This is a genomic window from Pseudoflavonifractor sp. SW1122, assembly GCF_012027765.1.
In the GTDB taxonomy this organism is placed as follows: domain Bacteria; phylum Bacillota; class Clostridia; order Oscillospirales; family Oscillospiraceae; genus Enterenecus; species Enterenecus faecium.
The window spans coordinates 1-52,903 of sequence record NZ_SJOS01000013.1 but is presented as its reverse complement, the minus strand read 5'-3'; the positions used below and the strand labels follow the sequence as shown (position 1 = coordinate 52,903).

43 protein-coding genes are annotated in these 52,903 nt (G+C 48.1%); 38 read left to right on the top strand and 5 right to left on the bottom strand.

Annotated features, from left to right (window positions below):
- From E0L15_RS04990 to E0L15_RS04810, 37 genes are all read left to right on the top strand, one after another.
- Positions 1–423, top strand: a 423-nt coding sequence (locus E0L15_RS04990) for a DUF6076 domain-containing protein (protein ID WP_243155384.1), incomplete at its 5' end; no start/stop codon positions are given.
- Positions 420–1,295 carry a hypothetical protein gene (locus E0L15_RS04985; RefSeq protein WP_168124747.1) on the top strand — a complete coding sequence of 292 codons (876 nt, stop codon included), beginning with the start codon at positions 420–422 and terminating at the stop codon, positions 1,293–1,295. The genes E0L15_RS04990 and E0L15_RS04985, both read left to right, overlap by 4 nt.
- Positions 1,296–1,482: 187 nt before the next feature.
- Positions 1,483–1,716, top strand: coding sequence for a helix-turn-helix transcriptional regulator (locus E0L15_RS04980; protein ID WP_168124746.1), 234 nt, complete (start codon positions 1,483–1,485; stop codon positions 1,714–1,716).
- Positions 1,717–1,738: 22 nt separating this feature from the next.
- Positions 1,739–5,242: a helicase-related protein gene (locus tag E0L15_RS04975; RefSeq protein ID WP_168124745.1), complete on the top strand. Its 3,504-nt coding sequence runs from the start codon at positions 1,739–1,741 to the stop codon at positions 5,240–5,242.
- A 21-nt stretch (positions 5,243–5,263) separates the two neighbouring features.
- Positions 5,264–6,976, top strand: a complete 1,713-nt coding sequence (locus E0L15_RS04970) for an ATP-binding protein (RefSeq protein ID WP_168124744.1) — start codon at positions 5,264–5,266, stop codon at positions 6,974–6,976.
- Between the two features lie 198 nt (positions 6,977–7,174).
- Complete coding sequence (locus tag E0L15_RS04965) at positions 7,175–9,943, top strand: DUF1156 domain-containing protein (protein ID WP_168124743.1); 2,769 nt, start codon at positions 7,175–7,177, stop codon at positions 9,941–9,943.
- 51 nt (positions 9,944–9,994) lie between these two features.
- Positions 9,995–12,226, top strand: a complete 2,232-nt coding sequence (locus E0L15_RS04960) for a DUF1156 domain-containing protein (RefSeq protein ID WP_168124742.1) — start codon at positions 9,995–9,997, stop codon at positions 12,224–12,226.
- A 3-nt stretch (positions 12,227–12,229) separates the two neighbouring features.
- On the top strand, positions 12,230–15,628 hold the full coding sequence (locus E0L15_RS04955) for a DUF499 domain-containing protein (RefSeq protein ID WP_168124741.1): 3,399 nt from the start codon (positions 12,230–12,232) through the stop codon (positions 15,626–15,628).
- A gap of 133 nt (positions 15,629–15,761) precedes the next feature.
- Entirely contained in the window at positions 15,762–16,091 is a 330-nt protein-coding gene (locus E0L15_RS04950; RefSeq protein ID WP_168124740.1) for a multidrug transporter, read from the top strand.
- A gap of 88 nt (positions 16,092–16,179) precedes the next feature.
- On the top strand, positions 16,180–17,208 hold the full coding sequence (locus tag E0L15_RS04945; RefSeq protein ID WP_168124739.1) for a hypothetical protein: 1,029 nt from the start codon (positions 16,180–16,182) through the stop codon (positions 17,206–17,208).
- A 657-nt stretch (positions 17,209–17,865) separates the two neighbouring features.
- Positions 17,866–18,477, top strand: a complete 612-nt coding sequence (locus E0L15_RS04940; RefSeq protein ID WP_168124738.1) for a Crp/Fnr family transcriptional regulator — start codon at positions 17,866–17,868, stop codon at positions 18,475–18,477.
- Complete coding sequence (locus E0L15_RS04935) at positions 18,474–19,709, top strand: FHA domain-containing protein (protein WP_168124737.1); 1,236 nt, start codon at positions 18,474–18,476, stop codon at positions 19,707–19,709. Before E0L15_RS04940 ends, E0L15_RS04935 begins: the two co-directional genes overlap by 4 nt.
- Positions 19,710–19,749: 40 nt before the next feature.
- The gene (locus tag E0L15_RS04930; RefSeq protein ID WP_087392453.1) at positions 19,750–20,514 is read left to right on the top strand and encodes a protein phosphatase 2C domain-containing protein; all 765 of its coding nucleotides are present in this window, start codon (positions 19,750–19,752) and stop codon (positions 20,512–20,514) included.
- 1 nt (position 20,515) lies between these two features.
- Positions 20,516–22,180, top strand: a complete 1,665-nt coding sequence (locus tag E0L15_RS04925) for a serine/threonine-protein kinase (protein ID WP_204210581.1) — start codon at positions 20,516–20,518, stop codon at positions 22,178–22,180.
- Positions 22,180–22,662, top strand: a complete 483-nt coding sequence (locus tag E0L15_RS04920) for a hypothetical protein (RefSeq protein ID WP_168124736.1) — start codon at positions 22,180–22,182, stop codon at positions 22,660–22,662. Before E0L15_RS04925 ends, E0L15_RS04920 begins: the two co-directional genes overlap by 1 nt.
- 29 nt (positions 22,663–22,691) lie before the next feature.
- Positions 22,692–28,853, top strand: coding sequence for a hypothetical protein (locus tag E0L15_RS04915; RefSeq protein ID WP_168124735.1), 6,162 nt, complete (start codon positions 22,692–22,694; stop codon positions 28,851–28,853).
- Between the two features lie 147 nt (positions 28,854–29,000).
- On the top strand, positions 29,001–29,915 hold the full coding sequence (locus E0L15_RS04910; RefSeq protein WP_168124734.1) for an FHA domain-containing protein: 915 nt from the start codon (positions 29,001–29,003) through the stop codon (positions 29,913–29,915).
- A 14-nt stretch (positions 29,916–29,929) separates the two neighbouring features.
- Positions 29,930–30,988 (top strand): AAA family ATPase, encoded by a 1,059-nt coding sequence (locus E0L15_RS04905; RefSeq protein WP_087392458.1) that lies wholly within the window; start codon positions 29,930–29,932, stop codon positions 30,986–30,988.
- 12 nt (positions 30,989–31,000) lie between these two features.
- Entirely contained in the window at positions 31,001–31,255 is a 255-nt protein-coding gene (locus tag E0L15_RS04900; protein ID WP_168124733.1) for an EsaB/YukD family protein, read from the top strand.
- 12 nt (positions 31,256–31,267) lie between these two features.
- Positions 31,268–35,788, top strand: a complete 4,521-nt coding sequence (gene essC, locus E0L15_RS04895) for a type VII secretion protein EssC (RefSeq protein WP_168124732.1) — start codon at positions 31,268–31,270, stop codon at positions 35,786–35,788.
- Entirely contained in the window at positions 35,785–36,252 is a 468-nt protein-coding gene (locus E0L15_RS04890) for a hypothetical protein (RefSeq protein ID WP_168124731.1), read from the top strand. Before essC ends, E0L15_RS04890 begins: the two co-directional genes overlap by 4 nt.
- Position 36,253: 1 nt before the next feature.
- Positions 36,254–36,586, top strand: coding sequence for a hypothetical protein (locus tag E0L15_RS04885; RefSeq protein WP_168124730.1), 333 nt, complete (start codon positions 36,254–36,256; stop codon positions 36,584–36,586).
- Positions 36,587–36,600: 14 nt separating this feature from the next.
- A complete protein-coding gene (locus tag E0L15_RS04880) occupies positions 36,601–36,891 on the top strand; it encodes a hypothetical protein (protein ID WP_168124729.1) in 291 nt (96 codons plus the stop codon).
- Position 36,892: 1 nt separating this feature from the next.
- Complete coding sequence (locus E0L15_RS04875) at positions 36,893–37,660, top strand: hypothetical protein (RefSeq protein WP_168124728.1); 768 nt, start codon at positions 36,893–36,895, stop codon at positions 37,658–37,660.
- A 28-nt stretch (positions 37,661–37,688) separates the two neighbouring features.
- On the top strand, positions 37,689–39,398 hold the full coding sequence (locus E0L15_RS04870) for an Mbeg1-like protein (protein ID WP_168124727.1): 1,710 nt from the start codon (positions 37,689–37,691) through the stop codon (positions 39,396–39,398).
- Between the two features lie 18 nt (positions 39,399–39,416).
- Positions 39,417–39,710, top strand: coding sequence for a WXG100 family type VII secretion target (locus tag E0L15_RS04865; protein WP_168124726.1), 294 nt, complete (start codon positions 39,417–39,419; stop codon positions 39,708–39,710).
- A gap of 55 nt (positions 39,711–39,765) precedes the next feature.
- Positions 39,766–40,059, top strand: coding sequence for a WXG100 family type VII secretion target (locus E0L15_RS04860; protein ID WP_168124726.1), 294 nt, complete (start codon positions 39,766–39,768; stop codon positions 40,057–40,059).
- Positions 40,060–40,114: 55 nt separating this feature from the next.
- Positions 40,115–40,408 carry a WXG100 family type VII secretion target gene (locus E0L15_RS04855; RefSeq protein WP_168124725.1) on the top strand — a complete coding sequence of 98 codons (294 nt, stop codon included), beginning with the start codon at positions 40,115–40,117 and terminating at the stop codon, positions 40,406–40,408.
- 231 nt (positions 40,409–40,639) lie between these two features.
- Positions 40,640–41,071 carry a hypothetical protein gene (locus tag E0L15_RS04850; protein WP_168124724.1) on the top strand — a complete coding sequence of 144 codons (432 nt, stop codon included), beginning with the start codon at positions 40,640–40,642 and terminating at the stop codon, positions 41,069–41,071.
- Positions 41,071–41,355: a hypothetical protein gene (locus E0L15_RS04845; RefSeq protein ID WP_168124723.1), complete on the top strand. Its 285-nt coding sequence runs from the start codon at positions 41,071–41,073 to the stop codon at positions 41,353–41,355. Before E0L15_RS04850 ends, E0L15_RS04845 begins: the two co-directional genes overlap by 1 nt.
- 14 nt (positions 41,356–41,369) lie before the next feature.
- Positions 41,370–41,639: a DUF5344 family protein gene (locus E0L15_RS04840; protein WP_168124722.1), complete on the top strand. Its 270-nt coding sequence runs from the start codon at positions 41,370–41,372 to the stop codon at positions 41,637–41,639.
- A gap of 21 nt (positions 41,640–41,660) precedes the next feature.
- On the top strand, positions 41,661–42,815 hold the full coding sequence (locus E0L15_RS04835) for a hypothetical protein (RefSeq protein ID WP_168124721.1): 1,155 nt from the start codon (positions 41,661–41,663) through the stop codon (positions 42,813–42,815).
- Between the two features lie 15 nt (positions 42,816–42,830).
- Positions 42,831–43,415 carry a hypothetical protein gene (locus E0L15_RS04830; protein WP_168124720.1) on the top strand — a complete coding sequence of 195 codons (585 nt, stop codon included), beginning with the start codon at positions 42,831–42,833 and terminating at the stop codon, positions 43,413–43,415.
- On the top strand, positions 43,416–43,868 hold the full coding sequence (locus E0L15_RS04825; RefSeq protein WP_168124719.1) for a hypothetical protein: 453 nt from the start codon (positions 43,416–43,418) through the stop codon (positions 43,866–43,868).
- 486 nt (positions 43,869–44,354) lie between these two features.
- A complete protein-coding gene (locus tag E0L15_RS04820) occupies positions 44,355–45,020 on the top strand; it encodes a response regulator transcription factor (RefSeq protein ID WP_168124718.1) in 666 nt (221 codons plus the stop codon).
- 2 nt (positions 45,021–45,022) lie between these two features.
- The gene (locus tag E0L15_RS04815) at positions 45,023–46,858 is read left to right on the top strand and encodes a HAMP domain-containing sensor histidine kinase (protein ID WP_168124717.1); all 1,836 of its coding nucleotides are present in this window, start codon (positions 45,023–45,025) and stop codon (positions 46,856–46,858) included.
- A gap of 104 nt (positions 46,859–46,962) precedes the next feature.
- On the top strand, positions 46,963–47,376 hold the full coding sequence (locus E0L15_RS04810) for a hypothetical protein (RefSeq protein ID WP_168124716.1): 414 nt from the start codon (positions 46,963–46,965) through the stop codon (positions 47,374–47,376).
- A 98-nt stretch (positions 47,377–47,474) separates the two neighbouring features.
- On the opposite strand, the gene E0L15_RS04805 is transcribed toward E0L15_RS04810, so the two are convergent.
- The 5 genes from E0L15_RS04805 to E0L15_RS04785 all read right to left on the bottom strand — a co-directional run bounded on the left by E0L15_RS04805 (position 47,475) and on the right by E0L15_RS04785 (position 52,572).
- Complete coding sequence (locus E0L15_RS04805; RefSeq protein WP_168124715.1) at positions 47,475–48,704, bottom strand: hypothetical protein; 1,230 nt, start codon at positions 48,702–48,704, stop codon at positions 47,475–47,477.
- Positions 48,705–48,717: 13 nt separating this feature from the next.
- The gene (locus tag E0L15_RS04800; RefSeq protein WP_168124714.1) at positions 48,718–49,179 is read right to left on the bottom strand and encodes an RNA polymerase sigma factor; all 462 of its coding nucleotides are present in this window, start codon (positions 49,177–49,179) and stop codon (positions 48,718–48,720) included.
- Between the two features lie 127 nt (positions 49,180–49,306).
- Entirely contained in the window at positions 49,307–49,798 is a 492-nt protein-coding gene (locus tag E0L15_RS04795) for a hypothetical protein (protein ID WP_087392603.1), read from the bottom strand.
- A 432-nt stretch (positions 49,799–50,230) separates the two neighbouring features.
- On the bottom strand, positions 50,231–51,664 hold the full coding sequence (locus tag E0L15_RS04790; RefSeq protein WP_168124713.1) for a tyrosine-type recombinase/integrase: 1,434 nt from the start codon (positions 51,662–51,664) through the stop codon (positions 50,231–50,233).
- A complete protein-coding gene (locus E0L15_RS04785) occupies positions 51,622–52,572 on the bottom strand; it encodes a phage integrase SAM-like domain-containing protein (RefSeq protein WP_168124712.1) in 951 nt (316 codons plus the stop codon). Before E0L15_RS04785 ends, E0L15_RS04790 begins: the two co-directional genes overlap by 43 nt.
- 88 nt (positions 52,573–52,660) lie before the next feature.
- Between E0L15_RS04785 and E0L15_RS12215 the strand changes: the two genes are divergently transcribed.
- The coding region (locus tag E0L15_RS12215; protein ID WP_206020567.1) for a hypothetical protein at positions 52,661–52,903 on the top strand (243 nt) is incomplete at its 3' end.

Here is a 52,903-nt window from a genome sequence, read left to right as displayed (position 1 = left end):
ACTGGATACAACATCCGAAGGTGCATCGTCTGCAAGAAATATTTTCTGGTACGAAGTGGCGCCCATGTGCTCTATTGCGAGGGTCGCTGTCCGCTGGATGAGCGCTTTACCTGCCGGCAGTATGGTAGCTATGAGATTCAGAAGGAACTGGCCCGGGATGTGCCAAAGATCAAGGCCAAAATCACTGCTTTCAACCGCATCCGAAAGGATTATCAGCGGGGGATCATCACAGAGGAGGAAATGCGGCGGCTGAAGGATGCCGTGCGGGACAGGCTGTTTGACGCACTGAGTAGCCCTGACATCTCCAATGAAGCGTTTGAGCGCTCCATCTCCTCCCAGCATCTCTATTCAATTTGCAGAGTGGCCCGTCAGGCCAGGCCTCGGGGCCGTCCCCGCAAGGCGAAGGACGGTGACGGTGCATGACCAACGAAGAACTGTTGGTGCGAGTCTCCAACGGCGATGAGGCAGCCTTGACCAAACTGTGCCTGATGAATACAGGATTGGTCAAAGATCGTGCTCGACTGATTGCCCGGCAGTATCACTGTCTGCGGCAAACTAAATACGGCGGTCTGAGCGATTACGCAAAAGAAATGCTCTCCGAGCTGGAGAGCGTGGGAAGGCTGGCACTGGTGGAGTGTGTCCGGAGCGGCGACTATGATGCAGAGAGGGGCCGATTTACCACTTACGTCACTCCGTTTCTGGATGGGGCCATGCGGCGGTATTTGGAATGCAGCATGGGGACATTATCTCTGGACCGGGACAGCATGGGGTTGGTGCGAAAGGCACAGAACCGCTATCATCAAAAAGGGGAGAGTGTAGAGGAGATCAGCAAGGCGCTGGGTATCTCATTTTCTGCAGCGGCCAAAGCAATTACCTATCCCACGCATTTCTTCTCTGTCTATGACCTGCAAGACCCGGAAGAGGACGGAGACATCTTGGAGCGGCTCACACCAGGTTGGTTGTCTGGGTCACCGGAAGAGACCGTGATTCGGTCGTTGACCATGGAATGCTTAAGGGAAGAATTTTTACAGCTTTCCCAAAAGGATCAGGAGATTCTAGGACGGTGTTTCGGCGTGTACGGCCACCCCAAGTCAGATCTGCGGGAAATCGCCATACGCAACCGCATGAAGAAGTCTGGGGTGGAGAAAGCTAAGGATCAGGCAATTAAGAGACTGCGGGATCGGTGTCTGGATAGCCTTGCGTGGAAACTTTGTCGGGCCAGGCGGATGATAGATCTGGCTGTACCAATGGTGAGTGAATCACGGGCACACTCTACTGGGTGGGTAAAAAAGTAAATGCCCAACTACCAACAGAAAGAGAAGCAAGGAGTATGAAACCTTAGTGACCAAGCTATGCCAATATGTATGATGCGTTTGCTAAATAAAATGAGCGAAAGCTCAATTACTGTATTGCTTCTGCGCATGTAGACATATATAATGATAAAAGAATGTGCCTACCTATTCGGCGAAAGAAGGGAACGGTATGAGCGTAAGCTATAAGAAATTGTGGAAGCTCCTGATTGACCGAGATATGAAAAAGAAGGAGCTAGCGGCAGCTGCGAATATCAGTACATATACAATCAATAAGCTGAAGCGTGGAGAAAATGTAAATACCGACACGCTGGTAAGTATTTGCAAAGCGCTGGGCTGTACTTTCGACGATATTATGGAACTGATTCCTGACGAACCTGCCCGGTCACAGGGAAAACAAGTTTAGGAATAAAAAAGGAGGCTCACGTATGGCGAAACTGGAAGAAATAACAGTCGGCAGCCATTTAACCGGCATCGTCGGGAATGAGCCCGTGCAGGTAGTTGCAGTCCAATGGTATGGTACAAACGTCCTTGAAATTACATATAAAAACCATATGGGTATCCCGGGTACACAGTTGATTCTGCGTGAAGATGAGGAAAGTATTCATGTCAGAGACAATCATCTCCCGTGGAGTTTTGATGCAGACGGGAATCAAGTACGTCTTGCATCAGAAGCATATCGAATCAGCCTTGCTCATTTGTTTGACCCCTACCTTGCTGTGCATACTTCATCCGTAGAGCCACTGCCGCATCAGATTTCAGCGGTTTACCAAGAGATGTTGCCCCGTCTCCCGCTTCGATGTGTTTTAGCGGATGATCCTGGGGCTGGTAAAACAATTATGACCGGCCTGTTCATCAAAGAAATGATTGCACGTGGTTCCCTTAAGCGATGCATGATTGTGGCCCCTGGCAGTCTGGTAGAGCAGTGGCAGGACGAGTTATTTCAAAAGTTCCACCTTCATTTTGAAATCTTGACGAACGACAGGATCGAATCTGCAGCCACAGGTAATGTGTTCAATGAGGTGGATTTATGTATCTGTCGTTTGGATAAGCTGGCGAGAAGCGACGATATTCAGGAAAAGCTCAAAGTTACGGAATGGGATTTAATTGTCTGCGATGAAGCACATAAATTGTCCGCTACTGTTTGGAGCGGAGAGGTAAAATATACCCGTAGATTTCTTCTGGGGAGGTTGCTCTCCAACATTACAAAAAACTTTCTGTTGCTGACTGCGACGCCGCACAATGGGAAAGAGGAAGACTTTCACCTGTTCCTTTCTTTAATTGACCCAGACCGCTTTGAGGGGACACACGGGAAATCACAAAAAGCCGTCGATGTCTCCGATGTAATGCGCCGTTTAGTCAAGGAAGAGCTTTTAAAGTTTGATGGCACACCACTGTTTCCCGAGCGGATTGCCTATACGGTCAATTATGATCTCTCGGATATGGAGGCAAAACTATATGCCGCTGTGACCGATTATGTGCAGGAAGAATTTAACCGGGCAGACAAGCTGAATAATGATCGCAAAACAACGGTTGGATTTGCATTAACGATTTTGCAGCGTCGGCTTGCATCTTCTCCTGAAGCAATTTACCAGTCTCTCCGCAGGCGGCGGGAAAGGCTGGAGCACAGACTTTCAGAAGAACGCCTTGGGAAAAGAGCCGCGGACATTGCGGCAGACTTCAATGACTTTGACGATGATGATCTTGCGCCCGATGAGCAGGAGGCAATGGAGGAAAAAGTTGTTGACCACGCCTCCGCTGCTGCTACTATTTCTGAGCTGGAAGCGGAAATAAACATTTTGAAGCAGCTTGAACAGATGGCAAATCAGGTCCGTATCAGCGGAATCGACCGCAAGTGGGATGAGTTGTCACGGGTGCTCCAGGATAATGAAAAGATGTTTGGCTCTGATGGGCAGCGGGAGAAGCTTATCATCTTCACGGAACATAAGGATACGCTGAATTACCTAACCAATAAGATTCGCTCGTTGCTGGGTAATGAGGAAGCTGTAATTACCATTCATGGTGGAATGCTCCGGGATGAACGGCGGAAAGCCGAACAGCTTTTTAAACAAGATGTTGGTGTCCGTGTATTGGTTGCGACAGATGCTGCAGGCGAAGGTATCAATTTACAGAGAGCCCATCTGATGGTAAACTATGACCTGCCGTGGAATCCGAATCGCTTGGAGCAGAGGTTTGGCCGTATCCACCGTATCGGACAGACTGAGGTCTGCCATCTGTGGAACTTGGTCGCATCAGAAACTCGGGAAGGTTTCGTGTTTCATCGCTTGTTTCAGAAGCTTGAGGAAGAGCGGCAGGCACTTGGCGGAAAAGTATTTGATGTCCTTGGCAAGATGACATTTAACAATAGGCCTCTACGCGATTTGCTGATTGAAGCGGTGCGATACGGCAATGACCCTAAGGTCAAGGCCCACCTGAACGAAGTGGTGGATCACACCATCAATCGAGATGAGTTCCAAAAGCTGATTGAAGAGAACGCTTTGACGGATGATGTGATGGATGTCCACACAGTGATGACCATTAGGGAAGATATGGAGCGCATGGAGGCCCACAAGCTTCAGCCCCATTTTATCGAGGCGTTTTTTGTGGAGGCATTCCAGTCCGTAGGCGGAAAAATTCGACGCAGAGAAAAAGGGCGTTATGAAATTACTTTCGTCCCTTATGCCGTACGGAATCGAGATATGCAGATCGGATACGGTGAGCCAGTGCTGAACCGCTATGAGCGGGTTTGCTTTGATAAGAAATTCTGTATGAGTCAGGGGCTTGCACCTGCCGCATTGATTTGCCCGGGGCATCCGTTGCTGGATGCTACGCTGGATCTAATTCGGGAGCGCAGTGTGGATGTAATGAAACGCGGAGCGGTGTTTGTTGATGAAAACGATTACGGTTCCGCTGCCCGTCTTTTGTTTTACATTGAAGATTCCGTACAAGATGGCATTCTTTTGAAAGATGGGGGCCGGCGTACTATTTCAAAGCGTGTGCATTTCGTGGAGCTGGAGGAAGGCGGGAACGCAGCCGGAGCAGGTTATGCGCCCTATCTCGATTACCGAGCGGCGGAGGAAGACGAGTCGACTGCTGTGCTGAACTGGGCCAAGTCCCAAAAGTGGCTCTGTTCCGGCGTGGAAGATACGGCAAAGACCTATGCCATTACAAATCTGGTTCCGGCGCACTTTGCGGAAGTGAAGACCCGCAAGGAGGCCATGCTGGACAAGACCGCCAAGGCGGTCAAGGAGAGAATGACTGCGGAAATTCAATATTGGGACTATCGGGCCGGTGAGCTCCAGCAGAAGGAGGCCGCCGGGAAGACGAACGCCAAATTAAATTCTAAACTGGCCGCACGAAGAGCGGATGATTTGACCATCCGGATGCAGGTGCGTCTGGCCGAAATTGAAAAAGAGCGCAGGATTTCTCCCATGCCTCCGGTGGTGACTGGTGGGGCGCTGATCATCCCCAAGGGCTTGTTGCGCACACTGATGGGGAAGGAGCTGCCCGGAACATTTGGAACCGGAGACCGGCAGGCTGTGGAATATGCGGCTATGAATGCGGTGATTCAGATCGAAAAGTCCCTGGGATACCAGCCAAAGGATGTCAGCGCAGTCAAGTGCGGCTACGATGTGGAGTCCTATGTGCCGGAAGGACAACGGACCTGTATGACATCTCATGCCCTACGGATGATTGAAGTGAAGGGACGTGCCAAAGGTGCGACCACGGTGACGGTCAGCAAGAATGAGATCTTGACAGCTTTGAATAAGCCGGAGGAATTTATCTTGGCCATCGTAGAGGTGGACGGGAAGAACACCCGTGTGATTTACCTGAAACGACCTTTCAAAAATGCGCCTGATTTTACGGCAACCAGCGTAAATTACGACATACAGGACCTGATTGCAGAATCTGAGATTCTGTATCAACAATGACAATTGGGAAGAGGTGCAATAGTGGCTTACTTTGAATATGAAAAGGATGATGGAAAAGCTGAATACTATGAACTTCTCCAAGAGCTTATGGAACGCTGGGAATATGAGATTGTGGAGTTCAAGTCAGCCACAGGCGGATACAGCGAAGATAAAATAGGACAGTATGTTTCAGCAATCAGCAATGAGGCCAACCTTGCGGGCAAGCAGTATGGCTGGTTTGTGCTTGGTGTCAGTGAAACGGGGATGAGGCGTCCAGTAGGAACCGGATTTAAAAAAGGGCCGGGGACATTAATGGAACGGTTCAAATACATGATTAGCCAGAATACGACTGATGCAATGACGTTCCTTGACATTATCGAGCTGTATCCCGTCGTAGATGGGGAGCCAAAGCGTGTACTGATGTTCAAAATCCCAGCGGCTGTGGCAGGAATGCCGACGGAATGGAAAACAAGGTGTTATGCCAGAAGCGGCGAAAGCCTAATTCCGCTCCAGCAGTATAAGATTGATGCAATTCGGAACCAAGAGCGACGTGACTGGTCAAAGCTTCTGCTGAGTGGGGCAACAATTGAGAGTCTGGACAGGGATGCTATCGCGTTTGCGCGGGAAAAATACAAGGAGCGCAGAAATCAGCCACATATTACCGAGGAAGTTGACTCCCTATCAGATGAAGAGTTTCTCACCAAGATTAAGCTGATGCGGAACGGTCAGGTTACCAATGCGGCAATGATCCTCCTGGGCAATGCAGAGTATGATTATCTCTTTGCAAATGCGCCGACAATCATGTGGAGACTGTACGGCGCAGATGGGGAGCTGAAGGATTATACGATTTTTCGGATTCCTTTTATCCGTGTTGTAGATCAGATTTCTGCGAAAATCCGCAATCTGACGTATCGGTATATGCCTAATCAGTTGTCCCTCTTTCCCAAGGAGACGCAACAATATGACACATGGCTTTTACGCGAACTGCTGAACAACTGTATTGCGCATTCCAACTATCAGCTGGGCGGCCGTATCTACATCAATGAATGTGAGGAGAGCATCAACATTACAAACCCTGGAGATTTTCTCCCGCAGACCATTGAGACGGTACTGCAAACGACGTATAGTCCGCCTTTTTACCGCAATCAGCTTCTGACGGAATCAATGGTCAACTTCTACATGATTGATACTGCTACAAGTGGAATCAAGCGTGTATACCGGATCCAAAGAAAAAAGTATTTTCCCATGCCGGACTATAACTTTTCCACAGCAAATCAGGTTTCTGTGACGGTATACGGGAAAGTTATGAATGACCAGTATACCTATATCCTGTATGAGCACCCGGAGCTGGATTTGGAGACTGTGTACTTGCTGGACCAGGTGCAGAAGGGGCAGAGTATTCCAAAGGAAGCGGTTGCCTATTTGCGGAAGCACAAGCTGGTGGAGGGCAGAGTAAATCACCTGTTTTTGTCCGCAGAGGTGGCAAAGACCGTAGAGGGTGAGGCCCAGTATATTCGCAATAGGGCGTTTGATGACCGGTATTATCAGGATATGATTGTTGACTACTTGAAAAAGTTTGGTGTGGGTCAGAAGAAAGACTTCCGGAAACTGCTTATGGACAAATTTCCTGATGTATTAACCGAGAAACAGAAAGAACGCAAGATCTTGACCCTGCTGTCGGCACTAAAACGACAGGATAAGATAGACACAGATTCTGACAATCCAAGGACCTGTCACTGGGTTTTGAAAAAGTGATATCGGTAATCTCGTTTGAAATTGGTTTGATATCTAGTTTGGCTGAATGTGCGACAGTGTATTATAGCAAGCGATATATGGGACTATATCGCCGATTTAGCCGGTATACAGCACTTTTCTGAATTTTGCTGGTTTGATTCTGGTTTGGTTTTTGGTCAAGGCTGGTTTGATGTGAAGGGATAATGGAGAGTAGGTAATATGGCAACAAAGAAACTGATCGAGGTGGCGCTGCCCCTGGAAAAAATCAATGCGGAGTCCGCCCGGGAGAAATCCATCCGCCACGGGCACCCGTCCACCCTGCATCTCTGGTGGGCACGGCGGCCATTGGCGGCGGCCCGAGCTGTGATTTGGTCCAGCCTGGTGGACGATCCCTCCTCCCACCCGGAGAAGTTCCCTACAGAGGAAGAACAGAATCGGGAGCGACAGCGGCTGTTCCGCATTCTGGAGGATCTGGTGGTCTGGGAGAATTCCAACAACGAGCGGGTACTGGAGGCGGCCAAGGCGGAGATTCTGAAGTCTACCAACGGAAATCCGCCGGAGTTGCTGGACCCCTTTGCCGGCGGCGGAGCCATTCCTCTGGAGGCCCAGCGCCTGGGGCTGAAGGCCCATGCCCACGATTTGAACCCAGTGTCCGTTATGATCAACAAGGCCATGATTGAGATTCCGCCCCGGTTTGCGGGCATTGCTCCGGTGAACCCGGAGGCCCAAATCAGCCACATGGAACACACTTGGAGCCGGGCCCAGGGGTTGGCGGAGGATGTGCGCTATTACGGTGAGTGGATGAAGGAGGAGGCCTTCAAGCGTATCGGCCACCTCTACCCCAAGGTAAAGGTGCCTCGGGAGCAGGGAGGAGGCGACGCCACCGTCATCGCCTGGATCTGGGCCAGGACGGTGAAGTGCCCCAACCCAGCCTGTGGGTGTGAGATGCCGCTGGCCAGTTCTTTTGTGCTATCCAAGAAGAAGGGCAAAGAGGCGTGGATTGAACCGCAGTTTGACTATGAAAGTAAGAAGATAACCTATAAAGTGCACCTTGGAAAAGGTGAAGTTCCAGAAGCGCCTAAAACTGCACGGGGTGCGAAATTTAAATGTATCATGTGCGGAGAAAGCACAACAGATGAATATATCAAGCAGAAATCTGTCGATGGAGAAATGGGAGCGACTATGCTGGCAATCGTAGCAGAGGGCAAAAAGGGCCGGCTCTATGTGTCGCCATCAGAGGAACATATTCTGGCCGCACAATGCACAAAGCCGGCAGGAGAACACCCGGAGCAGCCGCTTCCCTATGATCCCCGCAATATATGGTGTGTTAATTATGGACTGGATACATATGATAAACTTTTTACCCATCGCCAGCTTACTGCGCTGACTACCTTCAGCGCCCTGATAGCGGAGGCCCAGCAAAAGGCGGAGGCTGATGCAGTGGCTGCCGGCATGGCAGATGACCACTTGCCTCTGCGCAATGGCGGCCAAGGAGCCCGAGCTTACGGCGAGGCCGTGGGGGTGTATTTGGCGTTTGTGATTGACCGCCTGGCTGATAGAGGATCGTCAATTTGCAGTTGGGACTCAGCCCGCGAGGGATTGCGCAATACATTTGGCAGGCAGGCAATTCCTATGGTGTGGGACTATGCAGAGGCAAATCCCTTTAGCAATTCTTCTGGTTGTTTCGACAATATGGTAGAGTGGGTCACAAAGTGTATCTTGGAGTTTCCGGCCTCCCAAACTGCTGATGTGGGCCAGTTTGACGCTCAGCGGGACTGTGGTCTACGGGACATTATGGTGTCCACTGACCCGCCCTACTATGATAACATCGGCTACGCAGACCTGTCTGACTTCTTCTATGTGTGGCTGCGGCAGTCGCTGAGAGACACATATCCAGAGCTCTTTTCCACTATGCTAGTGCCCAAAGCGGAGGAGCTGATTGCCACACCCTACCGCCACAACGGAAGTATGGAGGCGGCCAAGGGCTTCTTTGAGGATGGGATGCTTTCCGCCTGTAAGCAGATGTACCTTTATGCTCGGGAGGATATCCCAGTGACGATTTATTACGCCTATAAGCAGAGTGATTCTGATGCTGATGGTACCGCCTCCTCCGGCTGGGAGACCATGCTCAGTGCAGTAGTAAACGCTGGCTTTGCCATTACAGGTACTTGGCCCATGCGAACCGAAATGGCCAACCGTTCCATTGCGTCAGGGACTAACGCCCTAGCTTCTTCTATCGTGCTGGTCTGCCGCAAGCGGCCTGCGGACGCGCCCCAGGCTACCCGGCGAAACCTGATCAATCTGCTGCGGCGGGAGCTGCGCCCCGCCCTGAAGCAGCTCCAGGACAGCAACATTGCCCCGGTGGATTTGGCCCAGTCTGCCATTGGCCCTGGTATGGGGGTGTTTTCCCGCTTTCAGAAGGTGTTAGAAGCTGATGGGACGCCCATGTCGGTGCGCTCCGCCTTGAAGATCATCAACGAAGAGATAGACTTGTACTTCAACGAACAGGTGGGTGACATGGACTCCGCCAGTCGCTTCTGCGTGGATTTGTATACCCAGAACGCTTTCAACAACATCAAATACGGCGAAGCGGAGATCCTGGCCACCGCCAAGAGTACCTCTATCCCCATGATGGCTTCCCATGGCATTCTCTACGCCAAGGCTGGCATTGTACATCTCCTGGATCGCACAGAGCTGCCGGAGCAGGTGGACAGCAGTGAGCGGTGCATTTGGATGCTGACCCAGCAGCTCACTCAGGCTATGGCCAAGGGCGGTATTGAGGCCTGCGCCAAAATCCTGGCGGATATGTTTGGCTCCAACGGGGAGCGGGCGAAGGACTTGGCCTACCGGCTGTACACCATTGCTGAGCGGAAAAACTGGGCCAATGAGGCCTATGCCTATAATGCCCTTGTAGTGGCATGGCCAGATATTCAGGCCAGAGCGGCCGCACGGAAAGAGCTTGTGCCGGAACAGTTGAATCTATTTTAGGATAGAAGATCAGAGCAATGAGACCGATGACGAAAGGGAGCGATTTTTCCTTTGAATAAGTTGATAGAGACTGCGCTCCCGCTTGCGGAAATGAATGATGCGGCGATCCGAGAGAGGGCAGGGAAGGCTGGCCATCCGGCGAATCTCCATATGTGGTGGGGGCGCAGCCCAGAGACGTCTTCCCTCGCCACTCTGGCCGCCGCCGTATTGGACTACTCGGAAGAGACTGCCACTGCGGACCAGGAGCTGCTTGCCAAAGCTGCGACCGACAGCACAAACGCGCTGAATGCGGTGCGGGACAGGCTGTCTGAACTGGGTGAGCTGCCTGTGGTGTGGGACGCCTTCGCGGGATTTGGAGGCATCCCCATCGCAGCACTGAAACTGGGAATGAGGGCGGAAGCCAACGATTTGAATCCGGTGGCGGCCGTGCTGACCAGGGCGGCAGTGGACATTCCAGCCCGTTTTGCGTCTTGGAAGCCGGTTCACCCGGGGGCGGCTGAGCGGCTGTCCTACTCCGGTGGGGAGGGGCTGGCCGAGGATATCCGCTTCTATGGTGCGTGGATGGAGAATCAGGCGCTGAAACGGCTTTCCAATGTCTACCCCCAGATGGGAAATGGGGAGATACCCTTTGCTTGGCTGTGGGTACGGACCGTGAAATGCCCAAATCCGGCCTGTAACTGCCACATTCCCCTGAGTAGTTCCTATGTCCTACAGAAGGCTAAGACTGCCCAGTTTTGGGCTGAGCCGGTGACAGAGGGAGGCCTGGTTCGGTTTCAGATACACGAGGGGCCTTGCCCACCTGGCAAGGAGAGTAATAAAATCGGCAACAACGGGGCCAGGTTCCGCTGCCCCGTATGCGGTGAGATAACGACGGACGAGTATATCAAGAAAATGGGGGCTGTTCACGGGCTTGGTGCGGAGATGATGGCGGTGGTCACCAGTACAGGTGGCAAGAAAGCCTTCTTTGCCCCGGATGAGGTCCAGAGGGCTGCTGCGGATGTGTCGCCCCGGGAGGATGTACCTCCTGGTGCGATTCCGGCCAACGCACATTGGTTCTCCCCGCCGAGCTATGGAATCACTGAATATGCGGATCTTTTTACACCTCGGCAGATGCGGATGCTGTCCACGTTCAGCGATTTGGTGCGGGAGGCCCAGGATATGGTGGCCTCTGCAGCGCTGGCAGCGGGCATGAACGAAAGCGGAGGCTCCCTGGAGGACGGCGGGAGCGGCGCTCTCGCCTATGGACAGGCTGTTGGTATCTATCTGGCCTTTGTGGTAGATAAGATGGCCGACTATAACAGCTCCATGTGTTCCTGGCGGACGGCCGGTGGGAATACTCGCAGCACCTTTGGGCGCCAGGCGATTCCCATGGTCTGGACCTTCGCAGAGGGGAACCCCTTCTCCAATGTATCAGGAAATTTCAAGACTATGCTGGATAGCGTCGCAGGGAGCGTAGAGCGCCTGGGCTTTGGAGTCCAGGCAGTGGTGACCCAGGATAATGCCTTGACCATGGAATATCCCAAGGACGTGCTGGTTTGTACGGAGCTGCCCTATTACAGGGATATCGGCTATGCTGACCTGTCCGACTTCTTTTATATTTGGCTCCGGCGCAGTTTAAAGGAGACTTATCCGCAGATGTTTTTGCCCATGGTCACACCCAAGGATGAGCTGTCCACCGCATCAATCTACTCTGGTGTTTCCCGAGAAGATGCGGAGGAGAGGTATCGGACGGACATGAGGGCGGTCTGCGAGAAGTTGTATATATGCAGTTCTTCGGCGTATCCGGCCTTACTGTTTTACTGTTTTCGGAAGAATGACTTGGCGTGTATTAGGAATGGCGGCGATGGGTGCAATCAATCAGCCTGGGAGTTCATGCTGGAAGGGCTGCTCTCTGCTGGTTTTTCCATCACTGCTGTTTGGCCCATGCGGTCGGAGCCTGCATCGGAAAAGGCGGACTCCACGCGAGTACTGATTGTGGCAAGGAAAGGTGTTGGCCGGCAGGGGCAGATCACCCGGCGTGGCTTCATCAGTACACTGAAGCGGGAACTACCAGATCGGCTGCAACGGCTGTGGTCCGGCCATGTACTGCCGGAGGATGAATTCCTCTCCTGTATGGGACAGGGACTTGCCGTGTTCTCAAAATACAAAACTGTTTTAAATGCTGACGGGTCGGTTATGTGTGTTCATGACGCATTGCAGGTTATCTACTTGGAATGTGAGGAACATCTCGCACTGAGAAATGCGGCTGTTTCTGAAAATGCTGCTGAAACAAAGGAGGGGTAGACTATGCTGGAGAATTATGAGCTTGTGCAAAAGGGATTCCGCATTTTACACCCATTGATGGCCGGTTACATTGGCCGGGAATTGAGTCGTGTTTATAAAGAAAGTTGGTGGCAGGAAGTGCTGGATGCGCTCAGTGATCAGCATGATTTGCCGGAGTCTGGAGACTATAGTGAGCTGATTGATTCGCTGGACGTAATGAATTGTCTCCGACTGATTGACCGACGGTGGAATGATGTGTTCCGAACAAAGCTCTCACTGGATTACCGCACCTGGGCAAAAGAACTGGTCGGTGTCCGCAATAAAGCGGCCCACATCGGCGGGCAGGACTTCCCCAAGAACTATGCGGAGAGGGCTCTGGACACGATGGCGCTGATCTGCGAGGCCTTTGACACGGCAGGCGTAGAGGAAATCCGTGCGCTTTACAGAAAGCTGCGTTACGGCTCAGAAGAGGGCTCCATGGCTGCGACTGAGATCGCAGCGCCTGCGCCGGCAAAAGCTGCGAAGGCGAACGAAGGTGTGATGACACAGTCTTTTGGACAGCATCTTCCCAGCTGGCGAGATGTTATGCAGCCCCATCCCGATGTTGCCGAGGGACGCTATCGTGCGGCGGAGTTTGCGGCGGACCTGGCGCAGGTAGCGCGCGGCGAAGGTGCAATTGAATACAGGGACCCGGTTGAGTTTTTTGCCCGCACCTATGTGACGGAAGGCATGGCTGGACTCCTGGTAGAGTCTCTCCAGCGGCTCTCCGGGCAAGGCGGCGAACCGGTCATTCAGCTGAAAACTGCATTTGGCGGTGGTAAAACCCACAGTATGTTGGCGCTCTACCACATGGTGCGCGGCGGTTTTAGTGTTGACCGCATCCCAAGCTTGAAGCCGATTATGGAGCGGGTGGGGCTTGAGGAACTTCCCAGAGCAAATGTTGCTGTTCTGGTCGGTACGGCACTTGACCCCACTCGAAAGAAGAACCCGGCCAATCTCCCCAAATATACAGTCAACACGATTTGGGGTGAAATGGCCTATCAGCTTGTTGCATCCGCCGGAAAGCCGGATCTCTACGCAATTGTGAGCGATTCCGACAGGCGTGGTGTTTCCCCAGGTTCTGAGGCGTTGAAAACACTGCTTAACGCTTGTGGTCCCTGCCTTATCCTGATGGATGAGTTGGTAGCCTACGCCAAAAAGATTTACGGGGTTGAGGGCCTTCCGGCAGGATCTTACGACAACTTCATTACCTTTATACAGGAAATTACAGAAGCTGCAAGAGCGAGCGAAAATAGTATCGTGGTTGCCTCCATTCCTGAATCGGACATTGAAATTGGCGGGGATGCCGGAAAAACTGCCTTGGATACCATTGAGCATACTTTTGGCCGTATGGAATCCATCTGGAAGCCAGTTGCGGCCAATGAAGGATTTGAGGTCGTTCGTCGCAGGTTATTCCTCGACTGTAAAGACCCCGAAGCCAGAGATATGGTATGTAATGCTTTCAGCAGTATGTATCAGGAAAATGCCTCCGACTTTCCAATGGAAGCGAGAGAGGTGGAGTACAGGAATCGCATGATAGCCTGTTACCCGATTCACCCAGAGATTTTCGACCGGCTTTATGGAGATTGGGCTACATTGGAGCGGTTCCAACGTACTCGTGGTGTTCTGCGTTTGATGGCTGCGGTCATTCATGAACTTTGGATGGCCAATGATTCCAGTGCGATGATTATGCCTGGCTCAATTCCCCTGAATGTACCGAGCGTACGCGATGAGCTGGTACGCCATTTGCCGGATACCTGGAACAGCATTATTGACCGGGAAGTAGACGGTAAAGACTCTATCCCGTACCAGAAAGATAAATCAACATTTCGCTATGGGCAGAAATTGGCCGCTCGACGGGTAGCCAGAACAATTATGCTGGGCAGTGCGCCCAGTACCTCTGCGCTCCGTGACCAGACTATCCGCGGCCTGGAGACATCGAGAATTCGGCTGGGCGTCGTTCAGCCTGGGGAAAACATTGCCGATTTTAATGATGCGCTGAACACACTTCACGGCTCGTTGTCCTACTTATATAACAACCAGAATGGAACTCGGTTCTGGTATGATACCAAGCCCACCTTGCGTAAAACTTCTGAGGATCGTGCATCCCAGGTCTCCGACGCAGATGTCATTATGGAAATTGAGTCAAGACTAAAGAGACTGCACAAAGAGAGTCCATTTTGGGGTTTACATACCTGCCCCCCATCCTCGAATGACATTCCCGATGAGCAGAACGCAAGGCTGGTGATTCTCAGACCGGAATACACGTTTAGACGAGCAAATGGAAAAGATAGCGGGAAAGCCCTGGCTACAGTCTCGGATTACCTAAATATGAGAGGAACTTCTCCCCGTGTATATCGGAATATGCTGGCCTTTGTGGCACCGGATCAGGATAAATTGCGTGATCTTCAGATTGAGGTAAAGCGGTTCATCGCATGGAAGTCTATCATTTCTGACAAAGATGATTTGAATCTGGACGGCGGACAACTCCGTGAAGCAGAAAGTAGCCTAAATCGCAGCAATAGTTCTGTAGAGTCAAGGATGAAGGAGACCTACTGCTGGCTGTTAGTTCCGTTCATTGACCAGTACGAAGACATAAAGACCATCCAGTGGGAAATCAGTAACTTGGGTGGCGGGGATGATGGGATTGTCTCCAAAGCTGCAAAGAAGATGATTCAGGGCGAACAAATTATCCACACTTGGGCGCCTGCACTTTTGAAGATGAGCCTGGACGAACTCCTGTGGAAAGACTCTGATAACATCATGATCAAAAAGTTGTGGGAGTATCTTTGCACCTACTGCTATCTTCCAAGACTTGCGAATTACAGTGTCTTAGAGGATGCAATTGCAAAGGGAGTCCATTCCACTGAGTTTTTCGGAATTGCTGCTGGTTATTCTGGCGAACGCTATATTGACCTGAAGCTCAACGAGACCGTTTATTCCATCAATCCATCTGATTTGCTGGTGAAACCAGCCGTTGCAATGAAGCAGATCATGGAGGAAGGAAAAGTCGCTGGGCAAAGCGGCGGTATGCAAGGTGATGCTGATCCTGCTGGAGGCGGAGGAAGTGGCACTGCTGGCAGTCAACCGCTAACGGGGGGGATGTCAGGTCGCTCCGGAGATAATACGGGGACAAGAACAGCTCCCCAAAATACGAGATTCTTTATGTCTGCTAAGCTGGATAATACTCGAGTAAACAAAAATGTGAACGACTATCTTACCGAAATTATCCAACATCTTATGAGTGTTGATGGAGCCGATGTGGAGCTAACGCTTGAGGTAAATGTCAACGCACCAGAAGGAATACCTTCTTCTACCGTAAGAACCGTTTCGGAAAACTGTCGTACATTGAAAATCCAGGACTTTGGGTTTGAAGACAATTAAATGTTATGAGGGATAACCCATAAACTGTGGCCTATATCTTTGATAACACCGTACTAAAATCCCCCTCATTGAAATTTTCCAGCCCTCATGATACCCTGTTGTCAGGAATTCCGTATAGAAAGGTGGGCCTTCTATGGAGCCATCCAAGAAGGATTGGAAAATGTTCAGAGAAAAGATCGGTCAGTGGCAGGAAGCCTATATGGAGATCTTGAACCAGAGATACATAGCGCTTCTGTCTAATGAGGAGTTGCCTGCCTCTGAGCGGTTTTGGAAATTGCAGCAAGCCATTCAGGTAGACAGGCACAGGCCGGGTGTTTGTCTTGAACTGAGAAAACAGACGATGGTATATGACCTTGCTGCGCTAATCGAGGATCGTGCCATTACGGGTGAGGATCTTGCTGAGTTCAGTGATGAAGTGAAGGAACGGGTAGCCATGCTCTTGCAACAACCGCTTGGAGAGTAACTCTAACCCTCGTTGCCAGAAGAGCCATGAGGCAGAGATTTTGACCACACAACCCGCCGCAAAACAGAGGAGAAAGTAGGGGGAGAGCATGGGGGAAAAGATTGATTTTCGAAAGGCAGCGCAACGAGAGCGGGAAAAGCGGGAGCGGCAGTTGTGGCAGGCGCTTTGCGGGCCCTTGCACGCGATTGTGGAGCTATGGCCCTGGGGGTGGCTGGACCCGGAGGATCCCTTTCTCTTCATCACCAAGTCCGGGGATCGGGCTGTCTATTTTAGCTGCGTGCAGGAAGAGGAGAACGATGTGGAAATTCTCATATTTCCCTCCCCAAGGGACTACCAATGCGCCTTCCACCAACGGCAGCCCACCAGACAGGAAATTCGTCATTTCATTGAAATAGAGCAGTATACCGTCTCCCTGGTGCATTGGGAGGCGCTGCCCGGTGAGGTGACGGAGCGCTACCGGCACTTGGGACTGGACTTCGGAGAGGGGATGTGGCCCTGGGTGACGGGAAAACGCAGAGGCTACCTGGACACCGACGTCCAGGGGGAGGAGCTGGCCTTTGTGGCCGATTGCCTGGGGAACTTTCTCATGCAGCTGCGAGCCATACAGGAGGAGGGGATGCGCCCGGAGTTTCAAAAGGGAGATATGATGCTCCGCTTCTATTCTGCCCGGGAAAACCTGTGGATGAACGTAGTGGCACCGCTGGAATTTCCCGCAGACCCCGGAAATCCAGTGGTTTTCCGTCCAAATTCCTCAAAGCTGCGAGCCATGCAGGGGTTAGGGCGCAGTGCCACCCATCGGAAGGTGGAATTTGACTTTGGCTGGCAGCAGGAGCCGGAGGAGGACGGCTGTTTTTGGATGGAAGTGCTTCTCACCGACCGGGAGACGGGAGAGCTGCTGTGCCTGTATCGGTGCAGGCCGGAGGAGCTGATGAACTGTGCCTTTACGGCATGGAGAGAAGTGGTGGAGGAACATGGGATCCCATCTACGCTCTACCTTTGCCGGGACGAGAGCTATGATCTATTTGAAGATCTGGCCCAAAAGTTGGGGGTCAAAATCAAACGGGTCAAGCGTCTGCCCGCTGCGGAACGGATTTTGCGGGATTTGGGCGCAGTGTAGGAATAGCTGGCAAAGCGTGTTTGACCACACACCCAGCCACAGACCGCCGTGGAACACACGGATACCCCATGGCTAGAAAGTGACAGAAAGCAATCAGACTGGAGTGAAAACCACGGGAAAGGAGCCAAAATAATCAGAAAAAAGTTCTTTTTCCGCTTGGTAAGGATGAGGTCGGCAGTTCGAATCTGCCTAGCAGCTCCACGAGAAACCTCGGAACGAATGTTCCGGGGTTTTTTGTTTGCCTGGAGAAAGATAGGTGGATGTGATCGATGATCGTGAAGAGCATCTTTACATTGCTATACGTTAGAGATGCGATGCCCACAGAGTGACGGGTAATTGTATAGGAATCCATAATAAAGAAAATATGTGTAAGGATACAAAGCTTGCAGCCGCTTATCGGGATGATCCGACAGGCGGCTGCTTTTATTTTCAGGCTTTATCAATCTATATAATACGACTATATTATATGGTTTACTAGGGAATATGCTATTAAGCATAGTAAATAGAAACAACGGTGTTTTTTAAGAAAAGTTGTGAAAGCTGTTCAATTAGTGAGTGGGTGAAAAACTGAAAATTAACCTATGTTAATGAAGTTGAGAAGGAAGAGTGGTATAATATGGTGTGCTTTAGTAAAGAACTGCGGAAAAGGGTGATACGATGGATTTGCACACTTTTTTTGCTCGTCTGCTTTCCACAGAAAACGAGGCGCTCATTCAAGAATTAATTACGTGTACTACTGTGCATGAATATAAAAAAGGCGATATTTTAATTCAAGCAGGAGAAGCGGTCAGCAAAGTGGACTTTTTGTTGACCGGTATATACCGTGGCTATTTTATTGATTCAAATGGACGGGACATTACAGATTGTTTTGCTTACAAAACAGGATCACCACTACTACCTTCTACCGAATTGAATATACCGGCAATCATATCAATACAAGCAATCACCGCTGGAAGTGTTGTTTCTATCTCAATGGATGCTGTGAGAAACCTACTTCAAAAATATCCCGAGGTAGGCCAGCTATATATTCGCTTGTTGAGTGAGTCAGCTCAAGAGCACTGGAAGATTAAAAATGCAATCTATCAGTATACAGCGCTACAGAGATATCAATGGTTTCAAAGCAATTACTCAAGTTTGGCTCAAAAGGTATCGAATCGGTACATTGCCTCCTACTTAAACATAACACCCGTGACCTTGAGCAGAATACGGGCCAGTTTACGAGGTCGTGAGGATGAAATCGAGACTCGTGAGGGGGACAGGGATTATTGAAAACGAAGGTAAAAGCAAAGGATTGCAACTTGGTTGTGCGGGTGAAGACAAGTTTTGGAGAGACTTTCGATGAAGAGAAATTGAGCCAATTTTGCAGAACGTGTAGTCGAGGCTTCTTGAAACCAAACGTATTAAAAAAGAATTTGGTTGAATATCATGGACCGATCGGAATTAGTCTCTATGAGCGGCTTATGGAGCCGATGTCCAAACGAGATTTTCTATTTATTCTAGAACAAGTAGTGGTAGCGTTACAGAAAATAGATGAAAATCACTTGGATTTAAATGCTTTAGTGTTGAATTTACAGTATGTTTTCATTAATCGAATGACACGCGAAGTGTGGTTTCTTTACGTACCAACGACAATGGAATCAAAAGAAACAGACGTACGTGGTTTTCTTGAATCCATTGTTTACTCGGTAAAGCCGGCTGAGAAATGTGATGAAGAGGCGATTGCCCAATTCATGTATTTCCTTAGAGGGCAAAAGCAAATTGAATTTGAGAAAATCGAACGTTACATTTCCAAAGAGGATGGCAATATAGTTCGTTTGATTCGAAAGCAGTTAGGAGGGCAGAGTGGGTTTATCACAAACAAGATGCGGCACTATGTTGAGCACTATGAGAAGAAACAAGACGATGATGAACCTACAGAGTTGCTGGAGGAGTGTTCCGGAGACTTAGAAGAGGAAGCCACCGGCCTCTTGGATGATGAAAGTCCCCATGACGGGACAGAGGCTTTCGATACGAAAATGGGAGAAGAGGAAGCTACTGGTTTGCTTCTGGAAGAACATGAAGATTGGACCGATGAGGAGGCGACTGGCCTGTTGCAGGATAATACTTACGACGAGGAAGCAACAGGGGTGTTAAGTGATGATGATACCATGTTGCTCCAGGAAGAGTGTGAAGCCACAGCTTTGCTCAATTCCAATACTGCAAGAGTTCAGTTCCCTATTTTATATCGTGTTTCCACAGCGGAGAAAATATCCATCAATAAACCTGTGTTTCGTTTGGGCAAAGAGAAAAGCTATGTCGATTATTTTGTTACAAATAATGTAGCGGTAAGCAGAAGTCACGCAGATATTATAACTCGTGGGACGAAGTGTTTTATCATTGATTTAAATTCAAAAAATCATACCTATATCAACGATGAACCCATTCCAGTGCATTGTGAAGTAGAAATTCATAATGAGGACAACTTGCGACTTGGAAATGAGGAATTCGTCTTTTATCAATGAATACAAATGGTAGAGCTTACTGTGGGAGGAGTGAGGGAGTTTGCGGTTTGTTGTGACAGCGGATTCTGACGTGGGGACTTCAAAACGCACGAACCAAGACAGTGTGTTGGTAAAACATGCGGCTACAGATATAGGTGAGGTTGTTATGGCAATCATCTGTGACGGCATGGGAGGTTTGTCAAAGGGCGAGTTAGCCAGCGCAACAGTAATTCGAGCTTTTTCAGAATGGTTCCACCGTGAGCTGCCATTTGAGTTAAAAGAATTGGACATGCAAATAGTGGCAAGCAAGTGGTGCTTGCTTCTCAAAACTCTTAATGCCCGCATTCTGGAATACAGTGCAAGTACAAACGGGGAGAGTATGGGAACAACCTTTTCAGGTATATTGCTGGTGGGCGAGAAGTATTTGATTGTTCATGTAGGTGACTCTCGTGTGTATTACATCTCGACATCTCTGGTACAGTTGACCACGGACCAGACGTTTGTGGCAAGAGAAGTTGCTCGGGGCACGATGACCTTGGAACAGGCAAAGACGGATAGGCGGCGGAATATGCTGCTTCAGTGCGTAGGAGCCTCTAAGGTTGTGGACCCTCAAGTAATATTGGGAACCACTGAGAGGGGAGCATACATGCTATGCTCGGATGGATTCCGACACGAGATTAGCGAAAGAGAAATATATGAATCCCTTAACCCCATCAATTTGATCAACAAAAGTGCCATGCACAGCAATACAGAATATCTCATTGAATTGGTGAAAAAACGAGGAGAGAGGGATAACATCTCTGTGGTGTTGGTCAAGGCTGAGTGAGGTGGATGAAGTGACTGCGATTGGGACTGTCATTGATGGGAAATACGAGCTTCTCAAAGAGATTGGACGCGGCGGCATGTCCATCGTTTACTTGGCAATGGACAAGCGACTCAACAAGCAGTGGGCGGTTAAAGAGATCCGCAAAAAAGGAAGCGGAAAAAATGATGAGATTGTTGTCAATAGTCTCTTAGCAGAAGCCAACATGATGAAAAAGCTGGATCATCCAGCATTACCTCGTATCGTTGACATTATTGATAATGGAATTACCATCTACGTGATTATGGACTATATCGAGGGAGAGTCCCTGGATAAGGTCTTGCAAGAGTACGGAGCGCAACCGGAGGAGTTAGTGGTGGGCTGGGCAAAGCAACTCTGCGATGCACTGTCCTATCTGCATTCCCAAAAGCCACCGATTATTTATCGCGATATGAAGCCGGCAAATGTCATGTTGAAACCGGAAGGGAATATTAAGATCATTGACTTCGGAATTGCACGAGAGTATAAAGAACAAAATTTGGCGGACACAACGGTGTTGGGAACTAAGGGCTACGCTCCACCGGAACAGTATAGTGGGCAGACGGATCCCAGGTCTGACATTTTTGCATTGGGAATGACCATGCACCACTTGTTAACAGGGGTTGATCCACGTAACGGAGAGCCTTATGCCCCGGTAAGACAGTGGAATCCCGAGTTATCTGAAGGCATTGAAATCATTATTGATCGCTGTGTGGAACCTGCAGCAGAAAATCGGTATCAGAGTTGTGCAGACTTGCTCTATGACCTAGAGCATCCAGAACTCATTACCAAAGGGTTTAAAAAGAAACAAAAGCTGAAGCTGCTGGCTTTTACAGCTTCTGCAGCTCTATGCGTGGCCGCTGGTATTGCTGGAGTCGTCTTCAATTTGGTAGCAACGAAAGTAAACAACCAGGACTATGATGCCAATGTTGCGTCTTCTGATCCAGCAAGGTACTTTGCTGCGGTCGAAATTTATCCAGAGCGAGTAGAAGCATACGATAAATTGATTGAGTATTTTAAAAATGTCAGCGCCACAAACGATGAGATTACGAGAGTGGGAAATACCATCGAAGCCAATGCAGAGTATCTGGATCTCAAAGATAGTGCCGTTGCGGACATGTATTATGACATGGGTAAGCTATACTTTGCTGATTATGATGGTTCTTTCAAAAGTCGAGCAGTTAGTGCGTCGAATTTCTTCCAGACTGCAGCAGAGGCTGATGCCGACTTTGAAAAGAAAAATATTGCATCGTGTTATGATTCTATATGCAAATTTATGACGAATCAAAGCACGACATCGGAACATACGCTAGAGGATTTTAATACACTGTTTGAAGAGATTGACCAGGCAATGGAGACCGTCGGAAAGGCCACAGATAGTGAGTCAAATTACGATAAAATTTCCCTTTACTATGTAACAATGCTCCTTGTCAATGACCAGGCAGAGTATATGGCTGGAGTAGGATTCCAACGGGAGAGAGCGCTGGATTTGATGGAGACCTTATATCGAAGTACCAACTCAATCACCTCTACATTGTCTTACGTCAATGAATTGAAGGATAAAATCCGTTCCAGTTATGACTCCTTTGTGGCAAATATAAACGCTAAGTACAATGAGGTGGAAAAGCGGCAACAAGGGGGGAATGTATAATGGCAGATACACTATCACTATTATCGATTATCTCCTTTGTAGTTGCTGGCGTATGTCTGGTCATTTCTGTTGTGCTGTGGATTATCTTTCGAATACCTTCTGTCATTGGAGATCTTTCTGGGCGAACTGCTAGAAAATCCATTGCAAAGCTGAGAATGTCAAATGAGAAATCTGGGCCAAAGGGCTACCGAGAAAGTAAAGTTAACATTCAACGTGGGAAAGTCACAGGAACCATGTCTGGCCTTGAAAAAGGGCAAAAAAAAGCTGTTTCTAATGGAACAGGGCAGCGGCCTGAAACGGGACTGCTGTATGAAAATTTGTCGGAAGGTGTAACCTCTGAAACCACGGGACTGCTGGTGGAAGATGGGACGACCCAACCGCTGGAAGAGAACATGGTGCGAGAAGTACAACGGCTCAGTGGCGTAAACATGGAACTCATAGAAGAAATTATGTTCATTCATACACAGGAACATATTGATTGATTAGAGTGGAGAAAGAGGAGTGAATTGGAATGAGGGCAAAGAAACGTAGACAAAGTAAGAGAGTCCTTGCTGCATTCTTGGCATTGGCTATGGGTCTCTCCCTGACACCAGGCGGATTGGTAGCCTATGCTGCAACAGATGAGCATCCAGAAGCTGTAACCATAACCGTTGTCAATGAGGATGGACAAGCAGTTCAAGGTGCTTCGGTTGCAATTTCCGTTGACTCCACGAGCTACGGGGAAAATTATATTACAGATACAAAGGAGACAGACCAGTACGGCGTCGTTGAAGTAATGTCTGGTGCCGACTTTGTGGAAGATGAGTTCTCTCTGTCGGCAACGGTGACAGCTGATGGTTACGAAGCAAAAGAGCTTATGGACACTCCAATCGTCACCGCAGAAGATAACTTCCAGGTTGTGCTGACTGGAACAACGATAGATGATGTGATTATTACAGGACAGACTTTGACCTATAATGGAGAACCTCAGGAATTGGTGTCTGTCACTGAGGTGGCAGGCGATATCGTTACATACGAAGCAGTTGGAGATACTTCATTTGAGTTGAATGAAGAGGGTAAACCTGTCGCAGTGAATGCAGGTACTTACGAAATTAAGGTTACCGTTCAAAGAACAGGCAAGGAGGATCTTGTTCTTCCAGTGACAGCTGTGATTCAGCGCGCAGACATTGAAGGAATCTCCATCGAAGGACGAAGTCTTGTCTATAATCGTAAGGAACAGGAACTGGTAATTTTGAAAGGCGACTTCCAAGAGAATGATGTGGTAACTTGGACCGTGAATTCTGAGGAGTTGGTATCGAAAGAAATTCCAGAAGCAATGGCAGTTGGTTCCTATACTGTGGTGTTAAAGGTTGACCGCGGCCCTAACTACAATACATTGGTGACCGAGATGGTAACTACCAATTTGATAGAGGGCGAGCTTAACCTGGAAGGACTTACAGTAACAGGTCTGGATGGTGTGTACAAGGTGGATGATGAAGGTATACCTGTTGCGCAGCCAGCTGTTATCGTGAATAATCAAGGTGATTACGATTTGATGTATCAGCTTGATGATGGTGATTTGGAGGTCAATGAGGAAGCCTGGGTGAAAAATACGATCCCTCAGGTTACTAATGCAGGTTCCTATATTGTTTGGGTGAAGGCCGTTAAAGAGAACTATAACGATAGTGATGTAGAGGTGATCCCCGCTGAGGGAGCGATTGCTCCGTACAATGTACATGTAGCCAAGGCAGAGCAATCATTTGATTTCGATAAATACGATGCACATACCAGTGAAGATGAGCGTGAGTCGATCACCATAAACGGTGCAGTACCCTATAAAGATGTTACCTATGACTTTAGTGCCACGGACACAGAAGCTCTTACAGGGGGCTCAATCACCTACGAAGTGGATGCTGAGGAAGGAATTGCATCCATTGATAATAACGGTATTTTGACGGTCTATTATCCTGGAGACATGACCGTGATTGCCACCCTGTCTGGGAATGAAAACTATAGCGAGTGTGTGATTGAGTACCACTTGAGTGTGAATGGTGAAGTGTCGGCACAGGGAAATTATATTTCCTTCCCCCAACAACAGGTGAACTATACCCTTGGAACATCAGATCAGATTTCTACGCAACAGGCGGTAAAGAACGATAACCGGATTAGGGGCGATATCACGTACTCCATGAAAGCGGTTGCTGGCGTAGAAATTAACGAACAGAACGGCACTTTGTTGGTAACAGATTATAACGCATTGGCGACTGCGATTCGAGAGGCAGACGGTGCGCTCAATATCACCGTCACTGCAACCAAGGAAAAAAAGGGCGTTTATGGTCAAGATATGGCCGAGTATATGGTTACTGTTTCCTTCGAAAACACACCGGATGTGCCATATACGTTACCCAAGGTCAATGGAGGGAACGGATGGTATACCACAAATGTTGTTGTAACACCCGCTTCGGGTTATAGCATCGCCCAGTCGGCATCTGGGAATTTTGCTGAGACAACTACATTTGGTAACCAAGGTGCGGCTGCCCGGTATGTCTATCTGAAAAATATAGAGACAGGGGGCATTACGGACCAGATTCTGGTGGACATTAAAATTGATACATATGCGCCAGAGACAGATAAGATGGGAATCGAGATTTCCCACCTGTCCATTATTGAAAAGATCGGGCTTCTGTTTGGGTTCTTTAACCCCTCTGTGACCGTTGAATTTACAGTTGAAGACGAGCTGGGAGCAGATGAATCGGGGGTCGATCATCTGAAATGGTTCTATACGAAATCGGATGATGCGACCAGCTCGATTCTAGCAGATAAAAGCGGAACGCTGGAAGTGACAAAAGAAGATGGGAAATATGTAGCATCCCTTACAGTGACTGCAACGGAAGCAGAGCAGTTCCGCGGGCATATTGCATTTAAGGCGTACGATTGTGCTGGAAATGAAAGCGCAGAAGTCAAGGAAGACAACGTCGTAATTGTCGTTGATACCATAAATCCGTCCATGGATGCCAGCTTTCAGCTGGTGGATAACGGCGGGGTATATAACCCAGTGAATCGGGATGGTGTGGTACAGCACTATTTCAATGGTGATGTGGCCTTTACCTTCACGGTGAAGGAGGCCAACTTCTTCTCGGAAGACGTTGAAATTGGTGTTACAAAGGACAATGAGACCTATGACGTAGATGTGGAGTGGACCGTAGATGAGACCAACGATGAGATCCACTATGGTAAGTTTACACTCAGTGGTGACGGGGACTATGTTGTTACCATGCGCTATCACGATCAGTCTGGAAATGTCATGGTGGATGACGACGAGAATGAGGTGGAGCTATACACCTCTGAGGTGATTACCATTGATACGACCGAGCCGGAGATTGAGTTTGAGTATGTTCACGATGGGGATATCCAGAAAACGATCTTTACCGTTGAGGAACACAACTTCTCTGCTGATCATGTTGTGGTAGCCAATAGCAGTACCATGCAAGATGTTAATGGGAATCCCATTGCATTTACAGCGGAGCAGTTGACTGCAATCCTTCAGAGAGCCACTTGGACCCAAAATGGAGACACTTATACATTTGAGTACGACCAATACGTCAATGGTATTTATAATCTTAAGCTGGACTATACGGATTACGCCGGTTGGGTAGCAGAGCCTTTCACAGGTGATGAGTTTATTATTGACCATGATGGCCCCACAGGGGTAAAAATTGAATATGCAAAGTCTCCTGTGGATACGTTCCTGGAAACCATTACTTTGGGATTCTACAATCCTTCTGTGACCGTTCGGTTTACTGCGTATGACACCAGCTCTGGTGTGGACTCCTTCACATGGGGATATACAAAGGAGACTGGTGCAAGTACCATTAAGCACCCCGAAAAGCTGGAAGATACAACCATTTCTGCTGTGAGGGATCAAAATGATAAGTCCAAGTTTACCGCAGAGACAACCTTGACTGCTGATGAATTGACACAGTATAGAGGGTATCTCAGTGTGGTGGCAACGGATAAATTCAACAATGATAGTCAGAAAAAAGTGGATGATGGAAATATCATTGTTGTGGATACCATTGCACCTGAAATGACAGTGGAGTACACACCGGCAGACCGAACTGTTTCCAATACCAACCAGTACTACTACAATAATGATGTGGATATTACCTTCACAGTGACAGAGGCAAATTTCTACCCCGAAGATGTCAATGTGTCCGTGACAAAAGACGGGAAGGTATTTGATTACGGGACAGTAAATTGGGGAACGAGAGATGCTAATGACCGCACAGTTGGTACCTTCACACTGCAGGCTCCTGAGGATCACAGTGGAGATGGTGATTATGTAATCGCTGTGGAGTACACGGATCGTTCCAACAATGAGATGGTACGATATGTGTCTGATGTACATACCATTGATACGGTATTGCCTGAGATCGATGTGGAATACCGGAACCTTTCTGTGGTCAACACGTTAAAGGACGGGGACGGTCATAGTCGGCGTTACTTCGAAGACACACAGACTGCAGTGGTGACAATTGCAGAGCATAACTTTTATGCTGAAGATGTCAAATATGACATCGTAGCGCGGGATGTGGCAGGGAACCAGTTGCAGTTGAATGATTTGGTGACAATGTCTCAGTGGAAATCCCAGGGAGATGTGCACTCGATGACCATCACGTATCCCGGTGATGCCAATTATACCTTTGATGTGGCGTATGCAGATCTTGCTACCAACGAGGCAGTAGACTATGCCAGTGACTATTTCACTGTAGATAGGACGAAGCCTGAAAACCTCCGAGTCGAGTACAGCACTAGCGTTCTGGATACGGTTCTGGAATCCATGAGCTTTGGTTTTTACAATGCCAAAATGACGGTAACCATTTCTGCGGATGATGCGGTATCGGGCGTTCACTCGTTCCTGTATAGCTATCTCAACGCAGAGGGCGTCAGCGCTGTCAACGCGCAGTTGGTCAATCAAGCAATTGCTGCGGCAGATATCCGATATTCCAATGATGGGGTTACGGCTACTGCCTCCTTTGAGATTCCCAAGATGGTGTTGGCGGGTGATAACCAGTTCAATGGCACCGTAGAATTTACTGCAACAGACCGGTCTGGAGTGGAGTCTGAGATTCACAAGGAGACAAAGAGAATTGTCGTGGATAACATTTCTCCCACTGCGCAAGTAAGCTACAATGATCCTGTCAATGTAGAAGGAAATATTGCTTACTATGATGGAGATATTCAGGCAACCATTTCCATACAGGAGGCAAACTTCTACGCTCAGGATGTACAGGTGTCGGTCTCAAAAGATGGTGGTGTAGCAACAGCGGTTCCCACTACCTGGACAGATAACAGTGTGGATCGTCACACAGGCTCCTTTACCTTGAGTGGGGATGGAGACTATGTTGTTACCATCAGTTACAGGGACAAGTCCTCGAACCAAATGGAGACCTATACGTCCCAACAGATGACCATTGATACTCAGATTGAGGCCCCCACTTTCTCAATTAATGGGCAGACTGTGGGTGAAAAAGGCGGTGCCTACAAGAACGATGCTACGATCGCATTCGGGTTTGAAGATGTGAACTTTGATTCTCATACGGTGCAGTTGACGCGAACCCGGTTTGATAGCGTAGAGGATGTTACAGCTGAGTTTATTCAGGTGGGAAGCACTGCGACTGGTGGTTCTGGAAGCTTTAGTATCCCCAGCGAGGTAGGGAACGACGGCATCTATACTCTGACGGTAGGTATGACAGATAAAGCCATGCATACTACCCAGGCTCAAATGAAATTTACCATCAACCGCTTTGGCTCCGTATATGAGTATGATGAGTACCTGATGTCTTTGATTCAAGATGGCGGTCAGTATATCACCATTCAGGACGGTGAGAGCACTGCCATTACAAAGAATCTTGTGATCACGGAGTATAATGCAGACCAGCTGTTGGAAGGCTCCTTGCAAATTCTCATTACCCGAGATGGCCAGACAATAGAAGCGGAGTATACCACTGACTCTACTACCATTGATGGTGGAACCAGTGTTGGAGAGAGTGGATGGTATGAGTATATCTATACCATCAATGCCTCCAACTTCAAGGAGGATGGAGTATACAAGATTTCCCTTTCTTCTGCCTATGCGACCAGTGACTCGGAGCACAATGATTCTACCAGTGTCCCTGAGAACTCCATCGACGAAAGTGGAGCACAGGTTATGGACACCATGAGCTTTACCGTTGATACAACGGCCCCGGAGATTCGCAATATTGTTAATCTAGAAAAGCAGATTATCAATGCACAAACAGTGAATGTAAAGTATACCATCGTAGACGTTGGAGGCTTGAAATCCATAGAGGTTGTGCTAAATGGCGACGTCGTAGATGCGATAGACGAGTTTGATGATGGTGGGTTCAATTACAATGGACAGTTTACCATTCATGAAAGCTCTAATGCCCAGACAGTGCAGCTAAAAGTGACAGACCTTGCAGGCAATGTGACAGATACTGCAGCCGACGATTTTAATGCGAATGGATTGTTCGAGTTCTACGACACGATCACGGTGTCTACGAACTTCTTCGTCCGGTGGTACGCCAATAAAACGCTGTTCTGGGGCTCTATTTGTGGTGTCATTGTAGTTGTAGGTGCCATCTGTGGCATTGTTGCAACGAAACACAGAAAGAAAGCAGTCAGCAAATAATCCCCTAACGTTTGTTCCAGCGCTTCTCCCGTGCAGGCTTTTGCCTGCACGGGAGAAACGGGACTGTTTATTAGAAGTCAGGTGGTTTTTAAGAAAACCACCTGACTTGTGAGAAACAGGAATGAAGCTGGGAAAAGGGTGTGTGCCATGAATACGTTGGTGGAGAAGCAGTATGTCAAGGAATTGGTGTGTGGATCAAACTTTTCTTACATATTAGCAGAAGGTGGTTTGTTTTCTGCGACCGAGTATAAGGTCCTTCAAAGTCAGGCCAGTGGTTGCTTTGTCCAATGCATGAAGATGCTCTATAACGGAAATATTCAGATCTACTATTTAGCAAACCAGCTTAAGCCATTTGCAAATTTGATTCCATCTTTAGACCCGGAACGGTTTATGGCCGTTGTGATCAATTTGCTTGGAAATATTTTGAAGGTTCGGAACAATGGGTTTCTGAACTGCCAAAAGATTGATATCTCTTTTGAACATATTTATGTGAATCCTATTACATTGAATGTGGGTTTGGTATATCTTCCAGTGAATCACACCATTTATCCGGATCAATCCAGTTTTGAAAATGAAATTCGAACAGGACTGATCAAGCTAATTTCTGGCGTTTCGAATTTGCAGTCTCCTGCTACGATGCAGCTGTCAATGGATTTATCCAACGGTACGTTATCTATTGAAGACCTGTACCGTCGGTATAAAGGAGGAGAGGACTTCCTACAAGAGAAGGATAAATTACAAGGCAAGAGTAAGCACACTGTGAGTTTGTGTCTAACTGCGATGTATGCTCCGACCCGAGTAGAGATTCGAATTACAAAAGATAGGTTTGTATTAGGGAAAAAGGCCGGTGCAGTAGATGGTGTAATATCCTTCAATGATAAGATTAGTCGCATTCACTGTAGAATTGACCGAAAGGGCGAAAGATACACCATTACAGACCTGCAAAGTGCAAACGGGACCTATGTCAATGGAAAGCGATTACAGGCAAATCAGCCGTACAGAATCGGCAATGGTGACATAATTCGCATGGCAAACAGTGATTTTCAGGTGAGTACAAGGTAACGGAGGGAGCCCATATGGTAAAACCAAGAATCATCATTGCGGACGAAGATATGGACTATGTAATCCCGTTACAATTGAAGTTTGCAGAGGATTTCTTCGAGAGAATAGAGCTTGAAATTATCAGTGATCCCGCGTTCTTTGATCAATTGTTTTCTACGCCCCAGCAAGCAGATATTTTAATTATTTCAGAGCAGCTCTATTCTACCAATTTGCACCGTCACAACATTTCCCATATCTTCGTAATGATGGAGCAATATGAGGAGGAGCAAACTGCAGATCTGAAAGTCAATCATATTTTCAAATACACAAGTATTAAAGAAATTTTTAACGAAATCACCGGGAAAAGTGCTGAGGTACTCAAGGGGATGGTGGAAAAAAGACAGGAAACTCAGGTGATTTTGTGTTACTCAGGGTGTGGAGGAGTTGGTAAGACTACTGTTGCAATGGGGATAAGTGCAGCGCTCACAAAAAACTATAAAAGAGTACTGTATATGAATGCCTCACATTTACAGGTGTTTCAACAGATGCTCATAAACCATTCACCCATTACAACCATGGATGTGTACTCCAGATTGGCTAATCCTGGAGGGAACATTTACGCTGACATAAAACATGTCATTCGCAAGGAAGTTTTTAATTATCTGCCTCCCTTTAAGGCATCCCTATTATCACTGGGATTGAATTACTCCGTATACAAGGAAATTATCTGTTCTGCCAAGAAAAGTGGAGATTACGATTTTATTGTGGTGGATACAGATGTAACGTTTGATGAAGCGAAAACCGAACTAATCGGTGTAGCAGATCGGGTCATTGTGGTAACCAAACAGAGCATGGCTTCTGTGGTAGCAACAAACATATTGGTATCCAATATCAATGGAGTTAGTAAAGAAAAGTTTGTTTTTGTATGTAATGACTTTGTAAAAGAGGAAGATAACGCATTAATTTCACCTAATATTGCATTGAAATTTTCTGTTACAGATTACATCGAACACATCAGACGCTATGATTCCATGAAACCGGAGCAACTTTCCGCAGAGGGTGGAATCCAAAGAACTGCGTTTCTGATTCTTTAAGAGGGGATATGCATGAACAAGGAGACGGCCATTGTAATTTTTCATATCACAAAAAGAAAGATATCGGTTGATTTGGAAATACCGTTAAATATTACAGCAAATGAGCTGGTACTGGCCCTAAATACCGCGTATGAACTAGGGATTAATACCTCAGATATTAAGAATTGTTATTTAAAAGCGGAAAATCCCATTGCCCTTCTGAAAGGAAATAAGACCCTTGCAGACTATGGGCTACGTAACGGTAGCGATATTTACTACACGGAATAGGGAGAATATATAATGAATAACCGATATAAGATTACCATTTCCAACAATAATATTTATAAGGAAATTGAGCTAGATCAGGAGTGTCAGCAATTAAAAGTAGGCACTGGCATTGATTGTGATGTGAGATTGCGGAAGGAACTCTTTTTTGGGCCAATTGAACTTCTGTTTATGCGTAGCGGCGAGGGATGGTCTGTCCTTTGCTCGGATAATATTTATCTGACAGCTGGTGATGTTCGAAAGTTACTTACAAAAAGTTTGGTGCATGGCGATTCTCTGGAGATTAAATATCAGGAATCGGATCAATATGTGTTTTCTCTGGAGTTTTTTATTGATTTTGATGATGGAAAGACGAGATATGAGCGAGTGGTTAATATTGCCAATAAAGCTTCCCTAACAATCGGCACAAGTCAGGGAAACAACATCGTATTGAAAAGTGAATACGTCAAGCAGGACGAAGTAATCTTAAATAGAAAACAATCCAAGTATGAGTTAAATATTAAGCAAACAACTTATGGGGTATATATAAACGGCAAGCGAGCCAAAAGTGGAGATACCGTTTGCAGTGGAGATTTCTTATCTATTTCTGACTATTTCTTTTATCTAAAGGGAGACCAGCTGTGGTCTCAGATTCGCAGCGACTTAGGTGTAAACGGTTTGGAGTATATCGATCACCCTACTCAAAATATATATCCAGAATTTCGTAGAAACACCCGGGTAAAAACAGTTGTTTGCGATGAAAAAATTGAAATTTTAGATCCGCCTGCCAAACCTCAAAAGCCTAAGAATAATCTTTTTATGCGGTTGCTGCCCTCTATGGGAATGCTGCTTGCGGCAGGTGTTATGGCGTTTTTTGGTGGCATGATGATTATTATGTCGGCTATTTCTGGCGGCATGGCGATTTTTACTACTATCATGAGCATCCGTGAGGCCAATAAGGATTATAAACAGAGTTCAGCAGATAGAATTGAAAAATATAACGCATATGCAGCCAAGAAAAGGGCAGAGATTCAGAAGCTTCGTGATGAGGAAAGAGAGTCCCTTGAGGATATTTATATCTCTCAACAGGTGGCCGAGAGCCGCTTGGAGACGTTTTCTTCGTCACTGTTTGATCGGATGCCTGAAGATGAAGATTATCTGTGTGTTCGCCTAGGAAGTGGCGATGTCAGTTCTTTGCGGGTGGTTGACTACAAAAAACAAGAGCGTTTGGATATCGAGGATGAGCTCCAAAGTATTCCTCAGGAAATCTGCGAAGAGTTCAAAAATGTTCATCAGGCACCCATTGTCTGTGATTTAAAGAGCGTCAATGCAATTGGGATTACAGGAAGCCAGGAATATCGGTTTGAATTTTTGAAAAATATTGTGCTTGATATTACTGCACGCCAGTATTTCAGTAATGTAAACCTGGTGCTTGTGGCGAATTGCGAGCATAAGGAAGAAATTCGGTGGTTGCGGTTCTTGCCGCATTTGTACAATGAGGATTTGGGAATTCGGAATCTGGTTTGTGATGATGAGAGCAGAAATATTGTGTTTGAATACTTGTACAAGGAACTAAGTATTCGAGAACAAAATAAACAGTATGATCGCAACATTGTAGTTTTGTTCTATAATGAGTATGGCTTTAAATCGCATCCCATTTCAAAGTTTGTCAGCAAGGCAAAGGAACTGGGGATTAGCTTTGTATTCTTTGGGAAGACAGCTGCAGATATTCCGCAGGGGTGCGGATACCTTATTACCATTGAAGATCATGAGAATGCTGTGCTAACTAATACACAGAACAAGAGCGAGACATCTCCGTTCGAGTATACTACGATTCCGACAGAGAGAGCAGAGCAAATTGTAAAGCTTCTTGCACCGGTGTATACCGAAGAGATTTCGCTGGAGGGCGCTCTGACAAAGAATATTTCCATGTTTGAAATGCTCAATATTTTGGCGGTGGATGACATTGAACTGAAAAGTAGATGGGCTAAGTCTCAGGTGTTCAAATCTATGGCGGCACCTATTGGTGTGTCAAAGACCGGTGTTGTATATTTGGACCTTCACGATAAAGCTCACGGCCCCCATGGCCTTGTGGCAGGCACTACAGGATCCGGTAAATCTGAGATCCTTCAGACCTATATCCTGGCTATGGCCACACTGTTTCATCCTTATGAAGTCGCATTTGTGATCATTGACTTCAAGGGTGGCGGAATGGTGAACCAATTCCGGGAACTGCCCCATCTGCTGGGTGCTATCACCAATATAGACGGGAAAGAAATTAATCGCTCTCTGAAGTCCATCAAGGCTGAGTTGCAAAAGCGTCAGCGGCTCTTTGCAGAGGCAGATGTCAACCATATCGATAAATATATAAAAAAGTACAAGGCCGGGGAGGTTTCAGCCCCACTTCCCCATTTAATCATCATTGTGGATGAGTTTGCCGAGTTGAAGGCGGAACAGCCTGAATTTATGAAGGAACTCATCTCAGCTGCCCGCATTGGACGAAGCTTGGGGGTCCACTTGATTCTAGCGACGCAAAAACCCTCTGGCCAGGTAAACGAGCAGATCTGGAGTAACTCTCGATTTAAGCTGTGCCTGAAGGTTCAAAGTCAGGAAGACAGTAATGAGGTGATTAAATCTCCACTTGCTGCGGAAATCAAGGAGCCTGGGCGTGCTTATCTACAGGTTGGAAATAATGAGATTTTCGAATTGTTCCAGTCTGCATACAGTGGGGCTTCAGAGAAAACGGATGACTCCAAGGTAAAGGAGTTTACCATTTACAGCTTAACAGAATCCGGGAAGAAAGTTCCTGTTTTTTCGCAGAAAAAGCAAAAGAGTGGAGAAGGCAGTGCCACTCAGTTGGATGCTATTGTTAAGTATGTATCTGACTACTGCAAGAAAATTTCTCTGAGAAAATTGCCTGAGATTTGCTTACCATCTCTGAAGGAATGCATCGATTTTGAAACTTCTGGAAGAGATGGGTTGGAGAATGGGACCTATGAGGTAGAAATCGGAATATATGATGATCCTGATAATCAGTACCAGGGAGTGCACACCGTTGATTTGGGAAGTAACAATCTTATGATGATTGGATCTGCTCAGTCAGGTAAGACCAACGTCCTCCAAGATATCATTCGTAGTTTGTCCACCAAGTACACGCCAGATGAGGTTAATATTTATATCATTGATTTTGCCTCGATGGTATTGAAGAATTTTGAGAGATTGAATCATGTGGGCGGAGTAGTCTGTCCTTCTGAGGATGAGAAATTAAAGAACTTATTCAAACTTCTGCACGGTGAGATTGAGTCCAGAAAGGAAAGGCTCATGTCTGTAGGGGTGAGTTCCTTTGCGGCATATAAAGAGGCAGGGCAAAAAGAACTGCCGCTCATTGTTTTGTTAATTGACAACTTGACAGCACTCAAGGAACTTTATTTCCAAGATGATGATGAACTTCTCAATCTATGTCGAGAGGGGTTGACGGTGGGCATCAGCATCGTTATTGCAAATTCTCAAACGGCAGGCATCGGCTACAAGTACTTGTCTAACTTCTCCGCAAGAATGGCGCTGTATTGTAATGATTCTAATGAGTACAGTTCCCTGTTTGATCATTGTAGCGAGCGCATAGACAGTATTCCTGGCAGATGTCTGGTAGAGATTGATAAAGGGCATTTTGAGTGTCAGTCGTATCTTGCGTTTAAGGGAGAAAAAGAGATTGACCGTGTCCAGGAGATTAAACAGTATATTACATCTGTTAATGTGGTCCATCGTCAGAAGGCGAAGAGAATCCCACTAATTCCAACCTCTTTGACGAAAGAATATATGGTGGAACAGCTCGGGAACTATATGGAGGAGCCGTTCTCTATGGTTATCGGCTTGGACTACGCAACGGTTACGCCCTGTGTGCTTGACCTTGCCTCTGTAGGATTGCTGGCAGTTGCTGGCCGTGAGGGGGCAGGCAGACACAATTGGATGAAGTATACGGTGGATATGTTAGATACCATGTACCCAGGTATGTCCAAAGTATATGTGGTTGACGGCATTGGGAAGAAGTTGGCGTCACTAAAGAGTGGAGACAATGTTACTGCATACAGTATGATTGCAGAGGATGCGGTCCAGTACATCAAGGAGATGGAGCAGCAGTTAAAAGAACGTTATGAGGCTTTGGTTGCTGGCAATGAAAATGCATTGAATGATGTGCCGTTGTTAATGCTCATGGTAGACAATCAGGATGCGTTGATGGCTATATGTAACAACCCAGATGCGTTGGCGGCATATAAGAATATCGTGGGCAGATACAAGAACATGAAAGCCTGCATCGTTGCTCTTGTTGAGAATCAGAATATTCCTTACAGCGCTCCTGAAATTCTGAAGAATATTCGTGACCAGAGGAACTTTATGTACTTTGACGATATGAGTAATATGAAGATTTTTGATGTTCCGTTGGCAATGTCTCGTGCGTTCAAAAAGCTGATTGAGTTGGGAGATGGATATTACATCAAAGATAATGAGTGTGTCAAATTGAAAACTCCGATTTGTTCACATAGAGGAGGTCTGTCATGAACGTGAGTATAGTACCTGCACTACAGTCAAAAAGACAAAATTACGTTAGTAAAAAGAATAACGCTCAAAACCAAATCACAAGATGTGAAAAAGCGTATGATTCGCTAAGCAACTTCAAGACAACGGTTTCTCAAGCGCAAGAGGATTTCCACGCCATTAACTCTAATAAGTCCAGCATTTTGTCTGAGATAGCTAATGTTAAACAAAATAGCATTACAGCACAAAAGTATTATTCTGGAATGCAGGACATATTTTCTGGAATCGGTTCTAAAATCATTGGAGTTGTATACACTGTGCTGCTTGGTTCCATTTCCGCAAAGTTAAAAAGTTATGCAAACGCCGTAAACGATTACGAAGATGATATTGCATTATACGATAGAAAAATTGCGGAAATAGATAGACAGATTGAAGCGGCAAGGGAAGCTGAAGAGCTTGCAAAGTTAGCGTTAGGAGGTGGACAGTAATATGGCAAAGGATATTGTATGCGCAGAAGCAGAGCTCTCTATTGCTGCGAATAATCTTGTAGAATATGCAGATTTTTTATCAAGGACAATGGAGTCATATGTAGCTGTCCTTTCCGAAATACAGGAAAAAGGTATTCAGGACGATTTAGTTTGCTCCAAGCTATCTTCGATTGCACAATCCTTGAAACCTTATAAGACAGTAATCAAAGACGAGTGTGAAGATATAGCTGCTGATGTAAAGAACTATATTACGGAAATATCAAAAGCAGATAACTTCAAGTTCCCTACTGACATAACATCAACGATAGCTTCTCTTGTGGCGCAGTTCTTGTAAGCGGAGGTAATAAAATGGCTGATTCAGTACAGATAAAGGTTGATACCGCAGAGCTGGAAAAGAGAGAGAGAGAGTTGTCAGTATTATCGAAGAGCATAAAAAATCGATGTGTAAAGGTTCAGTTTACATACGCCAAAGGCTCTGTAGCAGATAATCTCATTGCTGCAGCAGGTCAGTTGAACGAAATTGGCGCAGCATTGTCCAACTTGATACAAAAAACTGAAACTGCTATTACTAATACTAGAGTTTCGTTTAGTAACACTGACGGTGCTCTTGCACAGTGGTGGAGTTCATCGGAGGAGTAGCATGAGAAGAAAAGTTAGATTTGAAATATTAGTTATTTTAATTCTATTGACGATAGGAGGGTGTGGATGTACAATGATCAACTCTGAGTGGCCGAGCAATAATGAATCGAACATTTCTTTGACCCAAAGACAAAAAGATATTTTAATAGAGCAGGGTCTGTCAACAGAGTATGCTGAGCTTTCCGTAGCGCAACAAGAAGCAATAGTTGAAATTGAAAACATGCTTTGTTATGTAGAAAACAAATATAATATAGCTTTTTCCTACGCTGGTTATAGTGCTCAGGGTCCGTTGGAACAAGAACACATGCGTGCGTTTCCAACATCCGGTAATAAAGAGACAGACAGTTTTACTATAACAAAGACAGATGACGGATATGAAGATGATTATATAAATATTGCAGCGAATCCAATGTTTGTTTCGTATGTGAGTGACGGAATAAAAGCTATTCTGCCAAACACAGAAGTAAAAGTCTTTGCTGAAATAACAAAAACTTCGTTGGTTGAAGTGCCAACAGCAGACACAGATCTACAAGGAAAAATAGAGAGTAGTATGTGGGTGTTTATTGATGGGGCTACTTTGAGTGTAGAAGATTTTGCTAATTTTAAGACGGGCTTTAACGAGTTCCTAACTGAATGTAAATTATATGGCATGGTACAACTTATCCTTCTCAAAGAGGGGGGGATTGCATATCCTACAAAATACAATTATACAGACTATCTATCTGAAGAATATTATACGGTACGAGAGACATTGTATGTAAATAAATAACACCATAATTGTGATTGGGGGTGGTTGAATGGCTCTAACGGATAATGAATTAGGTATGATAGAACAGCTTACTTACCTCAACGGAAGTGTTGCAGAGGAAGCAGGCATCAGTGGTTTTTCAGGCGTTAAAAGTGGCCAGAAAAACATGACTATTGCAGAAATTCTTGAGTGTTTTGACGAAGAAGCATTGAAAAGACTTGAAGAAAAAGGGGATCAAGACATTGGATTCGTTTCTGCAAAAGAATGGGCCGGTATTATTCGTTACCTAAAGAACAGCAAAATGAAAGATTTAATTTTGGTAGATACGATGACCAAGTCAGATGGAACAACACTTGCGCTATGTTTTGCTGAAACGGGGAATGCAGATGATGCAATCGTTGCGTTTAAGGGAACTTCTGGCGGTGATGAGTGGATTGACAACGTTGAAGGACTTAATGCAGAGGATACGCAGTGTCAAAAGGAAGCCCTTGATTTTATTGAGAGCCTTCCATACGGCAGCATTACCGTGACCGGGCATTCTAAAGGTGGAAACAAAGCGATGTATGTTGCAATCATCTCAGACAAGGTAACAAGGTGTGTTTCCTATGATGGCCAAGGATTTTCGCAGGAATTCATAGACAAATATTGGGCAGAAATTCAAGCAAAGGGCGGGAAAATTACTGCATATTCTCTTTCTACTGACTTTGTACATGCGCTGCTCTTTCCGGTGCCTAATTCAAACCAGATATACTGCCAAGGTTATGGTGTGGCTAATATTGCAGAGAATCATAGTCCAAACTCATTCTTTATGACAGATGCGAATGGAAATATTGTGGTGGATGGGAACGGCAACCCTATTATAGTACAAATATCTGAAGCCGAATCCATAACAATGTTGCATGAGTTTACCACCTTTGTGATTAATAATGCAAGTAATGAGGATAAGGAAATTATCATTGGATTTGTTTCTAAATTGCTTGCGATGGTTTTTGGAGGAGACCAAGTAAGCAAGGATGAACTGATTGACTACATACTTGGACAAGATGATGCTTTAGCTCTCGTATTGGCTTATTTAGTTAAATATATGGATGAGTATGATTTAGATGCAGATGACATTGATGGATTGCTGGAAACCTTGGGATTGAATTCGCTCAATAAATTGAAAACGCTAACAGATTTTGATGTTCTGGGGTATCACGTTGATGTAAATTTAAATCTTGCAAATATACTGAACTATATAAAGCAACAGCTTACAGATGGTAACGATGATAAGATTTTGAAATTTCTTATTTTACCTGCGTTAAAGGCTGTGTTTGCTGGTGATTATGAAATTGATATCACAGCCTTTTGGGAAAAAATCAATAGCAAGGTCAGGGATATTGATGGTTCCGGTGGTTGCGGAAACGCAAAAGCAAAGTCTGGAACAATCAGAGATTTTTCATCAAGTGTATATGACTCCCTTATGAATGCCATTAGTCGCATTGAAAATTTAGGCGGAGGTTCTGTATCGTCCTGGAGTAGTTATTCCGGTGAGGGATGGTACTCATCATTGCTTGTAGGTATTGCAATCAAAGGAATTAACGGATACTTTTCAAAAATTTCTGAAACAAATCAAACGTGTAAGGCAAAAATTGAGACGGTGTTTAATAATGTAAATACAATTGACAATACGATTTCGGCACGGCTTGTTTCGCGATGTCAAGAACTACAAGGTGCAAATACGTATATTACATCGATGGCTAATAATATTGTAAGTTAAAAAACGGAGGAGATATTTATGGCAAACCAGATTCGAATTACCCCTGATCAGATGAGAGAGCGTGCAAACCAGTATCGTGTAGAGGCAGACACTGTGAATGGAGTCATCAATAAGATGGATTCTTTGCTTCAGGCGCTCCAGGGCGAGTGGGAGGGCTCCGCTAGCGAGTCCTATGCTGCACGCTATCAGGAACTCAAACCCGGCTTTATGAAGGCGGAAGAGTTGATTCGCGAGATTGCAGCTGCTCTGGATTCTACGGCCAAGATTGTGGAGGAGACGGATGCCAGCATTGCCAGTCAGTTTAGAGGGTAAATACATAGCGCTGCGTTAAGGTATAGATGAATTAGAATAAAAGGAGGAAAAACAAATGGCAAATCAGATTCGAATTACCCCTGATCAGATGAGAGAGCGTGCAAACCAGTATCGTGTAGAGGCAGACACTGTGAATGGAGTCATCAATAAGATGGATTCTTTGCTTCAGGCGCTCCAGGGCGAGTGGGAGGGCTCCGCTAGCGAGTCCTATGCTGCCCGCTATCAGGAGCTGAAGCCTGGCTTTATGAAGGCGGAAGAGCTGATTCGTGAGATTGCAGCTGCGCTGGATTCCACGGCCAAGATTGTGGAGGAGACGGATGCCAGCATTGCCAGTCAGTTTAGAGGATAAATACATAGCTCTACGTGAAGCTACAGATGAATTAGAATAAAAGGAGGAAAAACAAATGGCAAACCAGATTCGAATTACCCCTGATCAGATGAGAGAGCGTGCCAACCAGTACCGTGCAGAGGCGGACACCGTGAACGGCGTCATCAATAAGATGGACGCTCTGCTTCAGGCGCTCCAGGGCGAGTGGGAGGGCTCCGCCAGCGAGTCCTATGCCGCCCGTTATCAGGAACTGAAGCCGGGCTTTATGAAGGCGGAAGAGTTGATTCGTGAGATTGCAGCTGCGCTGGATTCCACGGCCAAGATTGTGGAAGAGACGGATGCCAGCATTGCCAGCCAGTTCCGCGGATAACTCTAATTGCTAGGGCATAAAAATTCCGGCATTCCTTATTAATAGAATGCCGGAATTTTTGGCATGTTATAATTGAAAATGGACACAGTGTGAGTGAGTCGAAGTGGTGTCTCCCATGAGTGAATATTGGGTATGTTTTATAGCAATCCTGTGGTAAACTATACCTGTAACGATTACGGGAAAGACCTGATGCTAGTATAAAGATTTGGTTTGCGGGGTGGTGAGGCCTGTATGACAACATACCAGATTAGATCGAACATTACGTATAATGAAAATATACTTGATGAGCTAAGAACGGAAAAGCGGGAAGTTGAGCGGAAACTCGTTGAGTTGGATGCTTTAAAAGTAAAAGTATCAAATTTACAGTCAAGGTTTGGAGACAAACAGGAGCATCGGAAAACGATGTTGTTAGGTGTTACTCGCAGTACGATACAAAATAAAATTTTAAAAACATACTATGATGGGATGAATGGTCTGCTAAGTGGAACTGAATTTAGTAATGCCTACGAGGGGCTTTCTGAATCCAAACGGAGAATCGATTCGAAAATTGCAGGACTGGATCGGGAACTGAGTCGCTGCAATGAGAACATTGCATACAGAAATGAACGTTGTGAGTACTGGCGAGCTCAGCTGGCGATTGCTTTAGCCGAGGAGGCGGAATGATGGATCCTGATTTGATTATTGATGATGAGTATGTGTATGCTGTAGGGAATGACTGTAATCAGCGGGGTAAAAAGCTGGAAGATATTTTGGATGAATATGTGGTAATTCTGAAGGAGATTAAATCAGAGGCCATAATGGCAGGAAACGTATCAGAGGCATTGGAGGCTTTTATTGGATGTGTGGAACCATTAAAAGATCAGATCACAGAATTATCCAAAAGAGTAGAAGAAAGAAGCTCCAATTTCATACAGGATGTGAATGATGCCGATCAGTATTTGTTTTGAGTTGAGGTAAGTGTATGGAGAAAATTAATGTAAACATTGCTGCTCTAGAGGGGAAAATAGAAAAGCTGATGGCGCTACAAACTGAGTGTAGCGGTATAGAAGTAACAGCCAATACACTGCAAGGATCTGGAATGTCTATTCAAGTTATTCACGCCATAGACGATGAGTATGCACAGTTGAAAGAAACAATGCTTACGTTACTGAGTAATTCTATTGCATTTTTCCAAAATGTGAAATCGAGTTTAGTTGAGGCGGATGATAATGCAGCGAATCAATTAAATTAAACTAAGGGCAGGTGGCGGTACATGAGAAGAGACTTTTCGGAATCTGCACGTCAAGAGCTCCTTTCCTTGGTGAAACAAGTGGAAAACGAGAAGTGGTGTGATTTCACCGATTGGTTTGGAGATCGATGGTATGATTTTGAGGGCTGGATTGGACAACTAGATATAGGAAAATACATCGATAATTTAAACGAATATCATAAAAAAGTTATTGATAAAAATAATACTACGGCTGAAGACATTAATAATATTTTCACAGCGGTCAACAACCACAGCGAGAATTATCGGGGAAGATTTTTGGCCATCCTCACAGATTTGCAGTCGTACCGGAAAACCCTTGATTTAATTTCTGATGTGGTATTACCTGGAAATGGGCAATTTAATTCAAACTATATTGGAAATGGCTTGAAGAACGCCGTCAATACATATTTAGAGAATAGCAAATTACTAGAAGAAATGTCTGGAGATGGCTTGACTAGTGAAAAACTGAACGATGTAGAGGATCAGGATCAGTTTAAGCAGCTTTTGGATTCCATGGGAAGCACATTGATTGCTTTGATGCCAAGTGTTGGTTTGGGGCAAAAAATTGAAATACCGATTGGTCCTGATCTCAAGTTTTATTATGCTGTGGAAGGTAAGGTTGATGTAAACAGTAATGTAGACCTAAATATGGTGATAGAGGATCAAAAATTAAAGATTAAAGATTTTTCTATGGAATCTGGTGGAATTTTGAATGTGGGAACTTCATATGGTGCAGATGGGGAAGGCAGCGTCTCTGTTGGTTCTGAAAATGCCAATGTAAGCTTTAATGTTAATAATGCTCAGGTAGAAGGCAGTGGTAGCGTGGTTGTGGGGAATAATACCTATACCGTTACCATACGTGTCAGTGCAGCATCTCTTGAACTGGAGAAGGCTATTATGACAGAGATAGATGGTGGATCTGTAACGTCTAAAGTGGGGATCGTCAAGGATAACAATCTCAACTGGAAGCCAATTCCTGTTCCCGTTCCTGTTGAAGTACCTTATCCAGATCCGATTCCAGAGTTTGAGATTGATTGGGAAACGGTTGGTACCGTAGCTGTCATTGGTACGGTTGTCTATGCAGGAGTATATATAGGTGCTGCGATCTACACAGGAGGTGGATCATTAGTAATTTTACCACCGCCGCTTCCAGCTTAATCGAGGTGTTGTTTTATGTCTAGAGTAAAAAAGAGTGCATATGTCCTGTTGCTGATTATTATCTGCGTACAACTTTCGGCATGTAAGCAAGGAGAAACAAAGGAAAACGCGACAAAAATTGTGTTTTCAGAAAAGTTCCTAGGAATTGCGCAGATGTCACCAGAGGATTGGATGACGGATTTAATTGATACGAGCGAAGGAAATTATGAGAATGTATATGTGAATGATGATGGTACTACAGTTACACTGGAAATTACCGATGAGCAAAAGGAATACTGGCTCACATCTAGAGCGGAGTTGCTGGACGATTTAAAAAGTCAATTTGCTCAGCTGGGAGATGGATATAAGATAGAGTATAATGACGACTACAGCCATATTGATCTATATTATAACCTAGAGTTAGATGCGTATGATGCTATTTACTATGTCATGTATACCGAAACGTTTTGTGCGAGTCAGCAACTCTTTTCAGGAACGGGGCATGACGAGTGGATGGTGAGTTTTAATATTTATAACTCAGATACTGGTAAGTTAGTTACCAGTGGTAATAGCGACACCGGACTATCCTATAATGCAGCCGATTGGGAGGCAAGTATGTAAATGGAGACAGTGTTATTTAAAAAAATATCGGTTGAAATACCTGAAGAATTTGAATGTGTAGAGGGCGGAGTATGCAAGCATTTTTTCGGTTCAACGCAGGTAGATTACGCATTTCATCCTGAAACTGCCGATAGTGCAATTGGGGTTATTTACACAGACATGGCCTTGAAGAATGATATAGTAAAAGACAGAATCATTGAATATCAACAGTACTACAGTAGAATGGTACCGGGATTTAAAATGGGAGAAATGAGGATTAATGACCAGACAGGGAGAAATGTGGCGTTTTTTTCCTACAAATCTAATGCACCTAAAATAGATTTATACAATATGTTGGCAATTACCACACTAGAGGACAGAGAATTGATCTTTTTGTTTTCTTGCGACATCAAACAGTCTATTAAATATATGTATAAATTCCTTCGTGTGTTAGATTCGATGTCATTTCTATAAACGAAATTCCATTAAAGTTGATAAAATCCTGGAGACAGTATAAATTTTGCTGCTATACAGAAGTCTAGGGGACAGTAAATACTTCCCCCTACTTTTAAGTATATGTATGGCTGCCCAATGTGATTTCTCTGCCAGATTTGAGCTGACCACACACCCAGCCACAGACCGCCGTGGAACACACGGATACCCCATGGCTAGAAAGTGACGGAAAGCAATCAGACTGGAGCGGAAACCGCGGAAAAGAAGCCGAAATAATTAGAAAAAAGTCCCCTTTCCGCTTGGTAAGGATGAGGTCGGCAGTTCGAATCTGCCTAGCAGCTCCACGAGAAACCTCGGAACGAATGTTCCGGGGTTTTTTGTTTGCCATAGGAACATGCAGCGCACTGGACCATTCGTCCGGTGCGCTTTTTCGCTTTCCCTGACAAGGAAACATAACTTTGACACAAGTATGTGGTATCATAAAGATGACGAGAGGAGGGTGATCCCATGGAGAAGGTTTTGCTGGTGGAAGATGAGAAGCGCATCCGGGACATTGTGCGGGACTACTTTACCGCCCACGGCCTGGGCTGTGATCTGGCCCGGGACGGGGCGGAGGCCTTGGACTTGCTGCGGGACCACGACTACGACGCCATTTTGCTGGACGTACTCATGCCGGAGCTGGACGGCTTCCAGGTGTGCGCGGCTGTGCGCCAAAATAGTCCGGTGCCCATCCTCTTTCTCACCGCTTTGGGTGGGGAGGAGGACATGCTCCGGGGCTATGCCCTGGGCGGGGACGACTATGTGACAAAGCCCTTCTCTTTGGCGGTGCTGCTGGCCAAAACCCAGGCCCTCATCCGCCGCAGCCACGGAGGGCAGGCGGGGGTGCTTACCTGCGGGGCCATCACCCTGGACACGGTGGGCCGCACCTGCACGGCGGCAGGGCAGCGGGTGAAGCTCACCCCCAGGGATTACGAGCTGCTGGAGTGTCTGTTGCGCCACCGGGGCTGCACCCTCACCCGGGCCCAGCTGTTGGATAAGGTGTGGGGCATTGACTTTGAGGGGGACGACCGGGCGGTGGATGTGCGCATTCGCAGTCTGCGCACGGCCCTGGGCCCGGCCGGGGGCCAGATCAAGACGGTGTTTAAGGCGGGATATCGGCTGGAGGAGGTGTGACCATGAAAACCAAACGGGCCAGGCGGCTTCGCTGGCGGCTGGCGGTGCCCCTGACAGTGGCGTTTTTCCTGCTGTGGCTGGGTACCATGATGGTGCTCACCAATTCCGCCTGTGACCGACTGGAGGGGACGGTGTCCCAGGAATACGAGTATGCCCAGAAGGCCTTGGAAGAGCAGTGGGAAATCTACCAGAACAATCGGGACAACGGGCTGGGCGCCCAGGCCGACCATATTCTCATGTACAACCTCAGCGCCGCCTCGGGTGGCCTCACCGACATTGGCGAGGGGGGCATGGCCTTTCTGGTGCGAAACAGCTTGGGCCAGGAGGTCCACAGTCAGCTGGCCTATGGCTACGGGCACGAGGCGGGGGTGGACCAGGGACAGCGGTGGTACCTCTACTTTGACAGCGGTCTGGACGACCAGGGGCAGCTCCAGTTGGCCCGGTGGCTCACCCAGCACCGCAGCCGAAGCTGGGACTTCGCCCTCTACCCCCCAGACAGTTGGCCGTGGGACACGCTGACCGAGGATGGGAGCAATCCGCCCAATGCGGACGGCACCTATGCCCGGGTGACGGGGGTGGAGCGGTCTGGCTATGCCATGGATGTGCAGAAGATCGAGCTGGTGCACCCGGATGGCACCACAGAGACCATGGTGGAGACGGACACAACCGGGGAGGACTCCATCACCCTGGAGCTGAAATTTATGAGAGTGGCCAGCGTGCTCGTCCCGGATTATTACAGTGACAGGAACGATGGCCCCATCGACATGGAGCTGCGGCTGTCTCACTTCCGGGCGGCCCAGAACCGGGTGCACCAAGGGGCCACGGAGATGCATGGCAGCAGCCTCACCGTCAGTGCACAGCTGTTTGGAATCTCTCAGGGAGACGGCAACGCCATGCGGGTGGTGGGTGGACAGTGTGACATTCGCCGAGCTGCTGTGCAGGGACAGTGGTTTCTCTACATCAGCACCTTTTTGCTCACCGCAGCGGCGGTGCTGCTTCTCTCTGCCCATCTGTCCAAACAGGTGACGAGGCCGGTGGAGCAGCTGAGCCGGGAGGCCCAGAAAGGCCGCTGTAAAACAGACGGCCCAGTGGAGGAGCTCAACGCCTTGGCGGAGGCCTTTAACGACGCCCAAGACCAGCTGGAGGGCCAGCTGGAGCGAGAGCGGGCCTTTACCCGTGGGGCGGCCCACGAGCTGAAAACCCCCTTGGCCATCATCCGCACCCATGCCGAGGCCCTGGGGGAGGACATCGCCCCGGAGAAGCGGGGGGAGTACCTGAATATCATCCTGGAGGAGAGCGACCGCATGGGCCAGCTGGTGGGGCGGCTGCTGGAGCTGACCCGGCTGGAGTCCGGCGTGGCCCTGAACGTGGCGCCGCTGAATCTGGCCGACGTGGTGCGGGAGGTGTGGAATCCCTTGGCCCTCCAGCTGGAACAAAAGGAGGTCTCTTTGTCCCCGGAGCTGGAGGAGGTCTGGCTGGAGGGGGACCGGGAGCGCCTGAAGGAGGCGGTGGGAAATCTGGCCTCCAACGCCCTGCGCCATGTGGAGAAGGGAAAGCGCATCCAGGTGTCCCTGGTGAAACAGGGGGAGCAGGTGTGTGTTTCGGTGTACAATGACGGCCCGCTCATCCCCCAGGAGGACCTGCCCCACCTCTTTGAGCCCTTTTACCGGGGGGACAAATCCAGAAGCCGGGACAGCGGCGGCACCGGGCTGGGGCTGGCCATTGTCCGGGCGGCGGTGTCCGCCCACGGGGGCAGCTGCGGGGTGGAACAGCGGGCAGGCGGGCCCTGCTTTTGGCTGTGCCTCCCGGTGGGGCAGGACGAAGGGACGGTTTCTTAAGAAAAACATAATTCTATGGCAATACAGTTGTGTTTTTGTGGGAATGCCGGTATAATGACACCAGAGAAAGCACCGATTCGGTGTAGAGAAAGAGGGAACAAGTTATGCAAAAAAGCTCGCTTCTCAAAGTCATCAGCATTCTTTTTATCATCTTTGGTGCCCTGAGCTTGCTCTCCTCTCTGGGTAAGTTCACAGAGAACGCAGCCTATGGGGGCATGGGCATCGGTACCTCCGTGCTTGCCTTGGCTGCTGCCGCTCTGGAATTGGCCGCTGGCATTCTGGGTGTCCAGGATAAGGACAACCTGGATGTGTGCAAGACCCTGGCCATTGTCCTCATCGTGCTGGCTGTCATCAACGGGCTGCTGAGCATCCTGTTGGTCACCACCTTTGTGGGCGTAATGGGCGGCTCTGCGGGCCTCGGCGTGGCGGCCGGCGTTCTGACGGGCGTGATTGTGATGGTGTTTGCCCTGCTGCTGCCGGTGTTGTACATGATCGGCATCAAGAAGTCCAGAGCATAAAACCCCAGCCGGGCTCAGACGCCCGGGAAAAGAAAAACAGACCGAAGAAATACCCCTGGTGTGAACATCACACCAGGGGGATTGTGTTGTCGTGTGCCTTACAGCACGTACTGGGTGGCGTTGATGACTTTGGTGTCCAGCGCCCCTTTGATACCGCCCAGGGCGGCTTTGATGGTGTCGCCGATGCTGCCGCCGTCCATGTGGTCAGCGCGCCCCACTTGGGCCACATCTTCACAGACCATGGCCACGGCGTCCTCCAGCGCCTCGCAGCACTGCACCACGGCGCAGTCCTCAATGTGCAGCCGTTCCATAATCCACTCCCGGGGAATGTCGTCGGCGATATGGACGAAGGCGCAGTCGCTGACCAGGATGCCCTTGGGCTGCTGCTCCAACATCCACTTGGTGATCTTCACATAGGGCTTGTCCTCCACCACGGTCCCTTTGGGCTGGGTCACCTTCACGGCCCCGGACACCTCGGTCAAAACGGAGAGCAGCTGGTCTTTGTGCTCCTGGGGCACCTTGATATCGCCCTGGACGTTCAGGTACTCCAGCCCTTCCAAGGCGGCGTTCTGTTGGGGGACGGTCACATCTCCGATGACATATAGCTTCTTGCCGTAGCGCCCCACGGTGGACTCGTCCAGGGTGATATCATCCAGCACCACGGCGGTGTGGTCGGGAACCAGGATGAGCTGGGCCTGCTCGTCAATCAGGTCCACCAGCTCCCCCGCCTTGGACTGGGCCACGATCACCTCTTTGGAGCGGAAGGAAGCGCCCTTACTGCGCAAGGAAGCGCCATCCAGCTGGGGGTCCACCATAATCATCCGACGGGCAGACCAGTACAGGCTGTTCTTGGCCCGGAGAGCGAACACTTTGTCGATGACGGCGCTGCGTTTGAGGACGATGGCCCCGTCCGGGTAGCAGGTGGTAGCGCCGTTGACGTTGATATCGGCCAGGGTGGCATACATGCTCTCCGGGCAGGTGAGGGTGCCGTTGACCGTGATGCCCACGCAGTGTTCCAGCTGCTTCTGGGTGTGGGGGTGAATGGTGAGTACCCCATTGACCATGAGGTAATAGGGAGCAGAAGAGACGGCGTCGCTGTCATGAATCTCATGTTTGCCATTGATGGCCCGCAGATGCACGTCTCTGGCCACTTCCAACACAGTGGCACAGTTCAGGGTAACGGGCAGCTTGCTCATCACTGCTTTTCCCTCGGGGCTGGTGAGCAAGGCGGCGCTGTTGATGACGATGGTCTCGTAATGGGCGTAGTTCTCCTCCTGCATGGTTCTGGCGTCACAGGTGGCGCAGTTGACAATCAGTTTTTTAGCCATGTCTATTCCTCCTCTATGGTTGCAGTTGTTGTTTCAGGTAGTTCCGACACCGGGACAGTTTGGATCGGACGGTGCCCGGGGGGATGTTCAACATCTGGGCAATCTCCTGGGCGGTGTAGCCGTCAAAATAGCGCAGCTGAAAGATGGTTCGGTCCTGTGGGGCGATGCTCTGGAGCAGCATGGCGGTCTCCACCTCGGGGATGCCGGATGGCTCCCACAGGGGCAGTTGGACGCTGTGCAGATACTCCTGCTCCAGAACGGCCCGACGGCAGCGGTCAAAGAAAAGGTTTTTGAAGGTCCGATAGAGCCATGCCCGCTGTTGACTGGGCGATAAATCGGTCACTGTACTGGCGTGGATCAGGGCTTTGATAAAGGTCTCCTGTACCAAATCTTCCGCCAACTCCTTGCTGCCGGTCATGCGTGTGCCGTAGGCCAGCAATTCGGTTTGATACCCTTCGTATAAATCTTCCCACAATGAAGTTCGCCCCCTTTCTGCTTGGATAACGGATGGGGAGGGAAAAGTGTTGCAACCAAAAAGAAAAAATTTATGGCGCAGTCCGCCCCGGCACCCATATGGGCACCGGGGCGGACTGTGAATTTCCTCAGTAGTAAAACCCTTCCCGCCTCAGCAACTGCACCAGTTCCAGGATTTCCGCCCCATCCACATCAAAGGGGAGGGTGAAGGAAAACCCAAGTTCCGGTTCGTTGCAGGCAAGGAGATTCTCTTTGAGCTCCTCTATGGTCTGTCCGGGGTGATAGAAGTCAGCCAGGTAGTCCTCCACGCCGTAGGCTTCAAAGTCATATTCCGCAAACTTGTTAAAAGAATAGTTCAGAGCAGTGGAACGCCTTAGTTTTGTGGATACGGAAATGTGATCCGGTTGCACTTCAATATCGCAAAAGCCTTTCACCCCAATCACCGGAATAGGATAGGCTTCTCTTATCCAGGTTCCATCTTCGTTTTTGTGATAGTGACCACCATACCATCCTACTTCCAATTCAAAGACCCTGTGAAACAGGGCGTGGAATAGTTGCCCCGATCTTGTCTCTAATCGGTCATAGAAACGTTGCATCTCATGGAAAAGTTCCTGATTCATGTGACCACCTCACATAAGTATTGAGCACAGTATAGCACAGAAGAAAGGTTTGCGCCACAGAGCTGAAGCGGGACGGACATCCCCGATTACCGTGACCCACATCCTGACCCACACGGGGAAAGGAGCAGCTGGAACCAACGGACACAACAGTGCCGCCCACCACGGCCCGGTGGAGCCAACAGGGCCGGAAAGGGCCAAAAAGCAGCCCATAAACGGCTTCCAGTCAGTTGGTAAGGATGAGGTCGGCAGTTCGAATCTGCCTAGCAGCTCCACAATAACCGCTCTTTTCGTTAAGAAAAGGGCGGTTTTGTTGTATTTACGGGACTTTATTGCCATGATAAAATGTGCAGATTTTTGGTTGACCACACAACCAGCCACAGACAGAGAAAAAATGGCCTCTGGAGCGCTTGACTCCAGAGGCCTTGTTGCGTCTCAGCTCACTTTTGGGTTTGGTTTCAGCCGTTCTTTTTCCACGGCGATCTCCGCTTTCATTTGCTGGATCAGGTTTGCCAGCAGTTCCTCACATTCCTCTCTGGTTTGAGCGTACACATTGCGGGCGTGTTTTTTGCCATCTGGCCAGATGGGGGAGTACCGTCCTTCCCACAGATGGTCGTTGATCTGGCTGATACAGCCGGTGCCTGGCTTGCGGCGCTTGCCTTTGTGGGGCTGAAAGGTGCTGGGGGCGGGTTTGCGGGGCGCAGTTTCAGTGGGGTGCAGGGAAGTGTGTCTTCCAATCCCTTGATCGATTTTTGCCGCTGCGGTGCGCTGCATCTCGTCGGTGACATGGGCGTAGATGTTTAGAGTGGTGGTGCTGGACACATGGCCGATGATGGTGGAGAGAGTCTTGACATCCATGCCGTGTTCCAGGGAGGCGGTGGCAAAGGTGTGGCGCAGGTAGTGGAAGCGGATGTGCTTACAATCGGCCCGTTCCAGAACCGTGGACAATCGCTTACGCACTGCCGCTGGGTCCATGGGGGAGTCCTTCTTCACCGGGGAGGGAAACATCCACCGGGAGGTACTGGCCTTTTGGTAGGCTTCCAGGACACCCAGAACCGGGGCGGGGAGGACGACGCTGCGGTTGGAGGCCTTCGTCTTTGGCTGGGACACCACCAGTTCTCCTCGTACTCGATGCACCTGCCGCTCTACCCGCAGAGCACCGGTATTGAAATTCAGGTCATCCCATTGGAGGGCGCAGATTTCGCCTCGGCGCAAGCCGGTGGAAAGCTCCAGCAGGAGCAGTTCATAGCACCCATCCTCTCTGGCCTGAATGAGAAGCCGCTGGATCTCCTCCGGGGTCAGTACCTGCATTTCTCTGCCCTTGGCAGGGGGCAGTTTGCACCCGTCCGCAGGATTGCGAGCAATGAGGTGTTCCTCCACTGCCTGCTTTAATGCCCCGTGGAGGGTGGTGTGGATGCCCCGGATGGTCTGGTCGGACAAGCCTTCCCCATAGAGCTCTGTCCGCAGCAGTCTGCCGCCTTGCTTGGCCTGGGTGTAGAATTGCTGAATGTCTCCGGTGGTCAGCTTGTCCAGGGAAATTTGACCCAGAGCAGGGATGATGTGCTGGTAGATCCGACGCTCATAGGACATCTGGGTGTTGGGGCGCAGGTTGGGCTTCTTATAGTCTTGGTACCAGTGATTGAGCCAATCACCCAGCCGCACACCTGCCTTGGACTGTTCCGGTGGCGGTACTTCCAGCTGTTCCCGCAGTTGGGCCAGTTTTTTCGCACACTCTGCCTGGGTTTTGGCCAGGACATTTTTGGTGATGGGCAATCCTTTTTCGTTACGCCCCACCACATATCGACCCTCCCAGCGCCCGTCCTTTCTCAGGTGGATGCTGCCGTCGCCACGTTTTCTGCGTTTTGCCATGGAGCCATCTCCTCTCCTAAGTAATCGGTGAGGAAGCCGCCCACAATTTCGGCGGCTTTCTGGTGCATTTGGGTTGTGGTGTGGGTGTAGGTGTCCACAGTGAAGCTGGCTTTGGTGTGGCCCAGGATGCTGGACAGGGTTTTTGCATCCACACCGCTGGATAGGGCATGGGTGGCGAAGGTGCGGCTGATCCGCAGGATTCCCTTTCGCTCATCCAAGTCAGACCACATCAGTCCACAGATTTCCCCCAGCCGAAGCCCAGTGGTCAGCTCTGTGTAGAAGAAGTCGTGCCAGATGGGGTCTTGAGCCACTGCATCCAGAAACTGCTCCATTTGCGCATCGCTGAGAACCTTCATGGCCTTGTGCACCACTTTGGGAGGCTTCACATGATCGGCGGGGTTGTGGGGCATCAGTCTTTGGTCTACCGCAGATTTCAACGCATGGTGGAGGGTGTTGTGTATGCTGCGGACGGTAGTGGGGGAGAGGCCACGGTTCTGCCCTGGATGGGGACGTACTCTGCCCCGGCTTTTTAAGGTATCGTAGAGTTTTCGTAAGTCATCTGAAGTGATTTGAGTGAGCCTCTTTTGTCCCAGATAGGGATTGACGTGGTGGTCCAGGCTGTTGCGGTAACGCTCCAAGGTATTGGGGCGAAGTACAGAGGCCATTTGCTCCAACCAGCGATCCAGCCATGCCGAGAGGGTCATCTTGCTTTCTTCGGTCAAGTCCACGCCCTGATAGGCGTCAATGTTCTGGCGAAGTTTGGCTGTCAGTTCTTTTTGCGTGTTGGCGTAGATATAGCGGAAGATGGAGTCGCCGTTCTCTTTGTGGCCGATGACGATGCGGCCTTCCCAGCGACCATCTTCCCGTTTGCGAACCATACCGTCTCCGGATGGTCGTCTTTTTGCCATTTCATGCACCTCCTAAGTTTATCTTTGATTTGCGGTACAGTTTCTGTGTGGCCTACCTCACAGAAGGGAACTTGTAAGGCTCGGCTACGTGCTGATAGAGTACGGCACCGCAGCGGCGGCATATCAAGTACTGCAGTCGATTCCCCAGCATGCCATGTTTCTTGAAGGTAATCAGCGCTTCTCCGTGCTGCCAGCCAACTCCGATATCCTGGCACCCGCAATATTGACACCGCTGAACCGGCAGTTGATTTGTCATCTTGTTTCGTTCTCCTTTCTCATTAGGCAATCGTTGCATTTTATCTCCTCTTGTTCAAAGGGGTACAGGCCATCC

Excerpts from the sequence above, each read along its gene's own strand:
- E0L15_RS04985 (WP_168124747.1), top strand. The coding sequence starts at position 420 with ATGACCAACGAAGAACTGTTGGTGCGAGTCTCCAACGGCGATGAGGCA.
- E0L15_RS04980 (WP_168124746.1), top strand. The coding sequence starts at position 1,483 with ATGAGCGTAAGCTATAAGAAATTGTGGAAGCTCCTGATTGACCGAGAT.
- E0L15_RS04975 (WP_168124745.1), top strand. The coding sequence starts at position 1,739 with ATGGCGAAACTGGAAGAAATAACAGTCGGCAGCCATTTAACCGGCATC.
- E0L15_RS04965 (WP_168124743.1), top strand. The coding sequence starts at position 7,175 with ATGGCAACAAAGAAACTGATCGAGGTGGCGCTGCCCCTGGAAAAAATC.
- E0L15_RS04955 (WP_168124741.1), top strand. The coding sequence starts at position 12,230 with ATGCTGGAGAATTATGAGCTTGTGCAAAAGGGATTCCGCATTTTACAC.
- E0L15_RS04950 (WP_168124740.1), top strand. The coding sequence starts at position 15,762 with ATGGAGCCATCCAAGAAGGATTGGAAAATGTTCAGAGAAAAGATCGGT.
- E0L15_RS04945 (WP_168124739.1), top strand. The coding sequence starts at position 16,180 with ATGGGGGAAAAGATTGATTTTCGAAAGGCAGCGCAACGAGAGCGGGAA.
- E0L15_RS04940 (WP_168124738.1), top strand. The coding sequence starts at position 17,866 with ATGGATTTGCACACTTTTTTTGCTCGTCTGCTTTCCACAGAAAACGAG.
- E0L15_RS04920 (WP_168124736.1), top strand. The coding sequence starts at position 22,180 with ATGGCAGATACACTATCACTATTATCGATTATCTCCTTTGTAGTTGCT.
- E0L15_RS04915 (WP_168124735.1), top strand. The coding sequence starts at position 22,692 with ATGAGGGCAAAGAAACGTAGACAAAGTAAGAGAGTCCTTGCTGCATTC.
- E0L15_RS04910 (WP_168124734.1), top strand. The coding sequence starts at position 29,001 with ATGAATACGTTGGTGGAGAAGCAGTATGTCAAGGAATTGGTGTGTGGA.
- E0L15_RS04905 (WP_087392458.1), top strand. The coding sequence starts at position 29,930 with ATGGTAAAACCAAGAATCATCATTGCGGACGAAGATATGGACTATGTA.
- E0L15_RS04900 (WP_168124733.1), top strand. The coding sequence starts at position 31,001 with ATGAACAAGGAGACGGCCATTGTAATTTTTCATATCACAAAAAGAAAG.
- essC (WP_168124732.1), top strand. The coding sequence starts at position 31,268 with ATGAATAACCGATATAAGATTACCATTTCCAACAATAATATTTATAAG.
- E0L15_RS04890 (WP_168124731.1), top strand. The coding sequence starts at position 35,785 with ATGAACGTGAGTATAGTACCTGCACTACAGTCAAAAAGACAAAATTAC.
- E0L15_RS04885 (WP_168124730.1), top strand. The coding sequence starts at position 36,254 with ATGGCAAAGGATATTGTATGCGCAGAAGCAGAGCTCTCTATTGCTGCG.
- E0L15_RS04880 (WP_168124729.1), top strand. The coding sequence starts at position 36,601 with ATGGCTGATTCAGTACAGATAAAGGTTGATACCGCAGAGCTGGAAAAG.
- E0L15_RS04875 (WP_168124728.1), top strand. The coding sequence starts at position 36,893 with ATGAGAAGAAAAGTTAGATTTGAAATATTAGTTATTTTAATTCTATTG.
- E0L15_RS04870 (WP_168124727.1), top strand. The coding sequence starts at position 37,689 with ATGGCTCTAACGGATAATGAATTAGGTATGATAGAACAGCTTACTTAC.
- E0L15_RS04865 (WP_168124726.1), top strand. The coding sequence starts at position 39,417 with ATGGCAAACCAGATTCGAATTACCCCTGATCAGATGAGAGAGCGTGCA.
- E0L15_RS04860 (WP_168124726.1), top strand. The coding sequence starts at position 39,766 with ATGGCAAATCAGATTCGAATTACCCCTGATCAGATGAGAGAGCGTGCA.
- E0L15_RS04855 (WP_168124725.1), top strand. The coding sequence starts at position 40,115 with ATGGCAAACCAGATTCGAATTACCCCTGATCAGATGAGAGAGCGTGCC.
- E0L15_RS04850 (WP_168124724.1), top strand. The coding sequence starts at position 40,640 with ATGACAACATACCAGATTAGATCGAACATTACGTATAATGAAAATATA.
- E0L15_RS04845 (WP_168124723.1), top strand. The coding sequence starts at position 41,071 with ATGGATCCTGATTTGATTATTGATGATGAGTATGTGTATGCTGTAGGG.
- E0L15_RS04840 (WP_168124722.1), top strand. The coding sequence starts at position 41,370 with ATGGAGAAAATTAATGTAAACATTGCTGCTCTAGAGGGGAAAATAGAA.
- E0L15_RS04835 (WP_168124721.1), top strand. The coding sequence starts at position 41,661 with ATGAGAAGAGACTTTTCGGAATCTGCACGTCAAGAGCTCCTTTCCTTG.
- E0L15_RS04830 (WP_168124720.1), top strand. The coding sequence starts at position 42,831 with ATGTCTAGAGTAAAAAAGAGTGCATATGTCCTGTTGCTGATTATTATC.
- E0L15_RS04825 (WP_168124719.1), top strand. The coding sequence starts at position 43,416 with ATGGAGACAGTGTTATTTAAAAAAATATCGGTTGAAATACCTGAAGAA.
- E0L15_RS04820 (WP_168124718.1), top strand. The coding sequence starts at position 44,355 with ATGGAGAAGGTTTTGCTGGTGGAAGATGAGAAGCGCATCCGGGACATT.
- E0L15_RS04815 (WP_168124717.1), top strand. The coding sequence starts at position 45,023 with ATGAAAACCAAACGGGCCAGGCGGCTTCGCTGGCGGCTGGCGGTGCCC.
- E0L15_RS04810 (WP_168124716.1), top strand. The coding sequence starts at position 46,963 with ATGCAAAAAAGCTCGCTTCTCAAAGTCATCAGCATTCTTTTTATCATC.
- E0L15_RS04805 (WP_168124715.1), bottom strand. The coding sequence starts at position 48,704 with ATGGCTAAAAAACTGATTGTCAACTGCGCCACCTGTGACGCCAGAACC.
- E0L15_RS04795 (WP_087392603.1), bottom strand. The coding sequence starts at position 49,798 with ATGAATCAGGAACTTTTCCATGAGATGCAACGTTTCTATGACCGATTA.
- E0L15_RS04790 (WP_168124713.1), bottom strand. The coding sequence starts at position 51,664 with ATGGCAAAACGCAGAAAACGTGGCGACGGCAGCATCCACCTGAGAAAG.
- E0L15_RS04785 (WP_168124712.1), bottom strand. The coding sequence starts at position 52,572 with ATGGCAAAAAGACGACCATCCGGAGACGGTATGGTTCGCAAACGGGAA.